This window comes from Sphingobacterium puteale (assembly GCF_050986225.1).
Taxonomy (GTDB): Bacteria; Bacteroidota; Bacteroidia; order Sphingobacteriales; family Sphingobacteriaceae; genus Sphingobacterium; species Sphingobacterium puteale.
On the sequence record NZ_CP158959.1, the window covers coordinates 2,537,539 to 2,595,209 of the forward strand.

The following is a 57,671-nucleotide window of genomic DNA, read 5'->3' on the forward strand; positions in this document are numbered from 1 at the left end:
TGATTCAAAAATTTGCTGATCCGAACAGGCGGAGAAATTCATAGTTTAATTCTGTTTACAATAGGTATCCCACAAAAACCTTCTCAAAGTAAGTATAAAATAATAATAAAACAAAATCTATTCCGCAAGTGCCATGATCTGTAACTGGAGTCGATATTTCGGGACAAAACCCTAAGGCTTCCTGGCTAACGAGTTATCTGTCAACAAGTGCGGTCAATATAACGACCGAGAACAAGACTTTCGAACCTAATTATCCGATGAAAGTGGGAGTGGGGCTAGGGATCAGCAGCTTTTGAACGAAGCGAACGACAGCTTCAGAACGCAAATTAACTTTTCTTTTAGCAAACATGGATCGGGTTGAACGGAATAGCAGTTTATCCAAAAATCCGGCAAAATGACTTAAGAAAATTGTATTTTTAGCAACCAAATTTTATACAATGATGAATCAATTAAGAGATCACATAGAACGTATTGTACCTCTTGAGGATACTGAATTTGAGACGATTTCTTCTTTTTTTAGTTATAAAAAATACAAAAAACATCAATTTTTGATTCAGGAAGGAGAGCTGGTACCATGCAACTTTTTTGTACTCAAAGGACTTTTAAAGCTCGTTTATTCTGACGATACCGGAAAGGAGCATATTGTCAGTTTTGCACAGGAAGATTGGTGGGAGACTGACTTTGCCGCTTTTTATACGGAGTCGAGGGCCACGATGTCGCTCGAATGTGTTGAAGATACGGAGGTACTCTGTCTCCGTTTGACTGACTATAGGAAACTATGCGCTGCAGTACCCCAATTAGAGCATTTTTTTCTGGAGAAGGCTTATCAAGGCTTTATCGCTGCACAGCAGCGCATTATTTCAACAATGACAGTAGGAATTAAAGAACGTTATGAACAGCTCCTGAAAAAATACCCCACGCTGGTACAGCGTGTTCCGAAATCATTACTTGCAGCCTATTTGGGCGTTTCTCGGGAGGCTCTAAGCCGGCTGTCGCGGTGATGTGACTTTTGTCACGCAAAAATTGTGCGTTTTATCAAGGGTATTTACATCTGCCATTTCACAATTTTGTTGTACATCAAAATGTTGTGAAAATGAATAAAAGATCGATTAACCCATGGACGTGGCAACAGCAGCGGAGTTACGTGCAGGCTGTTGAAGTAAAAAATGTCGAAGGAACCTTGTATTGTTCGGGGCAGGCGGCAATAGCTGATGACGGAATTTCTAGTGATAAAGACATGGAGTCCCAACTGAGACAGGCTATTGCCAATCTCGAGAACGTTATTCAGACGGCTGGCTATTTGTGTAGTGGAATTGTGCGCTTAAACCTATATACCACTTCCATGCGAGAACTTTGGCCACATTTCCCGATACTTCAGGAATGGATTGCCAAACATCAAATTGAACAAGCATTAACAGCGCTGGAAGTTGTAGGATTATTTGAGACGCTGAAGGTCGAATTGGAAGCTACAGTGGTCAAATAACAAGTTGATTTTTTCTCTTCATGGCGATCATCAAAATCACCATGAAGAGAAAAGCTGTTAAGGGATAATTTGTTTATTCCGCATTTCGTCGAATAAACGAAAAAACATCTGCTCGGTATCAACGAACTCATGAAATCCCATTCTTCGGGCTTTATTGCCATCCGCAAAAAAGTCATAATCCCAAGAGAAAACAAAATCTCCAAAAGCCCAGGCAGATACTTCTGTATAAGTATAATTCAATCCATGTCGGGTCCTTATATCTTCCCATATATCCGCTTTGTCGGACATCATCGTCTGTAGCGGTAAGGGTAAGGGCGCGTCGACTTCCATCTGGAAATATTTCGCAATCTTGGGCCAGAGATCTTCCCAGCGGAATAAGTCACCATTATTAATATTGAAGGCCTGATTGGCTGCACGCGGTTCCGTAGCGGCCCATACAGTCGCCTTTGCCAATAAGTTAGCATCGGTCATCTCCAACAGTTTGCCATAGGCAGCGGGTTTTCCCGGAAAGCGTAGCGGGATATTCAATGCCTTGGAGATTGTTGCATATACAGCAATTAACAAGGCTAGGTTCATCGGGTTGCCGGGAGCTGTTCCCCCTACAACTGACGGGCGGATCGCTGACCAGGTCCAGCGCTTTCCAATTTGCTGCTGTTGGAGATACTTGAGCTGACTGCTGTTAAATTCCGGTGGCATGTGTCCGGCATCTGATTCCTTGGCCGGTGTTTTAAATGGGCCGAGGTGAGCACCGTATACTTTATAGCCTTGCATGAGACTTACATGCCGCAAAGACTTCGCTACCGGCTCAATTGCGGTTAACACATTGACCAACATCTTCAGGTTGGGTTCGACCAAAGCTGCCCAACTTTCCCGGTCCTGATAAGCTGCGTAAAAAATGTGAGTTACGGTTGTTAATGGGTTTAGTTTGTTGATAACGTCCTCTAAATCCAATAAATCTACTGCAATATGATGCACGTGGCCTTGATCGGTTCCACCGCGACGGGATAATGCAATGATGTCCCAGTTTCCAAGGCTGCTAAGATAGTCAATGAGGTTTGTGCTGATGACACCGTTCGCCCCGACGATTAACGCCGTGTTGTTTGTTGTTTCCATATGGATTCCTTTTTAACAAAATTAGTGTGGATCAGATCGGACAGGATGTAAAAATCGGCTATAATTTTGTACATTTCTTAAATGAAACGCTATCGACAATTTGAGCCTGTTCTGGTATCGGAATTTAAAACCGCTGAATGGGCACATCCTGAACATAATCATAATCACTACGAATTTATTTTTATTGTGCGTGGAAGGGGGGTACATGTGATCAATGGCCATATTGTCCCTTACCAAAGCGGGGCTATTTTCTTTATTGGGCCAGAAGAGTACCATTATTTTGAGATTGAACAAGAGACGCATTTTATTTATTTAAAATTTACAGATGCATATCGCCTCGGGTATGCCGCCGATTCGGGTGTGTTAACCCGACAATTGGAGTATTTGGTGAAAAGCAGGGAGACCCATCAGCATGGATTTCCGCTACTTGCTGCTGATCTCTTGACTGTTCACCTACTGTTTCAGGTCGTTGCTTCATTAAAACACGATACTTTTGCCAATCAAGACTTGATCTGGTATCAGTTGCTTAGCATAACTACGATTCTGATGAGAAATATGCCCGAATTACAGGTAGATGGAAGTAGAAGTCGCGACCTACAGGCGATGTTCTGCTATATCCATAAAAATATCTATACGCCCAATTTATTGAAGTCGCAGGTTATGGCCCCTCATTTTAATATTTCGCCCGATTATTTGGGCACCTATTTCAAACGTCAAGTTGGGATGACCATAAGAGCATATATCCTGGGCTACCGGAATACGCTTATTCGACAACGTATCGCAGCCGGGCGCATGATTTTAAAGGAAATTGCAGATGAGTTTGGATTGACAGATGTAAGTCACCTCAGCAAAATCTTACAGAAAGATCACGGAGCTTAAAACGAGAGCCCCCTTAAAATTTCATGTTTAAGGGGGCTCTCGTTTTATTTATACCTAGATTATCAATTACATGGTATTTTCTTTTTTCCGGCTCCAATTCCTTTGATTACCGTTCTGCCATCAACAAGTTGAGTGACTTTTACCGCGTTGCTTTGTATACCGTTCCAAGGGAATGTATTGAAAGCATTGCCATTGGTTAAGATAAGTGGATACAACTCGCCACCGGAAGTTTTACTTCCAAACATCGTAACCTCACCAGTTCTGCTAATTACAAGCTTAATTAATGGTTTTGATGCCGTGCCTTTCATGTCATAGATGTTACCAATTCTTTTATTGGTTTGTACATCAGTACCTTCGTATTTGCTTCCATCAGCAAATTGAATATTTTGTTTTGAAGAAGCACCCGCATTCTGAAATTGGATTTCCTGTTTGGCTAATCTAATACCGTTTACTTCCATGTTGAAAGCATTGTCAAGCTCAGTGATATCAAAGACAAAACCATAGTTCGCTACCGGCGCTGTAAAAATACGTTCGATTGTGCTACCATTAGCGTAGAATGTTCCATCTTTCATAATTCCTTTTTTACCGCGAAAAGTTGTTTCAGGATAGCTCCAATTTAATCCATCACTTGTTACATCCTGTGTACAGGTTTTGAAATTAAGTTTGAGGTCATATTTTTGTCCCGGATTAATTTTTACATTTGGAATGCTGATGTTTGATTTTGTTTCTCCATCAATTGTTAACGTTCCTAATTTAAGTGTTCCATTGCTCGTTGCCGGATGGATCAATAAAGAAGGAGTACTAACGACTGTACGAAGACCGTTTCCTAAACTTGGAAACTGTGCCAGCACTCCAGCATCATTCATGGCATTGTAAGTAAGGGCTTCATCCGATAATTTGAAGTTTGCCGTAGAATAGCTTGGTTTGAACACCGCATTTTCAAGTTTTGTAATTGCTCCGGTCATATTTGGATCCATGGTCAAAGTCGTGATGATCTGACTGAAACGATGTTTTAAAACAATATTTAAGTTGTTTACACCGGTGTTCAATTTTAAAGAACCTGAGTAAACCATTAAATCGCCACTGATATTGTCCAGACTTGCCGCAGACAATGTGCTTTGGTTGTTGATATTGGGAACAGTGCTATTGCTGTTGATTGAATACGCGATGAACGTATAGGTTTTGCCGGCATCCAGTGCAATTCCCGCTGCTGTTGATTCACTACCATAGCTATAGGTTTTTTCTGTTACATAGCTGCCTTGGTTGTCATATACCACGACTTTATATTTGATATCTTTGTCCAATGGTTTCTCGCTTACCTGAGCAGCGGTGGTTTTTGGGCTCGATGCGGCAACTAATCCCTTCTTTGCAGCTGCTGCAGAACTGTTTGTCAGGACAACATCGATGGAACATCCGCTACCGAAAGGGACGGTCATTTCCTGAATATCCGGTGTGCTGCCAGGAGCTAAAGATCCTTTAGCGGAGCCTTGCTTTTGACCTACAGTGTTACTGCCATCTTCATCAAAGCCTGCAACGCCTTGTAGATTGATTTTAACCACTGTTTCTCCAGTTAATGCTGTAGTTTCTCCACTCTTTTGACACGAGTAAAGGCCTGAGCCCGTCAGTACAATGCAGGTTAGTATTAAAATGTTTTTCAGATTAAGATAAGGCTTTAAATTCATGTAATTAAATATTTATGTAAGGGAATTCTTTGTTTTAATGTATTTTTATATGATACAAAGCGTTTATTTAAATCCTTATTCGGAATATTTTAAATTAAAGCTGTGTATTTTTAGTGTGTCAGTAATATGATATCTGTTGTAGTAAATGTTTTTCGACGCAAAATTAAATGGATTTTTTGTTTAATAAGTGTTGTTTGATAGGTTGATTTTTTCTTGTAGAGAAATATCTACATTGCTGCAATTCCTGTAAGGATTTACATAATTGCAGAATTTGTTTTACGCCGGAGAAGATGTTTCAGCACATAAAATCTTATCATATGAACACATTAGACAAGGTTGTGAATGCTGATTGTCAATCGAAACACTTTAATTTTGCTTCGACGTTTGCAGTGATCACTGGCTTCAACTTTATTGGTAATAACGGTAAAATCATCTGTCCGAGGTGACTATTTTCAGTCTGAGAAACTGGAAAGAATGCTTCTGAGTCCAAACAAACTATTTATTGAATTTGAAAAATATTTAAAATGCGATTACCTTTTCTACCCTACGATCCAAAATGGAAAAAACATTTTGAGTCAATTAAGTCGGAACTACAAGCTATACTTAAACCACTCGCCCCTCAGATTGATCATATTGGCAGCACTGCAGTAGAAGGTCTTTCCGCTAAACCGATCATTGATATACAGTTAGGAGTTGAGAACGAAACGGATTTGGAAGTGCTTCCCGATGTATTAAAATTGCCGAATATTGTTTATTACGAAAAATATAATCAAGATTGGCCAGAACGCCGTTTTTTTATTTTGCTCAATGAACCCGTATATAAAATTGTGGCCCCGGATGTTGTAAAGATTGGGGAGGAGATACCTGCGATCTTGCATGATCATGAATTTCGTCTCGCCCATTTACATGCTTTTGTAAAAGGCTCGGCAGATTGGGTAAGACATATCGCGTTTCGTGATTATCTAATAGCCCATCCGAAGGTCAAAGAAAGCTATCAGGCACTTAAACAAAATTTAATTCAACTCGAATGGGTTGATGGAAACGATTATAATAAGGGCAAGGACGAATTTTTGAAGAGGCAGGAAAGAAACGCATTAATATGGTACAGAGAGAGACAGCAATGACTATCGAGCATGTAAGGATTGAGGAGAAAAACTATATGACCTTATCACATACATAGGATATGAGTAAAGATATGACGAATAAATTGAAACAGGCAGCAATCGGGTTGGCCGGTACAAATAGACTAAATGACTTTGTTGAATATGCCGGTGTCGCCGCAGCGATAGAAACGGTATCAGGCAATATTTATACCGGAATCAGTATCGATACAGCCTGCTCAATGGGCTTTTGTGCTGAACATAGCGCTGTTGCGGAAATGTTGAAACATAAGGAGTTTCGGGTCAGGGCATTTGTTGCAGTAGATGCCGCAGGAAATGCCGTTCCCCCTTGCGGACGTTGCCGGGAATTGATCAGTCAGCTTGCCAAAGACAACCTCGAAGCAATTGTGGAAGTAAAAAATGGAGTGTTCAAATCCTTAAAAGAATTGTTACCTTTTGACTGGAAAGAAAATCTGGATAGAAATTGGTGATTTTAGGGTACAGTCAATAGATTTAGACAGAGTGATCAATATAAAAACAATGGAGAAGATAAAATCAGCATATAAGAAGATTAATTTAGCGGACTGGAAGCGGAAGGAGCACTTTGCGGTATATCGCAGCCAGATGAAATGCGGCTTTAGCCTGACAACAAAAATCAATATCGCCAAAGTACTTCCTTTTATTAAGGAAAATGGCTATAAACTTTATCCTGTCATGATATACCTCATCGCACGCGCTGTGAACAAGCATGACGCGTTTAAGATGGCAATGAAGGAGGGCGAGCTCATTGTCTGGGATTATGTAGATCCGATATATACCGTATTGCACTCGGAAACAGAGACTTTTTCTGCACTGACTGCTATATACGATAAAGATTTTACGAGGTTTATGGCTAATTATAATGATGTAGGAGAAAGACACGCAGATAATCTGCATTTTTTCCCGGAGCAGCCACCGGAGAATCATTTTAATATTTCAGCGATTCCATGGATTAATTTCGATAGTTTTAATTTGCATATTGCTGACTTTACAGATTATTTTGCACCTTCTTTTACCATTGGAAAGTATAAAAAACAAGCTGATGAAACCTTGATGCCTATTGCGATCCAGGTGCATCATGCCGTCTGTGATGGGATTCATGTCGCGCAATTGATCTCAACATTGGAAGAGTACTGTGAAAACATTGAAACAGTCATTAAATCTCAAGTATAAAAAACGAATCGTGGTCATCGATAATATCCTTTTGTACTATTCGACCTGATTAATACCTCGAAGATATGTCATCAAAAATACGACAATTAACACAATCGGATTTCCCAAAGCTACTGGAGGCAATTAACGCAGCTTTTGAGGATTATATTGTTCCATTTCATCTTGATGTCGAGCAGCTGAGACAGAAGATCAGAATAGAAGATATCGATTTTGCATGGTCTGTTGGGACATTTGTAGCAGGCAAACTTGTGGCCTTCATGTTGCATGGCCTGCGCGAACTAGATCATCATCCTGTTGTCTACAATGGCGGCACTGGTGTGTTACCCGGATTTCGTGGACTTGGGCTGGTGGGAAAAATGTATGATTATCTACTGCCTTTACTGGGCCAGCATCAAGCAAAGTGGATTGTTCTGGAGGCAATGGAAAGTAACCAGTCAGCTATTCGTGCCTATGAAAAGACTGGTTTTTTGATCAGTAGAAAATTGTTATGTTTCAATGGCGTCATTCAATCGGCAAAAGTGGAGGAAGTTGCAACAATCCAGACACTATCTAATTTGTCATGGACATTGCTTCAATCGTTCTGGGATATTTTACCAAGCTGGCAAAGTGCGCCACAGAGTATGGATACCTTGCGGCCAAATGCATTGGGTGCATATGTTGATGGTGAACTTGTTGGTTATATACTTTTCAGCCTTGGAAACAAACGAATATACCATATCGCCGTGGCACCTGAATTTCGAGGGAAAGGAGTGGGAAGGCAGCTTTTTCAGGCGCTTAGAAATGAGCTGCCAGCAGAGAATATACAATTCAATAACATTGATGCAAAAGCGGAGGAATTGAAATTATTTCTGGAGAAGCAAGGCTTGGTAAATGGGATTAACCAACTTGAAATGATAAAAGTGTTATAAATCCAATATCCTATACGGCTGTTGGTCAATTTTTCTTGTTGACCAACAGTCGTATAAAGATGTTCGTTTATAAGCGATAAACTGTACTTATGGTAGACAAGAAGCTTGCAGAGGAATTGATTCAACTCGCAAATGGCGATAGACTTTTGAGGGAAGAAATAGCCAAAGAAGGTGCACTTGGAAAAGGCTATCATCCGAAAATGGAAGCTGTCCATCGTGCCAACGCGAAACGATTACGCGAAATAATTGACAAGATAGGATATCCCGGTATTTCAAAAGTTGGCGAAGAGGCTAGTGAAGCCGCTTGGTTGATTGTACAGCATGCGGTATCAGAGCCCGTGTTTATGCAAAACTGTTATCAATTGATGAACAATAAAGAGGATATTAACTTGGCCCACATAGCCTATTTATACGATAGAATACAGTGTTTCAAGGGCGAGCCACAGCGTTTTGGAACACAGTTAACTGCGGATGGCGGAATCTATCCTGTGGAAAACAAGGAAGATCTGAACACGTTGCGTTTGCAAATGAATCTGCCCCCGCTCACTAAAAGGGAACTTGATACGGTTTATCATATAGAGGAGCTTGCGAATTTAAATCAGCGGGATCCCGACTATACAATCTGGCGAAAGAAAGTAGGCTGGATATAATTCTTTTTAAGTAATGCAAAAATTTCGCCATCCACAAAACGTCCTTTCTCAAAGAAGTAGTCCTGCAAGATTCCTTCTGAAACAAGGTTCATTTTTTCAAGCAACTTACGGGAAGCCAAATTCTCAGGGTCGATAAATGCCTCTATGCGGTTGAGCTTATACTCCTCAAATCCGTAAGAAATAATGGTAGAAATTGCTTCTGTCATAATCCCTTGCTGCCAGAAGTCAGGATGAAGTTCATAGCCGATTTCTGCACGAAAGTGTTCGGAGGAGAAGTTATGAAAACCACAAGAGCCAATCAGCTGATCCGGATTGCCCTTCAGACAGATTGCCCAACGAATTGCTTTCTTTTGTTCAAAATTTTCCTGCCAGTTTTTTACGAGCTCGTAGGCCTCATCCATGTGCTGAAAAGTTGGTAGATCAAAATATAGCGTTACCTCATCTTTTGAAAAATAAGAGAATAAAGCCTGAGCATCCGACTGTTGAATCTCACGCAAATAAAGACGTTCAGTCGATAAAATTGGGAATATATCCGATATCATGGATGTAAAAATAATAAAATATGTTAATTGAAGAATGATGATGTGAGTTTTCGACATTTTTTGTATGTTTGTCGAGCAATGACAATGCAACAGGAAAATATTAGAGAAGAAATTATCCTTTCGTCAATGAAGGTATTTGAAACGTATGGTTTTACACGAGTTTCAATGCAGGATATTTCTAAAGCTTGTGGTAAAGGCCGTAGTACGTTGTATTACTATTTTACGAGCAAAATGGATGTTTTTGATGCGATAGCCGAATGTTTATGTCAACAGGTATTCACAAAAGCAAAGGAAAGCTATAGTCGGGAAGCTTCTTTGGAGGAAAATTTGGTTGGCTTTTTGAGAGCGAAACTGCACCAGATTAATCTGATTACGAAACGTTTTCACCTTGCTTTCGAGGATATGAAATCAGATCCGGCTTTGATGGTATCCAAGACACGTTATATGTTGGATGATGAAATTAAATTGATTCGTGATATGATCGGGTGCGCTATTGCAAAAGGAGAGATTCAGTTTTTAGAAGAAAAAGATATTCTCTTCCTCTCAGAAATGCTAGTAACGACTTCCCGTTGTTTTGAACAGGAAGTGTTGTTATTTGACCGGTTTCCTGATTTCGAAGCGCGACTTGGTTGGTTAATCAGCATCTGTGTAAAAGGGCTCAGGTAGCTGTTTGGTACCCAGACATTAGAAATTGACGAGCATTTGCTCTTTTTTTAGCGTAAAGTTTCGACAAAAATACAAAATATGTCTATTTTGTATTTGACTCAAAAAATAGGAATGCCTAATAAAAAATATGGTATAACATGATTTTAAATGCAAAAATAGGAAAGGTGACCAGAAAATTGACGGCAAAAAAATACCTGCTCGTATTAGTAGAAACGGATGAGAAGATTCAGCCTGAGTCTACCGGTTTATTGGATGCAGCGTTTGATTGTTATGTATTGATACATCGTGAAATCGAACATTTGGATGAATTGGCGCTTGCATTGGAAGGTATAAATAAAGAAGTGCGATTGGCGCGCAATTTTAATGAGCTGAAAGATAAAGGAATTGTGATCGGTGACATGAATCAGATCGAAGTTAAGGTATTGAAATAAAGTGTTTTAGTGAAATAAATCTAATATGTACAAAGTTGTTTACTCCCTATCCCGCAAATTGAAATGGAAGGCCAGCGAGATCTATCAATTCTTATATCAGAGTTTTCCGGAGATTAAAAATATTGATTTATTGCTGGATGATCAGCAATTTTTACTTGTTGTCAAGATTAACAGCCGTTTGGAATTTTCAATTCTAAATATTTGCCAGCAACAAGGCCTTAAGATGCAGTTTGTCCAGGTAGAGGATTTCGATTAAAGATTTTTGAAAATCCAGTTCGGCGCATTGTTATAATGCATAAATTTACATTTCATATTTTTCGATTCGGGCTATGAAACACTGTAAATATAAGGTGTTCACTTCTAAGGTCGGGGAAAGCATCGAAAATGGAATATATTGTGTTTTAAGCCAAACTTTTTTTAGTACTGAGGGTTATTCTTAACTTATACGGGAGATAACTGGTCTTGCGGATAGTTAACTAATGCAGATCGTTATAACAGGTATAAATAATAATTAATTATAGAGCATTATATGGATATGAATACATTTTCAATAAAAGCTTTCGGAACTGAAGCGCCGACAGCAGATTTAAAACAGCTGGAAGTTCAGCGCCGTGAAGTAACAGCAGGAGATGTGGAGATTGATATTCTCTATTGTGGTGTTTGCCATTCCGATTTACATACCGCACGTAACGAATGGGGGGGGACAGTTTATCCAAATGTTCCCGGCCATGAGATCGTCGGACGGATCACCAAAATAGGATCTGGTGTGACTAAATTTAAAGTTGGCGATTTTGCCGGCGTTGGATGTATGGTGGACAGTTGCCGTGAATGTGAGAGTTGCAAAGAAGGATTGGAACAATATTGTGAGAATGGAAATATCCAAACATACAATGGTCATGATCAACATCTGAACAAACAGACTTTTGGCGGATACTCAGAGCGGATTGTAGTGGATCAAGATTTTGTTTTACGTATTCCTGAGAATTTGGACCTGGCTGCAACTGCGCCTTTGCTTTGCGCCGGTATTACAACTTACTCACCATTACGGTATTGGAAAGTTGGCCCCGGACAGAAGGTAGGTATTGTGGGCATAGGCGGTTTGGGGCACATGGGAGTGAAAATTGCTAAAGCGATGGGGGCGTATGTCGTGGTGATAACAACCTCCGAAAGTAAAGTGGAAGACGCCAAACGTTTAGGTGCTGACGAAGTCGTTCTGTCAACAGATCAGGAACAGATGAAAAAGAATGCCGGCACTTTACATTTTATTTTGGATTGTGTCTCTGCGCAACACGATATCAATACCTACCTGAGTCTATTGAAACGTGATGGATCACTTACGCTCGTGGGGGCTCCGGAACTTCCGCTTCCAGTAGCCCCATTTAGCTTAATTCCTGCCCGTAAAAGTTTCTCAGGATCAATGATCGGTGGAATTGCCGAAACGCAAGAAATGCTGGATTTCTGTGGAAAGCATAACATCACTTCGGATATAGAGCTCATACGGATGCAGGACATTAACCATGCCTATGATAGGTTGCTAAAGAGCGATGTAAAATATCGATTTGTGATCGATATGGAAAGCTTAAAGAACTAAGATGCAAATCAGACAGTGTTAAATCAGCCGGGAGCAACTTTAAGTTAATGGTAAGTCTAACACTGTCCAATTAATTTGTTTGTCGTTTTGTGAATTTTTTGGTGTCATCATTTGAATTAATTAGACGTGTAGCTATTTTGATCGCGTTGCCTCTATTTTTATGGAAGAAAGTAAAGTCGTAGTTTTTTGGTTCCGCAGGGATCTTCGCCTAGAAGACAATGGCGGATTATCCCGGGCGTTAGCAACAGGACTCCCTGTGCTGCCGGTTTTTATATTTGATGAAGATATTTTACAGCAATTGGAAGATAAATCGGATCGACGTGTAGACTATATCCATCAGGCACTTGAAGCGATAAACAAACAATTAAAGGAGTTCGGAGCAGCATTGAATACTTTTTATGGGAGTCCTTTGGCAATTTATAAAACACTACATGAGAAATACAGAATTCATGAAATCTATTGCAATAGAGATTATGAACCTAAAGCAATCAAACGGGATCGCACAATATTTGAATTTTTTAAAACAGCTGGTATTCCATTTAAAGCAATAAAAGATCAAGTTATTTTCGATAAAAATGAGTTATTGAAAAACGATGGTACCCCTTATACCATTTATACACCTTATGCGAAAAAGTGGCGGGAAAAATTAACGACAAAAGATCTTCAGCCACATGATCATAAAGGGGGGCTTTTTGTCCAGCAGGCTTATGCGCCAATAATTTCGTTGGAGAAAATTGGATTTAAAAAGACAGATTTGACTTTCCATCCGCCACAATTGAGTACAGATATTATTAATAATTACGATAAATTCCGAGATTACCCTGCCTTAGCGGGGACAACGAACCTTGGTATAGCGCTGCGTTTTGGCACGATCAGTATTCGTCAGTGTGTGACCTTTGCCAGGCAGCATAATGAGGTATGGCTGTCAGAGCTCATCTGGCGTGAATTTTTTATGCAAATCTTGTATCATTTTCCAAATGTCGTCAGCGAATCATTTAAAAAGAATTATGATGGGATTCATTGGCGCAATAATGAAGTGGAATTTGAACGATGGTGTAAGGGCCAAACGGGCTATCCTTTGGTCGATGCCGGAATGCGGCAATTAAATAGTACTGGTTATATGCATAATCGGGTTCGCATGGTAGCGGCTAGTTTTTTATGTAAACATTTATTAATTGATTGGCGATGGGGCGAAGCTTATTTTGCGCAAAAACTCAATGATTATGATTTATCTGCGAATAATGGCAATTGGCAATGGGCAGCGGGGTGTGGTTGTGATGCAGCACCGTATTTCAGGGTATTTAACCCAATCATTCAGGCTGAAAAATTTGATAAAAAGCAAGAATATAGTGGACAATGGATCCCTGAACTTGGGAGCGCAGCTTATCCCGAACCGATGGTAGCACATTCTTTTGCTAGAGAACGTGCGCTAAAGGCCTATGCGGCAGCATTGGATAAACGATGACTTAGGATAATCCAATCCCAACTTAACAATTGGTTCAGCTGGGATCGGGGGCCTTAGGACTAGATTTTTATTGCGCCAAGAAATCGGCAACAAACTTGTCGAATGCCTGTGGGTTTTCCGCCTGGACCCAGTGTCCGGCGTTTGGTATCGTTTCAAAGCTGACATTTGGAAATTGCTCTTTGATTTTGACTTTATCTTCAGGAAGAATGTAGCGCGATTTTTCGCCCGCTAGAAATAGCGTAGGGCCACTGTAAATACCAGCTTTTACACTTATTGTGATAAAATCCGAATATTTTTGCTGTAGAACATCTAGATTGAAGCGCCACCCCAGTTTGCGGTCTTCTTTAATATAAACGTTTTTTAACAGAAATTGAACGACTCCCGGATCATCAAGGTAAGTTTCAAGTTTTGTCTGTACATCTTTTCTGTTGTCCATACTATTGATATCAACTGCACAGAGCGCGTTGAAAATATCCTCATGATGTGGTGGATAAGCTTTGGGAGCAATATCCGCAATAATTAACTTTTCAACCTGTTCGGGATGATCAATGGCAAATTGCATGGCAACTTTTCCGCCCAGAGAATGACCCAATAACAGAATTTTCTTCACCCCGATCGAAGTAATATAGTCGGCTAGATCCTCGACCATATCCTCAATGGACATGCCATCGCTGTGGAAACTTCGACCGTGATTGCGGAGGTCAAGCAAATGTATCTGTCTTCTTTCTCCAAAACTTCGGCCAAAAGATCCCCAGTTGTCCGCCATACCAAAAAGCCCATGCAGAACAATAAGTGGTGTTCCACCATTTTCTGCTCCATATATTTTGCTGTGTAATAGTTCTTTCACGATATTTCTTTCTTTTAATCGAATTAATGTTGCCTCCAAAAGGCTATTCCTGGGGCTAAGATAACTAAAACATCTTTCCTTATCAAAATGGTAGTGTCGAGGATATATTTGGTAGTGGCCTCAGTTGTTGCCCCGCTAATATTGTCGTAACGAAAACATAATACTATATAAAAGTTCATCCCACTTGAATCGTTAGAACGTCCACATCACACTTTTTTAAAGCAAACTATTTGGTCAGTCTCAAAACCTATGGACTAAGCGGGTAATTTGGTCAATCTAAATAGAAAGAAATTGATGTCAGGGGCACTGACTTCCGAAAAATTCAATCTTGGTATTGAAAGATTCGGCGGCGGTATTTGTGCTTTTTTTCATGATCCATACTGCCAGTTCCGATAAGGTCGAATATATTTTATTTCTTTTTTGTCAAATTCCAAATCAGGACCATGATATGATTTTTTACACTTTTTAATCGACTATTTTTGATTGCTTCAATATAAGTTATTTTAAGTACAACTCAACATAATGAAAAAAAAAGAGTACGTCATTTCTCTTAAAATGGAGGATTTGACGCGTGAGCTGCTGTTTCCGCAACGCAGCAAGGAATATATGGTGCTAGAGTCGACAAGTGACAATATGCAAATTCAGCGCAATTGCCATTATCGAGCTTCTTTTTTTGGAGTATTGTTGGCTGAAGAGGGTATTTCCTATTATCGGGTGGGAGACTATGAATATGAGTTTCAAAAAGGCGACATTCTTTTTTGTGTTCCACAGGAGGTTTTCAAAGTCATTTACTTTTCCGCGGATGTCAAGCAAAAGCAAATTTTCTTTTCCATAGATATGCTATCGGATGCCGGCTTTAATTATCGGTCAAATGATATGTTAAAGAATTTCTCCAATAACCCTTCCTATATCATTCGTGGGGAACAACACCTCTACAGACGGTTGGCATTTTATATAAAGGAACTTGCTTATCTCAACGATTTTAAGAACACGGTCTATTATAGTAATGAGATGATCTGGCATTATTTTTCTTTATTGATGTACGATATTGAGAACTATTCCAAGAACTTTCGGCAACAGGCGAGTTTTTCTTCCAGGGAAGAAGAGATTACAAGTGCTTTTTTTGCGCTTGTCCGGGAATATTATGTCGAACATCATGACGTTCAATTTTACGCGGATCGTTTATTTGTCAGTCGAAAGTATCTCACGAAAGTTGTCAAGAAAGCCATGTCGCGTACCCCGAAAGAAATTATTAATCAGGTACTCCTTATCGAAGCAAAAATTCTCTTAAAAAACTCGATAAATAACATCAGTCAGGTGGCCTGTTTACTTAATTTTTCAGATCAAACGGTCTTCAGCAAATTTTTCAAAAAACATACCAAAAGAAATCCGAGTGACTACAAAATGGACGATCTTTTCTAAGTAATTCTTGCTGTTTCAATAGCAATCCGAACAAAGGTGCTTTTACTTCGTACGAAAGTGAAAGCACCTTTGTTTTTAGCGCCTGAGCTATTCTGTTTGGCGTCTTTTAAACAAATTTTGGCGTCTTTGCGCCGAATTTAGGCTTCGGTTTTTTTGGACTTTTGCTACACATATAATTAAAAGCAAAATCCATTATGAAGCAAAACGTCGTTAAAAAACGCACCACGAACTTGTTTATTGCACTGGTGTTATTATCCAGCTGTACGGGTAAACAGCAGGGGGACGGCTATCAGCAGGGACCTGCCGAGGTTCTTTTTGATACCGTGACAACAGGCGATGCAACGATCCGAAATGAATATGCGAGTGCCATTGAAGGTCTTTCCAATATAGAAATACGGCCCCAGGTGAACGGTTATCTCCAAAAAATATTTGTCGATGAGGGGGACTATGTTCGTGCCGGACAGACGCTATTCAAAATTGAAGATCGGATCTTCCGCGAACAGTTGACCAACGCAAAGGCTGCATTGGCTGTCGCAGAATCAAATCTACTGACTGCTAAAATTGAATTAGATCGAAAAACTGAGCTGACCAAAAGCCGTATTGTTTCGGATATCCAGATGCAAGAGGCTCAGGCGAGCTATGCTGCCGCAAATGCGTCTGTGGCACAAGCCAGATCAGCGATAGCCTCGGCACAGATCAATCTGGATTTTTCGGTGATCAAATCGCCTGTGGATGGCTATATCGGTCGCTTCAACTATCGTTTGGGGAGTTTGCTGTCTACGACAAATCAGGAAGCCATTACAGTCGTCTCGGATAACCATCAGGTATATGCTTATTTTAGCTTGAGTGAGCGTGATTTCGTGCGGTTTCAGCGCGAGCATACCGGAAGTACTGTGGCCGAGAAACTGCAAAATGCAGCGCCCGTTGCACTATTACTATCGGATGGACAAGAATATGCCAAAAAAGGGCGAATAGATGCCGTTGAAGGTCAGTTCAATAAAAATACGGGGTCGATTACTTTCCGTGCCAAATTTGATAATCCCAATGCAGAGCTGCGGAGTGGTAACACCGGAAAAATTGTGATGGCTCAGCAATTGAAGGAAATGCCATTATTACCTATCGCGTCGACAGTCTCCTACCAGGATAAGATCTTTGTCTATACCGTCGATAAGGAAAATAAAGTCGTACAGATACCCGTGGTTATTTCAGGAAAATCTGAAGATAATTTTATCATTCGAGAAGGGTTAAAACAGGGCGACCGTTATATCGCACAAGGATTCGAACGTCTGCAGCCCGGAATGTCGGTTACAGCACAAAAGCAAACTCAAAACAAAAAATAAAACAGCAATTCATGTTAAAAAAAATAATTAAACGACCGGTATTGGCCACCGTGATTTCTGTTTTATTGGTCATTCTCGGTGTTGTCGGTATGCTCAGCCTGCCCATTACCAAATTTCCCGATATTGCCCCACCTACTGTAATGGTGACTGCTGTGTATCCTGGTGCAAATGCCGAAACAATCGCACGTTCCGTCGCTCCGCCCATTGAAAATGCTATTAATGGCGTTGAAAATATGGATTATATTTCATCAACGGCGAGCAATGACGGTACATTAAATATTACGGTCATCTTTAAGTTGGGTACCGATCCGGATCAGGCCGCTATCAATGTCCAAAACCGTGTTGCGCAGGTGACCAACCAGCTGCCGGCGGAGGTGATCCAAAGTGGAATCACTACCTTAAAACGTCAAAATAGTATGATTGCGATGGTCACGCTGACAAGTAAAGATGGCGCCATGGATGATCTCTTTCTCGAAAACTACAGCAAAATAAATGTAGTACCTGAGCTTAAACGTATCAAAGGAGTAGGCGACGCAATGGTATATGGAAATAAGGACTACGCCATGCGCGTATGGTTGGATCCAAACAAATTGAATAGCTACAATCTGACTCCAAGTGATGTTTCGCGCGCCATCCAGTCCCAAAATCTGGAAGCAGCTCCGGGTAGGTTTGGTGAACAGAGCACAGAGGTGAAAGAATATGTAATGCGCTATAAGGGGAAATTCACCGAACCTCGGCAATATGGAGATATTGTTATCCGGGCACAGAACGATGGTTCGGTATTGCGTCTGAAAGATGTTGCCAAAGTAGAATTCGCAGCTTACAGCTATACCGTGGCATCCAACTATAACAAGAAACCTGCCGTTACCATGGCAATTTTCCAGATGAGCGGATCAAATGCCAATGAGGTACAAATTGCATTACAAAAGCGAATGGAAGAACTGCAGAAATCTTTTCCGGGAACGATGGAGTACAAAATACCATATGCAACCAAAGAATCACTGGATCAGTCGATTGACCAGGTTATTAAAACCCTGATCGAAGCCTTTATTTTGGTATTTATCGTGGTATTTATTTTCTTACAAGATTTTCGTTCAACTTTGATTCCGGCCATTGCCGTTCCGGTTTCCATTGTAGGGACATTTTTTTTTATGAAAATATTTGGGTTTTCAATTAATATACTAACGCTTTTCGCTTTGGTACTCGCAATCGGAATTGTTGTCGATGATGCCATTGTTGTTGTCGAAGCCGTGCATGCCAAAATGGAAAGGCGAAAACTAAAAGCTAAAGCCGCTACGATGTCTGCCATGGGGGAAATTTCGGGTGCTATTGTTTCGATTACGCTGGTGATGTCCGCAGTATTTGTCCCAGTTGCATTTATGGATGGTTCTACAGGGTTGTTTTATCAACAATTTGCGTTGACATTGGCGATCGCAATTGTCATTTCAGCCATAAATGCCCTGACATTGAGCCCGGCCTTATGTGCAATCTTATTGAAAACCCATGTGGATCATCCGGATGAAAATCGTAAGGTTACATTTAAACAACGTTTTTTTGCCGGATTTAATGCTGGTTTTGATAAACTTACTTTTCGTTATGGAAAAGCAATTCTAACGATGATCAAACGCAAGTGGATCGCATTTTTACTTTTGGCTGTGTTTGGTGGCTTGTTTGCCTGGTACTCCATGAATACTCCGAAAGGTTTTATCCCGGACGAAGATCAGTCGTTTATCATTGTGACGGCCAACCTGGCTGCCGGAACGTCGAAAGACCGGACCACCGTGCTGATGTCTGATACTGAAAACAAGTTGATGGCGCATCCTGCAGTTCGCGAGGTAATCTCCGTGAATGGTTTAAGTCTATTTACAGGAGCAATGTCTTCCGCTGCCGGTACTTTCTTTATTCGCCTGAAAGCTGAAAAAGAACGCGGGGAAGTGCACGATCTCGGAGCGATTATGGGCGAACTGCAAGGTATGCTTGCGCAGGATAAACGGGCCAACTTTCTTGTATTAAACACACCTACGGTGGACGGATTTGGTAATTCGAGTGGCATGGAGCTGGTTTTACAGGACAGAACAAATGCGGAATTGCAAAAACTTGGCAACATATCCTATGGTATGATGGGCGCATTGATGCAAAGACCGGAGATTGCCATGGCCTTTACCACTTTTGATGTTTCCTACCCACAATACGAAGTTGCTGTGGACGAAGCGAAGGCCGCACAGCTCGGTGTGGCTGTTAGTGATGTACTTGGCGTTATGCAAGGGTATTACGGCAGCATACAAGCTTCGGACTTCAATCGCTTCGGTAAATATTATCGTGTATTGGTACAGGCAACTCCGGAATCCCGCGTAGATGAAAAATCATTGCAGGGGGTGTTTGTGAAAAATAGCCGGCAGGACATGATCCCGATCAGTACGCTGGTGAGGATCCAACCCGTTACCGGTCCGGAGGTCGTGGAGCGTTTTAACTTGTTCAACGCATCAAACCTTACTGTAATGCCCGCTCCGGGATATAGTACGGGGCAAGCGATGTCAGCTATACAGGAGGTCGCCAGACAGCTGCTCCCACCGGGCTATACCTTCGATTACAAAGGCATGAGCCGCGAAGAAAACATGGCGACATCACAGACAACAATAATTTTTGTGCTCTGTATTGTATTTGTTTATTTCTTGTTATCTGCACAATATGAAAGCTACATATTGCCTTTTTCCGTACTGCTCTCCATTCCTGTGGGATTATCAGGCGTGTTTATCGGAATTGGTATGGCCGGAATCGCAAATAATATCTATGTACAGATTGCCATGGTGATGCTCATTGGGCTACTGGCAAAGAATGGAATTCTGATCGTCGAGTTCTCAAGCCAGCGCCGAAAAGCTGGAAAGAGCTTGATTGCGGCGGCGGTAGAAGGTGCAAAAGCGCGGCTAAGACCTATCTTAATGACCTCATTGGCTTTTATTACAGGAATTGTGCCGCTTGTTTTTGTTGTAGGACCTTCAGCAATGGGTAATCATTCCATCGGTTATGCTGCCATTTTTGGCATGCTGGTGGGGACGGTATTAGGGATATTCCTGACCCCCGTACTCTTTGTGGTATTTCAGTACTTCCACGAAAGATTGAATGGCCGTGAGCTGGATGAAAGTGAATGGGATTACTAATTAAGGATGATATAATATGAAACAGATAAAAAAAAATCTCCGGTATTGCATGGTGCTGCTAGCGACTATCACAGTGGTGCATGCCTGCCGCGTGCCACAATACGCTGGGAACGAGATGAAGCCGGTCGATCGTTATCGAAATCAGGAGGAGGCACAAGAACGCGATAGTAGTATCGCAAAGATATCTTATCGCGATTTTTTTAAAGACGATATGCTCATTTCTCTTTTGGACAGTGCATTGAAAAAAAATAATGATCTGAATGTTGCCCTGAAGCAGATTGAATTTGCTTCGGAAGGTTATAAACAAGCCAAGTGGCTGAATGTGCCGTTGTTAAATGCAAATCTTGCCAATGTGGGGATTAACCGCCCTTCCGACAACAGCATGAACGGTATGATGGCCAGTCAGTTTATGGGACAAAAATATACCATGGATTACACATCATCCATTCAGCTATCCTGGGAGGCCGATATCTGGGGGAAATTGAAAGGACAAAAGCAGGAAGCCTTGGTGGATTTTCTTAAAACACAGGAGGCAGCGCGCGCGATTAAGACACGTTTGGTGGCTGAGGTCGTTCAAGGGTATTACAATCTGTTGCTGCTGGATCGACAGTTGGAGATAACAAGACGTAATCTGGAATTTGCGGATAGCACGTTATTCATCCTCAATAAACAGGTTGAATTGGGGCTGACAAATATGCTTTCCGTACAACAGCAAGAGGTGACACGGGATCAAGTTGCCAAACAGATTCCAGCAATTGAAGCCCGAATTCAAGTACAGGAAAATGCGTTGAGTATTTTAGTGGGTGAAGTGCCGGGGCCAGTAAAAAGAACTACCCGATTGGATCAGGCCCAGTCGCCGACAAGTCTCTCACTGGGGGTTCCTGCAAATCTGTTGAGCTACCGACCGGATCTGCGCAGTAACGAATTGGATGTCCGACGTAGCCTGGCCTCCATACACATCGCCCGGGCAAGCATGTATCCAAATCTAAATATCACTGCTCAGGGCGGATTAAATGCATTTAAAGCCCATAACTGGTTTAATCTGCCCGGCTCACTGTTTGCCGCCGCAACCGGAAGTATCGTACAGCCGATTCTGAATGGAAGACAGCTAAAGACACGTTTAGAACAGGCAAAAATTACGAAGGATCAAATGGAACTGAATTTCAAACAGACGATGTTAAAAGCAGTCGGTGAAGTGTCCGATGCACTGATTCAGCTTGAGAAATCAGAAGAACAACTGGAGACTTCCAACCGGCAGGTAGAACGCTCCGCGCAGCTCGTGCAGAATGCCTTGCTGCTTTATAAATTTAATGAAGCAACATACTTGGAAGTGATTGTGGCACAGATCAATCGCTTGCAGGCCGAACTGGATCAGGCTACGGTGAAATCACAGAAAATTAATGCCATAACATCCCTTTATCGTGCCTTGGGAGGCGGCTGGCTCTAATAGCAGCATCTTAATATACGAACGCAATGAAAACAATAAACATGCTGATTCTGATCAATCCAAGCCAAAATCGCCGCGAAACTGAAAAGATGGCCTACGCATGTAGTGCTGATCGGTTTATACTTATTGATGCCGATCTGGATTTTGCGGACCAGCTAGCCTTAATCCTTGAAAAAAGAAGGCAAAAAGTGGCTATCATACCGAACTTGGAAGGGTTGGAACAGCTGTTTTCAAATGTTGAAGATTTTCCTTACAGCATCGCCTTGAAATATTATGGGGCAAGCATAGGTCGGTAATTTGGATTTAAATTATAACAATAACTATGATACCTTATGTGCAACTTTTTGCGGTAGGCAGGGGAATTCTACTGCGACGGAAGGAACTTGAAACCTATATTTTTTTACTGGTTCCGACAGTGATATCCATTTCTTTTAATCTAGATGACAAGGTATTCACGATGATGGTGAAATCAACTAAAAAAGTAGATGAATTGATTATTCGTCTGATGGAGCAAAAAAAGTTGAAAATAAGCCTTTTGGACTTTGAAGAGGAGCCTGCTAAAAAAGGAGTTTTTTAGAAAAGTTATTCCGGAAAGATATTGATCCTAACGATCTTCGGAAATATCTTTCCGGACATAATGTCTAACTGAAAATGCCATTCTCAGCCGTTAAAATTACTGGGGTGCCATCTGTAATCATGATGGTGTGCTCATGTTGTGCCATGTAACCTCCTTTGTCGCCAACCATCGTCCAGCCATCATTTAATTCAGTAGCATAAGTGGAGTTGGTGGAAATAAAGGTTTCGATAGCAACGATAGTATTTTTCTTAAACCGTCTCTGGTCAAATCTATTCTTATAGTTAAGTAATTCATCTGGCTCTTCGTGTAAGCTGCGTCCGATGCCATGTCCACCTAGATTTTTGATCACTTTATAACCTCTCTTTTTTGCTTCTGTTTCCATTAGCTGGCCAATGTCCGCAATTTTAACACCACCACGGATATTTTTTATGGTTTTTTGAAGTATTTCCTTTGAAGCGTCTACCAATTTCTGATGGTTATGAATATCCTGGCCAATTACAAAAGAAGCCCCGTTATCAGCCCAAAAACCATCCAGCTCAGCCGATACGTCAATATTAATAAGATCTCCTTCCTGTAATAAACGGTCCGCAGTAGGAACACCGTGACAGAATTCGTTGTCTACACTGATGCAAGTCCAGCCCGGGAAGTTATAGGTCAACGCTGGTGCTGATTTGGCACCATATGCTGTTAATATCTTTGCTCCATATTCATCTAATTCTTTGGTTGACATGCCTACCTTGGCATAATCACACATCGCTTTAAGCGTTTTGGCGACTGCCACACTCGCTTTTTGCATTCCGGTCAATTCGTTCTCGTTGGTAATAGACATGGTGCTTTTTTGTGTTTTAGCTTATTGAATTAAAGATAAACAAAGGTCTAAAAAAAATAGATAATCCCATAAAGAAAAACAGGATAACGGTTGTGTGAAGATTTATGGGAGTTTTGGTATAAGAAAGACCTGCTTTCGTATAAAATCTCCACTGGCGATAGTTTAAAATGATAGATTTGTGAGCAATTCTCGGATGAATATAAACTGAGATGCGACCGAATTTTGGGTGCAATTTTAAATTTATAACATGAAAGCAAAGCAGATATTGATTTTTAAAAGCTCTGTAAGAACAAAGGAGAAGAAGACCTTCCTGATGCAGTTGTTAAAGCTCCATCTACCGCAGATACAGTCGGCTACCTTGGATCTGGATGATGAAGATGCCATCTTCCGGGTAGAAACCGAGGACTGTTCCGTAGATCTATTGACAGCTTTGTTGCACAGACATGGTATAAAAGTTGATTTTCTGGACCGCTTTGTCCTTGCTTAGTCCTATTCAGACCGCCGTACAGATGATCTTACAATAGCCCGCCCGTATACTGCTTAAAAAACAGCTCGCGATAGATATCGCCAATCGGGATTTCGAACTTGTCTATGTATATCGTATGGTTGTCGAAAGAATCAATAAAGAATAAATTGATCAAATAAGATTTGCTGACCCGAACAAATATATGGGCCGGTAGTTTTTGGTGAATGGTTTTCAGATTCATTGCTGTAATCAGTTTGTTGGTACGGGTATAGATGACCACATAATCTTTGAGTGCTTCAATAAATCGAATATCACCAAATAAGATTTTATAGTATTTTCGGTCCGATTTGATAAATACAGCATCTTCATTCACATCTTCAAAGGTGTTTTGATTTTCTTTTAAATTGAGCAGATTTTTATAGCTAAACGCTTTATCAATTGCCTTGGCCAGACGATCTTTTTTTATTGGTTTAAGCAGGTAATCAAGCGCATCCAGCTCAAAGCCCCGCAACGCATATTGGGCATAGGCTGTCGTCAGTATCACCAGGACATCTTTCGGTAAGGCCTGTGCAAAATCCAGTCCGTTGACGGTGGGCATCTCAATGTCCAGAAAGACAAGGTCAACAGATCCTGTTGCGAGATATTCCTTGGCAGCTAAGGCATTGGAAAACTCGCCGAGGATTTCTATGGATGAAATTTCTTCGACCAGATTTCGCATTTCTTCCCTTGCTAAGGGTTCATCATCTACAATGATACAGTTCATAATGGAATTTTTAATTTTACCTGATACAACAGGTCCTTTTTTGATATGTTAAGTTCGTAATTATTGCCATACAGCAAATCCAGCCGTCTTTTAGCATTGACTAATCCCAGTCCACCGTATTTAAGATCAGTATTCGAAAAATTTGGATCGCTCGAATTTTCACATTCAAAACAAAGTTGCCCGTCGGTCTGTGTAAAGTGAATAGCAATAAAGGTATTTTCATTGTGTATATTGACACTATGTTTAATCGCATTCTCAATAAAAGCGGTAAAAAGATGTGGCGGCAGAAAAATACTTTGTTTTTCGAGTTCCGCGGCACAGGAAAGTGAGGTTTTCAAATTATCCCGGCGTATTTCCTCAAGTTTTAGAAAATTGAAAATAAAGTTTATTTCGGATTTTAAGAGTGTTTTATCTGCATCATTTTCATACAGCTGGTACCGTAGAAAATCGGATAATTTGATAATAACCTCGGTGGCCATACTCGGGTTTTTCCGAATCAAAGCCTTCACATTATTGAGCATGTTAAACAAGAAATGTGGCTGAATCTGGTTCTTTAGTGCGTTTAACTCCGTTGTAAGCGCCAAGTTTTTTAAATCTGAAATGCGTTTATTGTCTTCGATCCAACGTTTAAAAAGTTTAAACGTGGTGGTGGTCAAAATGATGGGAACACAGATAAAAAGACCGCTCACAAAACTCATGGTATTGGTTCGTTGCCTTTCAATTGTCGGGATATGGATACTAAAGATATAGATTGCGATCTGCATGACAACAAGCAGGCTCGCTGTCACCAGTAAAATGAGCAATACAGTATAGATTTCATATTTTCCCCTGAAAAAAAACTGTGGTATCAATACGTACATATTGATATAGAACATTGCGACGAAAACTGTCCAAAGCGCCAGAGAGAAGTAGGTCTTATAATTTCCTAAAAATTGTGCATTTGTATTGGCATTGGCAAAAAGAAAAAGCAAACCAATTAAAAACAGGCCATGTCGTAAAAATCTGAATTTCTTTTCCGTTAGGTAGCGTAAAACAATACGGTTGTTGCAGTCTAGCATATTGATCTGGTTTATTGACCCTGATTTCGCAAATGTAACTTTTTTTGTTTCAAAATGATTTTGTTTTATATGAACAGTGCTTTTTTTTATACCAAAGTGAAATCGGTAGGTAAAACGGATAAAAGCTCTTTTAATGCTACCCGCCTTTCGTATAAAATATTGCCCCTTTTGTATAAAAAATAAAATGAGCGTTTCCGATTGATCTATTCTTGTAAGACGCTGGCTGCTCCGTTCTAATTTCCGAAAGAGCAGTTTTTCGGATTGCCTTTAATTGAAAAAGAATAGATAGACAAAAAACGAATATCCACATGAAAAAGAATCTGGTGTTGCTTGGGAGCTTTGCTTTTATATGCAGCGGTTCAGCACAGACCAAAGATAGTATTCCCCAAAAAGTACAGGCCATTGTAGCCGACAAATTTCCTGCTGCGCGGGTGCTAAATCTAAGTTATGAATATAACGGCGGGTACAAATATTCATCCAATGCTAAAGGGGGCGTCATTACGCAAGGTAAGGTAGAGTCATTCTATCAGGCTGGCGGGAGCTTGAATGTCAATTTTTTAAACCGGCGTAGCTGGACGTTAGGTACTAACCTCGGTTATCAGTATTCTTCGTTTAATATCCAAGAATCTGATTTCAGCATGTGGCCGCAGAAAATGCGTACACAGGATTTCCATTACCATTACGAATCACTTAATTTCTCTTACTTCTCAAAATTATTTGGAAAAATGGTTATTTATTCCGCCAGTTTCATGACGGATGGAAGCGATAGGGGGATTGAACGGATGCGTGGGATATTGACCGGAACATGGGTGCTAAAAGCAACTCGGGATGTACAAATGACAATCGGCTTACTTGGGTTTATTGATCCTGGGGCAATTATTCCTGTTGTTCCTACCTTCACTTATAAGCAGCAATATCGCAATGGCTGGATGATAGATGTGCTATTGCCAAAAGGCGCCTACGTCCGAAAAACAATGCTGCGAAACGGTCGCCTTTCGCTGGGGGCAGATCTCAGCACGACGACATTCTACCTCAATGATTTTTGGGGATCAGATAAGATCTATACCTTTAGTCAGATGGAGATCAACTCGGGATTGACCTACGAACATAATTTGGGAAGATCATTTATAGCAACGCTCAAATCTGGTATGAAGACCATTCCGAGGTCAAGGATATTTGAAAAAAGTGAAAGGCAAAATAATTATGTATGGGAAGCTTCTGCGGACCCGTCGTTTTATCTCAATGCTGGACTTTCTTTTAATCCCTTTGCAAAAAAAAGACGTTAGTGAAGGGCTGATCATCGGCAAAGCAATTTGACGGGATTGTACAAAAATTTACTCAGTTTCTTGGATTATTTATATTGTTTTAGTGTTTGAACATTTAAATATTTGCTATATTTATTTTATAAATAGAAATTAAAATAAGGTTAATCGTATGTATACTGCTTTCTAGATTTAATTTCTTTTATCAAATTTGAGTGATACTAAGCCCGTAATAGGGCATTTGAATAAATAATCAAGTAAAAAAAAGAAAATGGCATTATTAGAAACCCTTGAATGGCGTTATGCGACCAAAAAATACGATTCAACAAAGAAGGTTGATCAGAAGGACGTAGATAAAATTATCGAAGCAGCACGAATGGCGCCGAGCTCCTCGGGATTGCAACCTTTCCGTGTTGTGTTGATTACAGATCAACAATTGAAGGAGCAAATTGTACCTGTAGCTTGGGGACAGCAAATTATTGCAGAAAGCTCTCATCTTTTGGTTTTTGCGGCATGGGATAAATACACAGATGAACGTATTGATGCAACTTTTAACCAGATGAATAACCATAGAGGTTTACCATTGGATACAACTGATGATTACAAAAATAAATTAAAAAGTATGTTTGCCGCGCTTACTGAGGAACAGCAGGCAGCGCACGCTGCGAAACAGGCTTATATTTCTTTTGGAATGGCCATCGCGCAAGCTGCAGAATTGAAAGTGGATGCTACACCAATGGAGGGGTTTTCCAACGGTGAGCTGGATAAGTTATTGGGATTAGATAAATTGGGGCTAAAAAGTGTTGTTCTGCTACCATTAGGTTACCGTTTGGGTGAAGAGGATTGGTTGCTGAAATTGAAAAAATTTAGATTGCCTAAAACTGAGTTTTTGATTGAACTACCTTAATAGTACGAAATTGAAGTGTTGTAACAAGAGCACGATTTGATTGTAATCTCTAACAATACACAAAAAGGGGCCTATTTATGCCCCTTTCTTGTATATTTATACCGCGTTAACTGAGTAAATTAAAATTGATATGCGACACTCCCGAGGATATTTCTAGGCATTTGAGGATTTACAGTAGTCCAACCTTTGAAATAGGTTTGGTTGGTCAGGTTGTTTCCCTTTACCGCAAATTCAAAATGTTTATACCCATAAGAGAGGCTTGCGTTAAATAGTGTATATGACGGTAGTGTAAAAATACCAGTAGGTACACTGTTGGTAATCAGATTTTCACTGGCATAATTCAATCCCGCCCCGATACCGAGACCTTTGAGTATTCCTTTTTGTAGAATATAGTTGGCCCATAGGTTCGAAAGATGTTTTGGCCCTGCTTCTGTTGGACGTAAATTATTCACATTTTCAGCAGCTTTTGTCGTTTTGCTATCATTAAAACTATAACTAAATATAACATTCAGGCCTTGGACCGGAGCAGCTGTTAAATCAAAATCTATTCCCCGGCTTAAACGTGTACCATCTTGAACGGTAATATTGTAGGACTCCCCATCAATAACTCTTGCTTCAGAGCGCAACATATTATCAACGGTAATATCGTAGTAGCTTGCCGTTAGACCAAGTTTATTATCGAGCAGATTAAATTTAACCCCGGCTTCCCATTGCGAGGCCTGCTGTGGTTTAAAGTCTCCTGATATACTTGGATGTGGTTGTACGACAGGAGCAACATTCTTGAATCCGTTTTGATAATTTGCAAAAAATGAGACTTTATCTCTGATAAATTCATAGACTAAACCTGCACGTGGAGAAAATGCGGTTTGATTGAACGTCCCCGTTGTGGTGTCTTTGTCAAAATTATAAGTTCCCTGATTGTCAAAGTAATCCATACGTAGAGCAACATTCAGATGTAACTGCGGAGTGAGATCCAAAACATCGGAGACATAGGCGCCCAAGACCTGATTACGGCTTCTCGTATTTGTTTTGGCTCCTGTTGAAGCGGCTATTGCTGCATCAATATTTGCTACATTGAATTTAGCATATCTTGGATCATCAAAAGAAGTATTGAGCTGATCAAATAAGATATAAGGTGAATTATGACTTTCGGCTTGTTGGAAAAGATAGTCGATGCCAACGAGCAATCTGTTTCGGAGTTCCCCGAGATGAAAGTCCCCGACAAAATTTTGCTGTGCATTGAAATTGCTGGCGGTGTAGTTCTGGTCAGCGACATAGCGATTGATCAATGTATCGTTATTCGCCTGGAGATACATAACATATTGAAAATAACCGTCTGATTTACGTCTATTGTAATTTGCTGTTGTATAGGAGGTCCATTGTTCGTTGAAACGGTAGGTGACGTTGCCCCTTACATTCGTGGTGGGATTTTTAAAGGTCACGTCGTCATTCGTATACGATTTACCGAAATCAAACTGTAGTTCATCGGGCGTCCTCGCAAATAACTGGCGTGAACGATTGAGAAATACCATTAATGGATTGGTCGCCTTGTTTTGAAAATGCTCGAAATCCAATTGGATGTCAAGTTTTTCACTTGGTCGGTAGAGTAATGAGGGGGCGATAAAAAATGATCTGTTGAAACCCGCGTCCTGATAGTTGCCGACATTGGTAAGTGCTGTATTCACACGGCCCAGAAGCTTTTTATCCGCAGTTAGCGGACCAAATACGTCCGCAGTAAGACGATGCTGTGCATAACTGCCAAAAATATAATTGACACGACCACCGACAGTATCCAATGGCTTCTTGGTGATATTGTTAATTAGTCCACCAAATCCAACTGCGGCTCCACCGTAAAGTGAACCTGAGGGCCCTTTGATCACCTCTATGGATTCAAGATTGGCCGGATCTGGACTGGTGCTAGCGATTCCAACCACACCATTAACCATGGCAGTCTGTGTGCTAAATCCTCTCAATGTGTAATAGGTGACTCCATCACCAGGTCTTCCTGTTGAAGCCCATAATTTGTCAATACCTGAAACATTCGCCATAGCATCGTCGTAATTGGTGTTAAGCTGGCTCTTTAATAATTCTTTGGTAACGACAGCGTAGGATTGGGAGTTTTCAAGGTTGTTAAGTGGCATCTTCGAAACGTAAATACTTTGTTTCCGAGTGTATTTATTGGATCCATTTCCATTAATAACAATCTCTTGTAGGGTAGATTGGTTTTCGTTGAGGTAAATATCTGGAATCCGGTTTTTGTCCTCTACAATTTGGATTGTACGGGTCAAAGACTGTAAGCCCAAGGCTGATATCTCCAGTCTGGCTTCGCCCGGCTTTAAAGATTTAAATTGATATGAGCCGTTGGTTCTCGTTGATACGGTGATGTCTTGCGGGTACAATTTTACTGTAATACCTGAGATAGGTTTGCCATCGGAGGAGAAAATTTTACCGTAAATTTCGGCTTTGTGCTGTCCTTGGGCAAGTAGGGTGCCCGGAATAAACAACAGGAGGTAGATGATAATTTTATTCATGTTGGTTTGTAGTCTTAATTAGATTAATTATAAACAACGCAAAGGTATTACTCCTGTGATATTTTTCAAAGTATTATTTATTTAATTTTTGGTCTTATATTGGCCAGTAGATAAGTGGCCTGTCCATTGGCCACAAACGCGGATCAAATAGCGCTTATCAACAATGATCGTAATCCCGATCCCAGATTAAAAGTAAAAAAGTGATCGCTTCTTAAGTTTCCGTAACTAAAATGTTATCCATGGATAATGAAGCTCAAATGGCGCTAAAAGCGACGAAAATAGAGATTGTATTGCGAGGAGGTAATATAGTTTATGTTTCTGTTAATCTAGTTTTAGTTTATCCCGTCGTTCTTCTTTAATTTTACTAACGTTAGCTATCAATGCTGTTTCGGCTCGTTGATATGTATTCCATTAGCTCAAGCATTGGAATAGCTGCACAACAATTATAAAATAAACCTAATAACAGAATAATATTGAATAGACCTTATTGCTATGAATAGAAAATTAATGGTATTAGCATTATTGGCCTTAATTATCGCCTGCTTTACAATATTTACATTTGGCAAAGAAGAAACAGTAGACTTTAGTGCGGATGTCAAACCGATATTAAATAAACATTGCATTGCTTGTCATGGTGGAGTGAAGAAAAATGGAGGGCTAAGTTTTCTTTTTGAAAATGAAGCTTTTGCCAAAGCCGAGTCTGGCAAACCGGCGATTATTCGGGGGGATGCGGAGCATAGCGAGTTTATGAAGAGATTGGTTTCTGATGATCCTGAATTGCGCATGCCTTATAATGCGCCAAAACTGAATGATGACGAAATTGATATTTTAAAGAAGTGGATCGACCAAGGTGCAAAGTGGGGTAAACATTGGGCTTATACTTTACCCGATGATGTCGAAGTGCCGAAACCATTTTCCCTGGCAGGACTTTTTGGCATAAAACCGAAAGGGGTGAATAACAACATCGACTATTTTGTGCAGGCCAAATTGAAGAGCAAGGATCTGTCTTTTTCGGATGAAGCCGATAAGAGTACTTTGTTGAGAAGACTTTATTTGGACCTCATCGGCATACCACCGACCTTAGATGAAATCAGCGCATTTATCGAGGATGACAGCGATGATGCCTATTCACGTAGAGTTGATAGCTTATTGGCTTCCTCTAAATACGGTGAGAAATGGGCTAGCTGGTGGCTGGATATGGCACGCTATGCCGATACCAAAGGATACGAAAAAGATGGGTCACGTAGTATCTGGTCCTATCGGGATTGGGTAATCAAAGCCCTGAACAAAGATATGCCATACGACGAATTTACCGTTGAGCAGCTGGCAGGAGATCTCTTGCCTCAACCGACCAAAGATCAGTTTATCGCGACGGCTTTCCATCGGAACACCATGAATAACGATGAAGGTGGAACGGATAGTGAGGAGTTTAGGATGGCGGCTGTACTGGATCGTTTAAATACCAGCTATCAGGTATGGTTGAGTACAACATTTGAATGTGTGCAATGCCATAGTCACACCTATGATCCTTTTAAATTTGAGGAATATTATAAATCTCTGGCATTTTTCAACAACACGCGAGATGAAGATACACAAGGTGATCATCCAAAACTACGTTTTTATACGGCACAGGATGAAAAACGTGTCGATAGCATCAAGCATTGGTTGGCAGTCAATGGCGATGGAAATGCGGTAAAATCTGCGGATCTTTTCCTGCATACGCTCGAGCCTAAGATTCATGCTCATTATAGCGATCAGATTGTAAACGGTGCTTTGTATGATACAAAATGGCTTGGTGTACGCAGCAGTGGCTCAGCCCGTCTAAAAGCAATTGCCCTGGATGGCAAAAGGCAGCTCTTCATGAATTTTTGGACAGATGCAGTTGGCGGAAAAATGGAAGTGCATCTCAATAAACCTAATGGGCCTCTGCTAGCCAATATAGATTTACCAAAAACCTCCGGTAGACAGGTTATCCAGGCAGCGATAGCACCGACAAGCGGTGTACACGACCTTTTTTTGGTATTTAAGAATCCAGCGGTTGCAGCTGGTCAACCGATTTGTATGATTGAATGGTTTGCTTTTCGGGAGGACTTTCCGATTGGAAAACCCGTGGAAAATCTAAACCTTCAGCGAACTTTTCTCCAGCTAGTTAATCTGCAACCGGAAAGTGTGCCCATAATGATTGAAAATCCGAAAGATATGCATCGGAAAACGAATGTATTCATTCGGGGTAACCGCCTGTCTCTGGGAGCAGAAGTACAGCCCATGGTGCCTGAATCGCTCAATGAATTTCCAAAAGGCGCTCCCCGAAACCGCATGGGATTTGCACAATGGATCGTCAGTAAAGAGAACCCATTAACCGCGCGGACCTTGGTTAACCGTGTATGGGCACAGTTGTTTGGCCGGGGGCTGGTGGAGCCATTAGGTGATATGGGGACACAGAGTATACCGCCAATTCACCGTGAATTATTGGATTATATGGCTCTGGATCTTATGAACGGGAAAAAATGGAGCATGAAAAAATTGGTTCGTGAGATTGTCCTTTCAGGTACCTATAAGCAGGCTTCAACGCTAAATGGTGATAAAGCGGAAAAAGATCCGCAGAACTATTATTTGGCGAGAGGGCCGCGATTTAGGCTTTCCGCGGAGCAGATCCGAGATCAGGCGCTAGCTGTCAGTGGCTTGTTAAGCAATAAAATGTATGGACCGAGTGTCATGCCCTATCAACCGGAAGGGGTGTGGATGACTGTATACAGTGGTGAGTCTTGGGTCAAGAGCGAAGGGGAAGATCAGTATCGACGTGGTATTTATACCTTTTTAAAACGTACGAGCCCTTATCCGTCCTTTGTTTCCTTCGATGCATCCAGTAGGGAAGTATGTCTTGTTGATCGCATACGGACAAATACGCCGTTGCAGGCTTTGGCCACCCTCAATGACCCCGTGTATCTGGAAGCGGCAAAGCATTTAGGAAATATCATGCTACAGGAAGGAAAAGGAAATACAAAAAAGAGCATCAGTGCCGGTTATCGAAGAGCAATGCTCAAAGAAGCTGATCCCAGGAAGATCGCCGACCTTGAAGCGCTCTACAAAAAAGCACTCTTGGAATTTAACAAAGCACCAGCATCTGCAGCGAAATATCTGGGCAGCGATTTGGCTAAGGAAAATACAAAAACAATATCATCCAAAGCTGCTTATATGTTGGTTGCAAATGCATTATTGAACCTGGATGAATTTTTAACGAAATCATAGGGGTGAGATTCAAAATACGTGACGGTAATAATCCCCGGAAGCTGAATCAACCGGGAATCGGGATAAACAAGAGATATGGTAGAATCGGTGTCATTCAAAAAGAGTTACATTAATGAAAGATCTGAATAAATTAATAGAAGAAGCGCAGCAATCTGAATTGAAGGCTGTGACAAGAAGACATTTTCTAAAAGATTGTGTTGCTGGTATTGGCGGCATTGCATTGGGAAGTCTTTTGGCAAGTTGCGGCGGATGGGACACATCCGGATCGAAAGGCAATTTGGATCTGAATGCTTTAAATCCGTTGATTCCCAAATCGCCCCATTTTCCCGGTAAAGCCAAAAGTGTGATCTATTTACATATGGCAGGAGCCCCTTCGCAGCTTGAATTGTTTGATTACAAACCTGCACTACAGAAATTACATAATCAACCCTGCCCGCAATCACTTTTGGCCGGAAAGAAATTTGCCTTTATCCGTGGGGTACCTAAAATGCTGGGACCACAGGCGACTTTCAAACAATATGGTGAAAGTGGAGCTTGGGTATCCGATCATTTACCTCATTTTAGTCAGGTGGTCGATGACGTCAGTTTTTTGAAAGCCGTCCATACGGATCAATTTAACCACGGACCGGCACAGCTGTTTATGCATACCGGAAGTGCCCGATTGGGACGGCCAAGCATCGGTTCATGGGTGACATATGGCCTAGGCTCAGAAAACAGCAATTTACCGGGTTTTGTGGTATTGACTTCTGGGGGTAAAACTCCGGACGCCGGAAAGAGTGTCTGGGGAAGCGGTTTTCTACCATCGGTCTACCAGGGGGTGCAATGCCGGTCAAAGGGAGACCCTGTATTGTATATTGCTGATCCTGAAGGAATGGACCGGGACATGAAGCGCAATCTTATCGACGCAATCAATAATGTTAACAAAACGGAGTATGACACATTTAAGGACCCGGAGACACTTTCACGGATTGCACAGTATGAAATGGCTTATAAAATGCAGGTCGCCGTACCCGAAGTGATGAATATCAACAATGAACCTGCCTATATCCATGAATTATACGGTACCGAACCCGGAAAGGAATCTTTCGCCAATAACTGCCTGTTGGCCCGCAAGCTTGTTGAACAGGGGGTGCGTTTTGTGCAATTGTTTGACTGGGGCTGGGATAGTCATGGCACAAATGCGGCAGACTCCATAGATCTTGGATTTCGAAATAAATGCCGTGAAATTGATCGCCCCATGACAGCACTGATCCTGGATCTAAAACAACGGGGCTTATTAGAGGACACATTGGTCGTCTGGGGTGGGGAGTTTGGACGGACGCCAATGCAGGAGAATCGTGACAATAGTGATATGCCATTCCTTGGGAGAGATCATCATACTGATGCCTATACCATCTGGATGGCAGGTGGAGGCATACGTAACGGCATCAGCTACGGGCAAACGGACGATATTGGTTTTGCAGGTGTTGAAGGCAGGGCCTCCGTACATGATGTGCATGCCACTATGCTCCATCTCCTGGGATTTGACCACGAAAAATTTACCTATGACTTTCAGGGCCGACCATTTCGTTTGACGGATGTGGAAGGTGAACTTATACAAGCTATTATTTAACGAATGAAACGATTACTAGTATTAATCCTTCTGATGGCCAATTTTTATACACTTCTGGCACAGCAACAAGAGAAATTACATATTAAGTACTATTGTACCAATTGGGGAAATACTGATTCCTGGGACCGCTTTTGTGAACGTGTGAAAAATGCGGGCTATGACGGGGTAGAAGCCTGGCTCCCCGGGGATCAGAAAGAACGAAAAGAAATGATTGATGCCTTGCAAAAATATGATCTGCGTTTAGGGCTTCTTTCCGGTGGTTCCGGAGCTTCGTTTGACCAGTACCGTGAAAGTTTCAAACGTAATCTGGAAGAAGCTGTAAGCATAAAGCCGGATTATATCAATTGCCATACAGGTAAAGAATATTACGCGTTTGAACAGAATAAGCAATTGATCGATATTGGTCAAGTGATTATGGAAAAATGGCGTATTCCGGTTTACCATGAGACACATCGTGGGAGATTTAGCTTTGCGGCACACCTGACCAAAGATTATTTAAAAAAAATCCCTGCTTTAAGGCTTGCTTTAGATATTTCACACTGGTGCAATGTACATGAGTCTTTGCTCGCTGACCAAGCTGAAGCAGTCTCTTTGGCACTCGCCCGGACAGAACATATCCATGCCCGGATCGGACATCCTGAAGGACCTCAGGTCAATGATCCTGCGGCACCGGAATGGAAAAATACGGTCAGTCAACATCTGGCCTGGTGGGATCAGATTGTTGCCCAACATAAACAAAGCGGAGCAAAGGTATTGACCATTACCACTGAATTTGGCCCAGCAGGTTATTTACCTACACTGCCTTTTACACAGCAGCCAGTGGCAGACCAATGGTCCGTAAATGTATATATGTTGAATTTACTCAAAGACAGGTATAAAGAATGATGGTTTTTCTTGAAGAATTGATGGCCTTTTTGGGACGGTTTCATTCCATCTTAGTGCATTTACCCATCGGAATTTTATTGATTGCATTTGTGATGGTATTTCTGGAGCTATTCACAAAAGAAAATCCATACCTGTTGGCGATTAGATTGTGCTTGTTATTGGGTAGTATGGCAGCCATGTTTGCCGCTCTTTCGGGATTTCTGCTTTCACGCAATGGCGGTTATGAAATCGACGTACTGAATTACCATCAGTGGCTGGGAATTGCTGTCGCCCTATGTAGTCTACTGCTTTGTTTCCTGTACCGCGAAAAAAGCGGGACACTACACTGGGCAAGAAAAATCGTACGTTTCCGTTTTTGGATATTTTTGGTCCTGGTCATATTACTGGGAGTCACAGGACACTACGGCGGTACCTTAACACATGGCAAAGGTTATTTTCTTGAAGCCATGCCACAGGCGATGAAAAAGACTTTTGGTGTGGAGGAAAGCAGTGATGAGCTTCTAATTGTTGCGAATGTACAAGAGGCTGCCGTATATGACGGTATTATACAACCTATACTCAAACAACGTTGTCAGAGCTGCCATGGTGATCGAAAACAGGAGGGAGGATTGGCCTTACAGACAAAGGAAAGTCTGTTAAAAGGGGGTGAAAATGGAAAGGTGCTGAAGGAGGGCAATTCGAAAGAAAGTGAATTGTATGCGCGACTGATATTACCGGAAGGACACAAAAAAAGAATGCCACCAAAGGGGCGTACACCTATCAGCGTCGATCAGATCAAATTGATTGCCTGGTGGATTGATCAAGGGGCAGGCTTCGATAAAAAAGTGAATCAACTTACACAGACGAAGGAAATTGCAGCGATATTGAAAAAACTTGAAACAGGAGAACAGCAGGCTTCGCAGATATTGTATGCTGATTTTCCCAAGGCACCCGATTTACCAAAGGATAAAGTTGATGCCTGGCAGGCAAAAGGTATTAAAATCATTCCTGTGGCTAAAGAAAATAATCTGGTGCTGGTCAATGCCATCAACTATCCACAGTTTAATGACAAGGATATGCAGGAACTTCTGGCCATTAAAGAGAATATCGTTCAACTGAAACTCGGGCATACCGCCATCACTGACCAGGCATTTTCTACGATAAAATCCATGCCTGTCATCTCACGTCTGCATCTCGAGAATACAAAAGTTTCCGACAATGGCCTATCACAATTGAAAGGACTGCAAAAATTGATCTACCTGAACCTGGTGGGAACAAAAGTAACCGCAAAGGGACTGTCGAAGTTGAAGGATATTCCTAGTTTGAAAAATGTATATATCTACCAAACGGGTGACAGGGACAGTGTGGCCTTAAAAGCATTACATGGTAAGGTGCACATCGATACAGGTAATTATCGGTTACCATTTATCGCTACGGACACGGTAAAGTTTTAAGAGGATAATAAGGGTGTTGGAACCTGACTGACCTATAGTGCAGCGATGCGATTGAATGGCGATAGGGTGTCCGATCTTTTCGGACACCCTATTTTTAGGTGTTGGGTATAAATATTAAGGATTATTTTCCGGTATTTTCCAATAAGGTGATCGCGTCATAAAGTACGCCGGCTTCGCCCCTAAAGGTTCCCGAACCCTCAGGTTTATTGTCTTTCGTGTACCATTCGTAGAAACCTTTATTTTTAATGACACGCGCCAACATGGGCTTGATCTGCTCATAAGCTTCCTGCTGGAACCCATTTTTAGCCAGTTGCTGGATCATTCTCCCTCCAAACCAAGTCCAATCTCCGCCATTTTGGTAACCATACGGATACATGCCTTTATTTTTGAAAAAACCTGCCGGATAAGTCGGATATACGGTTAATCCAATGGTGGCTGCTCCGGCATCTTTTACATTTTTGATCATCTTGTCCAGGGAAGTTTTGATCTGCTCTTTGTTAAGCAGGTTTGCCTCAATAGCAATGGCTGTTCCGCCGTGATAGTAGATCTGGTTTTCATCAAAATCTTTCGGAAATGGCGACCCGTTGATGTAGATGTGGGGGATGAATTTTTGATTTTTATCGTCCCAAAGATGTTTCATGGTATTGCTGGTAATCGTGGCCCTGACCTTACCCCATTTTTCTTTTTTATCAGGGAAAAGATCCATGTAATTGTCCAAAGCAATTAAAAACATGGCGTTATCATAAATATCCAGAGCAATATGAGAGTTTTTATCCAAATGGACCCCCCAATCGTGTTCTGGCTGCACATCACCCCAATCGACGGTTGTGGCTCCCCACAATAGACCATAAGTGGCATTATAACGTTTGTCCATTAAAAATTGCAAAGCCTGTTCCATCCGGTCTTTCACTGTTGTTTCGCCTATTTTTTGTACGAGAAAAGAGCTGTCCTTGGTTGCTACGATATATTTGTGGACTGCCTGGATCAAAGATGTTTCCTGATCGGTTTCAACCGTGTTTTTATGTGCGGCATATTCCGGAGCCAGTGGATTTGTGATCGTATAATAGTCGGAAACACCATTCTTTAAACTGGATTTTTTGACAAAACCGTCTGCGATATTTCCATCAGCTTCCTGTAATTTAAAAAATAGTGCCAATTGATCTTTGATCTGCTCGTGGGGGTGCACTTGGCTTGCTAAGGTAATAAAGGTATTGTAATCCCTGATCCATACTTCACTATAGCCGTCACCTGCATTGAATCCTGCTTTGATAACCTTGCTTGCCATATCTTTGACGAGTTGGAAGCTACTATCCTGTGCCACATTTTGCTGTGTGTCGCTTCCTGTGGATTTATTGCTACCACCATTGCAGGATAATAGCAGGAATGAAGTTGATAACGCGAAACATAAATTTCTCATGATGCTGTTTTTTCTATCGTTGTGTACTTATTATTAACATTTATGGTCTTTGACAAAAGACTGTATTACTTTCGCCCGAGCAGTTCCCAAGTTTCGGAGCGAATAGGATTTCGCAGCCGCAGGAACGGCGAATGTCTCGGCATAATGGAAGATTTTTTTCATGCCATTGGCAGTTGTCAGTTCTACCGCTTCCCCTTCAACGAGCATCATAATATGGCATTGGCCCTTTGTCTCAATCTTCACCTCGTCCATAAATTCGTACCTGTAAACATCATAAAAATGATCTTCATGTGTCGGCAAATGCACTTTTGATGTTTGGTCATCGAGTGTATAAACCTTTGGTTGGGACAGGAGCGTGTCTTTGACAACATCACCCTTTCGGTTAAAATTAAGATTGGCGAAAGCCCTGTCGATATTTAATGGACGTGGCTTACCGTCTAAATCGGGGCGTACCCAGTCGTACATCTTAAACGTGTAGTTGTAGGGGGTGGCGCTGATCTCCAGTACAAGGTTATTTGTCCCTGAAGAATGCACCGTACCGTGGGGAATTAAATATAACTGATGCTTTTGCGATTCAAATTTTTGAACGTACCTGTCGATGGCGATCGGTTCGCCCGTATGGAAGCTCTGTTCAAGAACAGCACGGAAGTTTTCCGCATCGATATCATCCTGAAATCCCAGGTAGACCTGTGCATCACCCTTTCTGTCAACAATATAATAGGATTCGTCCTGTGTGAAATTTTCACCAAATTCGGCTTTGGCATAACTTGGACTAGGGTGGCACTGAATGGAAAGATTGCCGCCATCAAAAGTGTCCAGAAAGTTAAACCGGATTGGAAACTCAACATCAAACCGTGGCTGCGCAGCGCCCAGGACATTTGAACTTTCCTGAAACATCAGTTGATCAAATGAAATTTCGAGCACTTGCCCATTGTTCTCAAGTAAAATGCCGTTTTCGGGGACAATCATTTCAAAAGACCACGCATAATTTTTGACCTGTTGATCAATACCCGTTAAATGTTCTTTCATCCATTGCCCGCCCCAGACTCCGGGTTCGAATGTTGGCCTTACCCGAAAGTAATTTTTAGACATTACATGCAAAGTTGCCTTTAAATCATTTCCTAAGATCCAAGGTAGATTTTCAGCGGATTGTTGATCGGCAAGAATCTCCACGCGTGATAATATCATCCGCTTATGTCGGTTTAGGAGTTCCCAATCGACAAAGTAATACCGTTTATAAAGCTCTTTTTGATCTGTTTGTTTCGCACAGGCCAGATTCCCGGCCAGTCCCGCACGCATCCGCTGAATAAGGATATTTTTGGGCAGGTCGATGTACATCACTTGACCTGATACGTCAAGGAATGCTGCTCCGGGGCCATAAAAAATAAGGTATTCATTGTCGGTAGCCTGGTTTAGCATTCCCCGCAGTGTAGCCAATTTGACCGTATCAAAGTATGCGATCAGTTCGAGTGGTGTTTTTTTTCCGAATAAAGGATCATTACCGCCAAGATAAGGAGCCACTTTCTCCTCGATCGCTGCTTCAGGGAGCAATGCTGTTTCTATGGAAACAAATCGCGCCGTTAATCCTCGCTTAACAAATTCCTGCTGGATATGCTGCATCGGTGTTTCCCAATTTACGCCAACAAATCCATCTATGCAGTGTATATGATTTTGGATCAGGTGATCGACCAACTCATGATAAGAGTTTGACAATTTGCCCTGAACTGGAAATGTAGGTAAGATGTCGTATTGAAAAGATGTTGTTTGAGTATTGGAATACATAGGATGTTATTTATTGCGTATGTAAAAAAATGACTAAAATAATAGCGGGTATTGAACGAAGTTATACGTTGTTATTCTGCTTTTTCTTTGATTTTTCAATCCAATATTTTTCGATTTCTTCCAAAGGTTTGCCTTTGGTCTCCGGTAAATATCCCAGCACAACGATAAAAGCTATCGCACAGAAAAAAGCAAATAACCAAAAGGTATAACTCGCTCCCCAAGATGCGAGCAAAATAGGAGTCAGCTGACCGACAATCGCATCGGAAATCCACATCACCATAATACTTATTCCCATTGCCCTTGCCCGTATGGCATTTGGGAATATTTCCGCCGCGACCACAAATTTTAACGGGCCGATAGAAAAAGCAAAGAAAAAAAGGAAGAGCAGGATGGATCCAATCAATGCAACATTGTTTGGTTGTTCCTGAATGAAAAGATATCCCGTTACAATCAGACTAATGGTGGCCCCCGATGTCCCTAAAATATATAAGGGTCTTCTTCCCCAATGATCTACTTTCCAGATGGCAAAGCAGGTAAATAGTACGTTCGCCGCACCAAAAAATAATTGTGCATGATAAGAATTTGCTAAGGAAATACCCGATTCCAACAATATGCTTGGGCCGTAATAGACGATGGCGTTGATTCCGCTCAGTTGAGAAAATAAGGGTAAAAATAGACCTAAGAAAAATGCGCTGCGGTAGATGGGCGAAAACAGCTCCTTCATATTTCCCTTGGCCGGGCTTGGTGAATCATACAGATCCGTTAAACCAAGTTTGGTACGAATAGCTGCGACCTCTCCGTCCCGCCCAATTTTGGCCAGCCAGCGGGGACTCTCAGGAATAAAATAAACCCCGAAACTAAGTAGGACGGCGGGGACTGCCCCAACTAGAAACATGCCACGCCAAAGCTCCGCCTGAGGCAATGAATGGAATTGAAGAATGAAATAGTTACTAATATAGGCAATCAGAATACCAAATGTAATCGCCAATTGATAACAGGTAACCGATCTGCCCCTGAATTTACTGGGGGATATTTCAGCAAGATAAAGAGGAACTACAATAGAAGCTATACCAACACCTAGTCCGCCAATACCTCGACTCGCGATCAATACAGTATAATTAGGACTGAATCCGCAGCCAATTGCTGATAATAAGAAAAGCAACGATGCAACGATAAAGGCTTGTTTACGACCATATTTGTCCGTAAAAGAGCCCGTAAAGAATACACCAATAATGCATCCGACCAGTGCTGAACTAACAAAAATACCTTCCTGCACGGGAGATAATCCAAAAAATGCCTTCACAAGCGGTAAAGCACCGGCGATAACAGCCATGTCGAAGCCAAAAAGCAGACCTCCCAGTGAAACAATGCATAAAATAAGGATAAAATTTTTAGACATAGCTGGTTTTATTAGTTTTATATGTATATACATACAAACATATATCTATTTTTTTAATTATCCAAAAAATCTTACTTTAGCCTAAGCAATATCATGTAATGAATTTAAAAATAGATCACAAAAGTCCAGTCCCACTGCATATACAAGCAGAAAATCTACTGCGGGAGTTAATAAAACAACCGGAATATATTGAGGGGAAAATGTTGCCCAATGAAATAGAGCTAGCCAAACGTCTGGCTATTTCCCGTTCTACTCTGCGTCTGGCGATTAATAAGCTGGTTTATGAGGAGCTATTGATCCGGAAGAAAGGTATCGGTACAAAGGTTGCAAGCACCAAATTCAGTTCGAAATCCAAAAATTGGCTAAGTTTTTCACAAGAAATGAAAAACCGTGGTATCGAGGTTAAGAATTTTGAGCTTCATGTGAGCTGGGTAGTGCCCGATAAGGCCATTACAAAATTTTTTGCGGTCGATGAAGATCAAAAGCTATTAAAGCTGGAACGGTTACGTGGTAAAAAAGATGATCCGTTCGTCTATTTTACATCTTATTTTCATCCTCGTATTGGACTGACAGGTGACGAAGATTTTAAACGTCCGCTCTATGAAATATTGGAGACCGATTACCATGTTGTTGCTGATCTTTCGCAAGAAGAAATAGACGCCGTTGCAGCCAATAAATTTATCGCAGACAAACTCGAAATCAATATTGGTGACCCGATCTTATCGCGTAAACGTTTTGTTTTCGATCAGTCCGGAAAGCCAATTGAATATAATCTGGGATTCTATCGCGCCGAGAGCTTTACCTATACCGTGGAGAGTCGAAGAGATTATTAATAGAAGAATTGATCCAGTTATCATAAGCTACTGGATCAATTCATCCGTAGATTGAATGTGGCTACTCGGCCGTTTCTGCGGCCCATTGACGGAGTAGTGCGATTGCTTTGCTCAATACACCTGCCGAGCCTTTGAATTTGCCCGATCCGCTCGGCACATCGTTTTTGCCGTACCATTCGTAAAAACCTTTGTTCTTCACCACACGATCAATCATTGGCCCTAACTCGTCGTAGGCTTCCTGATAAAAGCGGTTGCGTACTAGTTGCTGGATCATTCTACCGCCAAACCAGGTCCAGTCCCCGCCATTTTGATAGTGATAAGGCTCTGCCATCCAACCTTTGAAAAAGCCGGCTGGGTAGGTTGGATAGAGTGTAAGACCTATGCTCGGCATACCCGACAAACGGACATTTTCCAACATCTGTCTATTTACCGTTTTTATTTCGTTTCGTTTAAGCAGTCCGGCTTCGATCGCAATTGCCGTACCTCCATGGTAATGGATTTGATTTTCATCAAAGCCTTTTGGCAGAGGAGAGTGCACCCCAGTCGGCTGTCATGGCGCCCCAGAGGAGACCGTATGTCGCATTGAACCGTTCTCGCCTGAGGTAATTCAACATCAGCTGTATGCGTTCTTTGACCGAAAGTCCACCAATGGATTCGTCAAGAATGCCATAATCTTTGGTTTTCTGTATATACTTGCTCAGTAGCTGAATCAGCGAAGTCTCTTGGTCGGTTTCGACAGTATTTTTAAAGCCGACATGATCGGGTGCATTTTTCGAATAATAAGGTGTATCATCATGCCAGGTGAAATCTTTCTTGAGCACATAGCCGTCTACCATTTCACCATTAGGTTGTTGCATCTGGAAAAACAATAGGATAGCCCCGCGAACATCTGCTGCAGGTCTTTCTTCCAATGCCGTTTCAATAAACGTATTGAGGTCCCGTGCCCATATCTGCGAATAGCCACTTCCGGCATTAAATCCTTCTTTGATGACCTGTCTGGCTAGGCTATCCACATATTTTAACTTCGGATCGGCTAAAATGGTCTGCGCAAGCTTAAGTTGGTCTCCTTTCGATGGGATTCTTTGCTGCGCAGACAGACCGCTGCTAAAAAAGATAAGCGTAAGACCGAAAAACGTTAGGTTTCTTCTCATGGAACTTTTTATTAATTGAAGTGTTTATGCATTTCAGTAGTCCAATCGCAATGGTTCGTTAGATTATTTCCAGCGCATTCAATTTGGATTGATTTTTCTGACTTAAAACTTCTTGGTTATTATTTATTATGTATGTACAAACAAAGGTAAAAAAATAACTGCTCCATAAGGCCTTTAATGAGGTATAATTAAATTCGTATTTAAATTATTACAATATTGTGCTATTTTGACCTGCCTCTGCCTATTTTTTTTAATGATCTTTTTGCTTTCATGTTTATACATAGTTTTATTTTTTGTATGTTTGTTTTTGAACCTAATTGACAACGATGGCTAAGCATCTTATATTTTATTTTTTCTGCATGTTATCCAGTGTGCTACCTGCGCCAGGGCAGCAGAAAACTGATTTAACTACCTTGGTAAGACCTAATATTGGATCTGTGCATAGCCGGTATTTTTTTTATACGCCGGCGGCAGTACCCTTTGGTATGGCCAAATTAGCACCAAGCACAAATGGAAGTTATGGCAATAAGTCCGGTTGGGAAGCTGTTGGCTATGACGATAGACACAGCTCAATCGAAGGCTTTGCTAATTTTCATGAGTTTCAGATCGGGGGAATTGTCTTCGCTCCATCAGTAGGTGAACTCAAAACGACTCCGGGTAAACTGGAACAGCCGCAAAGTGGCTACCGCTCATCATTTGATAAAAAAGATGAATTTGCCACATCAGGTTATTATCGGGTGAAACTGAAAGATTACGGAATCCTTGCCGAACTAACGGCGACAAAAAGGGTCGGCTTCCATCGTTATACCTTTCCGAAAACAGATGCGGCCAACCTAATATTTGATATTGGACATGTGATGGGCGAGAGCGGGCCAGTGGTCGATGCTGAAGTAAATTACGAAAATCAATGTGTATGGGGATACGTGGTGACAAACCCGGTATATGTCCAAAAATATCAACAAGGCGCTACTGTAAAGATGTATTTCTTTGCAGAAGTCAGCAAGCGACCAAAATCTTACGGGACATTTAAGGACGACGCGATTTTTGAGGAAAAGAAGAACATAAGGGGGAAAGGAGCCGGACTGTTTTTGCGATTCGATACAGGGTCGGATGAATCCATCACCATCAAAACCGGTTTGTCCTATACCTCTGTAGATAACGCACGGTTAAACTTGCAGCATGAGGCAAAGGGGCTGACATTTGATAAAACGAAATCCGAAGCACTGAAGACCTGGAATAATGAAATGGGAAGGATATTGGTGGAAGGTGGTAAAAAAGAGGACCGCGTTAAATTTTATACCGGATTATATCATGCCTTACTTGGACGGGGCCTTGCCAGTGATATCAATGGGGCTTATCCAAAAAATGATGGCTCAGTAGGCCAGATTGCGTTAAATGCGCAAGGAAAACCTATACATCAGCACTATAATACCGATGCGATCTGGGGGGCATTTTGGAACCTGACACAACTCTGGTCCATAGCCTATCCTGATTATTACAACGATTGGGTACAGAGCCAACTCCTGGTATATCGCGATGCGGGCTGGCTTGGGGACGGTATTGCCAATAGTAAATATGTCTCCGGTGTGGGTACCAATTTTACGGGATTGGCGATTGCTGCTGCCTATAATGTCGGGATCCGGAATTACGACACGAATTTTGCCTATGAAGCTGTGCGGAAAAATGAACTAGAATCACAGGGGCGCATTCCGGGAGCAGGGAAGCTTGATGTTGGGGTATTTGTCGATAAAGGTTATTCACCCTATATTCAGGACAATACCAGTAGTCCCGAATTATTGACCACTGGATCACCTTTTGGTGCTTCCCATACCTTGGAATATGCATTTTCGGCCGCAGCTGCAGCGCAATATGCAAAATCACTGGGCCGTGATGCAGACTACAAAAAACTTCATGAACTTTCAACTGCCTGGAAAGGATTATACGATCCATCGACTAAGTTCATGCGGCCAAAAGACAGTTTGGGGAAATTTATTCCAAATTTTAATCCTTATCAACCTTGGCGTGGTTTTCAGGAGGGAAACGCCTGGCAGTATACGTTTTATGTGCCACATGTTCCGCAGGAATTGGTTAAGCTCGTCGGAAAGGATCTATTCAATCAACGCTTGGACAGTATATTTACAGTATCACAAAAGAATGTTTTTGGTGGTGGAACCCATATCGATGCCTTTGCTGGAATTGAAAGCTTATATAACCATGGAAATCAGCCCAACTTGCATATCTCCTGGTTGTTTTATTTCTCAGGGAGACCTGACCTGAGCCAAAAATGGGTGCGGGCGATTTCAAATGAATTTTATGGTACCGATCCTATACACGGTTATGGCTATGGGCAGGATGAAGATCAGGGACAATTGGGGGCTTGGTATGTTTTATCGGGGATCGGGTTATTCGACGTAAGAAGTCTAACGACAGAAAATCCGGCATTTCAGATCGGCGCGCCTTTATTTGATAAAATTACCATACAGCTTCCCAAGGCATTACGAAAAAATAAATTCACGATTCAGGTTGAAAAAGAGGCCCCGGATAGTTATTATGTTGATCAGATCCGACTGAATAATAAAGCCTGGACCGGATGGCAACTTCCCGTTGAACAACTGGTTAAAGGTGGTGTTATGACGCTGAGCTTAAAAAGTAATGCGCGTGGAAACTAAGTGGTAGACGAAGAGTTCTGAAGAGCAAATGAAAATTCTGCACCGGATAGCACATTTCAAAAAACCTTTGGAACGTATATAAAATAAAAAATAGGGGTGTCCAAAATGATCGGACACCCCGTAGGTAGGTTGGTTTGTTGATTGCCTACGCGATCTCTGCAATGAAATTGCCCTCTCGGTCCAAATCAGCCTTATGGGCAGCAATTTGTTGAAGATTAATGTGGCCAATTACATATTTGAAATCTGCTGCGTAATACCTTTCGGTGATCTCACTGAAATTTAATTTTTCGATCAGTTGATCGTCCGTGTATCTTAAATAGACCTTGATCAGATAATCCTGGCTATAATTTAAGGCACTGGATTCTAAATGCTTTTTATATTCATAGCGGTAGCCATAACGTAGTGCTGCAATGTCGGACAGTACTGCAGAACCTGTCGGATGCCCCCCGGCGCCTTTACCGTAAAAGAATTGTTCGTCCGCAAATGCAGCTTTGACCAGCACACCGTTATTTTCATTTTCTACGTTATACAATATGCTTTCTTTGCCTACCAAACGAGGCAGTACATAAAGCACAACTTTATTGCCATCGATCTCTTTGGCCGTAGGGATCAATTTGATTTTAAAGTTTTTTTCTTTAGCAAAACGAATATCCTGTTGGCCTAATTTGTCGATACCAATGTTGAATACATCATCTGGTTTAACATAGATCCCATAGGCGTGTGACGCGACAATACAGACTTTAAATTTAGGGTCATATCCACCGACGTCAAGCGTAGGATCTGTTTCTGCAAAGCCAAGTTCCTGTGCTTTTTTTAATGCATCCGCATAAAGCTGGTTTTCGTTGAAAACCTTGGAAAGAATGTAGTTGGAAGATCCGTTAAAGATACCGCTGACCGAATGCAGGAGCTCATTGTCGTAATATTCTTCCAGGTTACGGATAATAGGTATACTTCCACAGACGGCTCCCTCATAAAGCAGGCTCGTTCCATATTCATGTTGAATATCTACTAGCTCTTCAAGGTGACCGGCAATCATTTTTTTATTTGCGGATACTACATTTTTGCCTGATTTCAGTGCACGTACAGTAAGCCTATAGGCCGCTTCTGCATCATCGATCAATTCGACAACCGTGTTGATTTCCGGATCATCCAAAATCGCCTCCGCATCAGTTGAAAATAGTTCAGCGGGCAGTGAACGTTTTTTATCCGCATTTTTAATGACAAATTTCTTGATTTCCAGATTCAGATTTTTGGTTTTGATAATGTCGTAGAGACCTTGGCCGACAACACCAAATCCAAACATCCCTATCGTTAATTTATTACTCATATTTCTTCTTGTATGCTCTTATATTATTGTTTACTTCTCTTATACTAATTCGTTGATATACTCCTTCTTATTTTCTAAAAAGTTATGGATAATAGCTGACAGCCTTTTGGTCTCGATCAAAAAGCCATCGTGACCGAAGCTCGACTCGATCTCCCGGTAGCTGGCATTGGGAATATGTCGGGCAATAAATTTCTGTTCATCAATGGGGAACAATATATCTGTATTGACACCTAATACCAATGTTGAGCAGTCGATACCAGCGAGCGCTGCTTCCAGAGATACTCTTCCGCGGGCCAGATTGTGGCTGTCCATCGCTTTTGTCAGGTAAAAGTAGCTGTACGCATTGTAGCGTTTAACCAATTTTTCACCTTGATAATTTTGATAAGAAGCAGCTTTGTAATCATTTACTTTATTGTCATCGGTATCCCTTTGTGTATGATCATAGGTGATATAATTGCGATAGGACAACAGCGCGATCGAACGCGCGACTTTCAGCCCTTTCGCGCCGCCATCCGGATGATTGGCATAGAAAGTCCGGTCTGCTGTGATGGCTAAACGTTGACTTTCATTAAAGGCAATGCCCCAAGGGGAATGCACTGCATTTGTACCGACAACGATGAGTTGATTGATGGCAATCGTTTTGGAAGCGGCCCATTCCAACGCTTGTTGACCGCCCAGTGATCCGCCGATTAAAACTTCAATTTGGTTGATATCCAGATGTGCTGCGAGCAATTGATGGGCATTGACAAGATCTTTTACCGTAAATTCGGGAAAAGAAAGGTAATATGGTTGACCTGTTGCCGGATTGATGGATAGGGGATTGCTGCTTCCATAGGGCGAACCAATCACATTCGCACACACGATATAATAGTCATTGGGATTAAACAGGTCATCTGTCCCAAAAAGGCCCGGCCACCAGTCCAGCACATTGGCATTCGCTGTCAAGGCATGACAAACCCAAACTACATTGCTGCGATCTGCGTTCAGTTCTCCAAATACTTCATAGCTGATCTGTAAATCGATAAGCTCCCTGCCGTTTTCAAATACAAAAGGCTCCTGATGCTGATAAATATGCCTGCTCATGATGTTTAAATTTAGGAATGCATTTGATTATTTGATCTTTTCGAATGCCTGTTGCAGATCAGCTTTAATGTCATCAATATGTTCTATCCCTACTGAAAGGCGCAACAGTCCCGGAAATACACCCGCATTGGCCTGATCCGCATCACTTAATTGCTGGTGTGTTGTTGCTGATGGATGGATAATCAATGATTTGGTGTCACCTACGTTGGCCAAATGACTGATAAGTTCCAAGCTGTCGATAAAAGCATTTGCTTTTTGAGCAGCATCACCTTTCAACTGGAAGGAAAGGACAGCACCATAACCGTTTTTGAGATATTTTTGTGCATTGGCAAAACTTGGTGAACTTTTTAATCCTGGATAATTTACCTTCTCTACCTGAGGGTGGGCCTCAAGCCATTTGGCAACCTCTAAGGTATTGTCCACATGGCGTTGCACACGCAAGGACAATGTTTCAAGTCCCTGTAGTAGTAAAAAGGAATTGAATGGCGAAAGGGCCGGGCCAAAATCACGTAGACCTTCAACACGGGCGCGGATAGCAAACTGAATATTGCCAAAAGGTCCCTTTTCACCGAATACTTCTGAGAATACCAAACCATGATAACCTTCGGATGGTTCAGAGAATTGTGGATATTTTCCATTGCCCCAATTATAGTTTCCACCATCTACGATGACACCGCCGATACTTGTTCCATGACCGCCAATCCATTTTGTTGCAGATTCAACGACCACATGGGCGCCATATTCCAGTGGTTTGAACAGGTAACCACCGGCACCAAAAGTATTGTCGACAATTAGCGGTAAATCGTATTTTTTGGCAACAGCCGCTATTTTTTCAAAATCAGGGATGTTAAAACTCGGATTTCCGATCGTTTCCACATAAATGGCTTTCGTCTTATCGTCAATAAGTGCTTCAATTTTATCGGCTTCGGCATCTGTGGCAAAACGTGCTTCGATACCTAATCGTTTAAAAGCAACTTTAAACTGGTTGAATGTACCGCCGTATAGATTAGAGCCTGCCACGAAGTTATCTCCATTTTCAAGGATATTGTTTAACGCAATAAATTGTGCTGCCTGTCCGGATGCAACTGCTAATGCCGCAACTCCGCCTTCTAGTGCCGCGATACGTTGTTCGAAAACATCCGTCGTGGGATTCATGATCCGCGTATAGATATTGCCAAATTGTTTCAGCGCAAATAAGTTGGCTCCATGTTCGGCATTTTCAAAGACAAATGAAGAAGTTTGATATATAGGTACAGCTCTGGATCCAGTAGTAGGATCTGCCACTTGACCCGCGTGAACTTGTAAGGTTTCGAATTTTAGATTTTTGTTGGAAGACATAATATATCAGATTTTAAGGGTTCAAAAAAAGTATTCATAAGAAAAAAAGAAAGCATACACACCTGTTGAAAAGGTCTGCTAATATCGTGATCCGGGAAAAAGGAAAATGATTCTTAACAAGTTGGAAGGTGCGTATGCATGCGCATTCGCATAGACATGACCTTGCTATATGTCGCTTCTTTACCTGTTAGCGGGTTTGTCTGAAACAAACCTAGATTGTTGATGGTTTTCTGTAATGTAATAATCATTGTCTTATTTTATTTATATGCTCCAAAACGATATTGCTTTGGACAGGATTTGGCACCTTTTCAACCAAATTGAAGGTTGCCAGTGGGTCATAGAGCCAGTCTCTCGCCACTTCTTTATAAATCAAGACCTGCTGATTAAGGAAGGTGTTGATTAGAAATCTTCATCTGAAGACATTGCAAATATAAACTTCTTTTCTATTAATGCAAAAGAAAATCATTTTTTTAATTAAAACTATCTAATAAATACATCTTCGCCATCGCTCTTCTACTACCTTTTAGCGAGCGCGATATGTTCCGCAATTTGATCCAAATTTGTCAAAAGCGGTTTTAACTCATCTATTCGACTATAAATGTCGTTGTGTCCGACTTCCGGATTCTTTTTACTGATGGAAATGGAAAGTCCGACAAGATGCGAATTGACGCGATAGGAGAGTGCCTGAAAATGGTGAATATGGGACCAATCTATCCATTTGTGTTCAGGCTCTTTTTTCATTTGGTTGATGGAGTCCGAAAATAGGGCCATTGCTGTTTGCGCCTTTTTTCGCGCCAACCGGATGTCAAAAGAGCTCTGTAGATTGTCCGATAGGCGTTGGTTGATCATCTGGAAGTAATGTTGGTTGTAACTTGCAACCTCCCTAGCCAGATGCACTAAGCTTGAGCTTTGGCGAACGGGAATCAAGAAGTATCCAGCAATGGTCAGAAATGCACCCACCAATGTAAAAGCCATACGGCTACCCAAAATAAGATTGATATTACCTTCAAATAGGTTTAGCGCAATGACAACACCCAATGTAATAAAAATAACACTAACCATATAATTGGATCGGTTGAATAGAAAAAAGCCAAAAAGACCAATTGCTGATAGACTCAACAAGAAGGGGAGGCTCTCAAAGCATGCTAGGGAGGAGATGCCAATCAAAATACCTGAAAATGTTCCTACAATCCGTTCAATGTTGCGGCTTTTGGTCATCGAAAATGCTGGTCTTGCTACGATAGCGATCGTCAGCAAAATCCAATAGGTATATTTGAAATCCAGAAACAAAATGCCGATCGATGCACCAATACCAAAAAGTAGGGCCATACGTAGCGCAAAACGAAACAGCGGATTTTTAAGGTGAAGTTTGTTTTTAATCTCACCTAGACTGCCCAAGGGGCGATTGATAAATTGTTGATATTCCGCTGTATCTATTTTGTCCTGAATTTCCTGATTCTGATAAAAAGCAACCTGGATCCGACGCAGTACCTCAAGAATAGACTCCATATTGGTGATAATAGACCGTAGGATAGGGCCGGCTGGACCGGTTTGTTGCTGCTGAATGTTTTTAAGCTCGGTCAGGAGTTCATTCAGTTTAATTGTATTGTAATACAATTGCTGTGCATATCGGAATCTGATATGTGGTTGTGAAAAGCTATCAATTTCTAATGCCAATAATTTTATTGCACGACGGATTATAGGGAGGCTACCCGTATCTGCAAGATTCTTGCGGATTGCATCATAGTCATGGTCGAGTGCGATGATGAGTTCATGCAGATCAATGAGACCATAAACCTGACTCAGCCAATAATTACTTTTGGGCCATTGATGACCAATAATTCTTTTCTCGCGGAACAGCAATGAACGGATCTGTTCCTGTTGCTCACTGATCTGACCGTGGATTTTGCCCACGCGACTGTATGTAATGTCCAGCGGAATGTTGGGGTCATAGGACTGGGCACGGATCAGCAGGAATTGAGATAAGCCCTGAAAACCATTTGCCATTGCATGCTTCAAGGAGCGGTAGGGTCTTATATAAGCCTGTAGCAGGCTAAAAGCATAGTAAATCGCTGCGCCAGTCGTAATTTGCAGGCCGACCGCCAAGGGATGTTTTGGAGCTAGACCGATGACAAAACTCATTAAGATCAAAGTCATGTTGCCGATAGCAGCATATCGTGGTCCGAACAAACCATATAACGTAAAAGTAAATCCCGCCAAACTCAGCAGAATGACCAGAGGCCAATGGTAAGGAAAGAAGTAAGCTGTAAGAAATGACGCAAAAAAGAAAGTTGGAATGCATACCAGGGCTGAGCATAGTTTATCCTTTCGGTTACCGGGAGGATCAGTCAGTGTCGTTAACAAGGAGCCGACACCAATACCAATGGCAGTGCCTGCGGAAGTGCCCAATAAATAGATGGTCAGACTTGGAAGAATACTGATGGAGACATTACGCAAGGCATCACCAAAGTGTTCTCCTTGGATAAATCGCATAACTTGGCTATAAATACGGTAGAATCTTTTCTTTAATGATATAAAACCCATCAATCAGTTTACTAATTTTCGATACAAAAATACAAATATTATGCTTAATATTTTGTGTATTCATTTTATTTATTTTGAATACTATTGTTTTTTTAAATTTTTATTTTGAAACAGGTGCTATATGCAATCTTGTTCTCCGACGCCCTGAAAAAATGTACCGATATTTTTTTGGGGATGAAAAATATGCCGTGGTCGAGAAAACCTGAAAAGCAATTTACCGAGGTTATTTAGCCATCCGCCGACGATTTTTGGGTATACGTCTATTTCCCTTGGTCTAGGTGTAATGAATACACGATGTTTGTTGTCATCTAAATAAACAATGACGATCCAATTGATGGAAAAAAGAAATTATGTTATGAAACTAAATAAAAATAAACTGCTCCTATTCGCTACTATTATCATGCTATTTTCCTTTTTGGGGACTGTTTCTGCGCAATCGAGTGACGGAAAGTTAAATGCGGTTGTGGTCGGCCAAGATGGCGGACCGTTTGCTGGGGCGAGTATTTCACTGCTCCGTAATCCCGGGGGTATCCTGCTGAAAGGGACTGTGTCTAAGGAGAATGGAGGTGTTGAATTTTTGGGAGTATCCGAAGGTAAATATACAATGCAGGTTTCGGCGGTGGGGTATACGACTTACAGTTCCAGTGAAATAACCCTAAAAAAAAGTGAAATATTGTCTTTGGACACCATTCGTTTAGTGCCCGTATCAAAAGTGCTGAACGAGGCTCAGGTTGTTGGTAAGAAACCTTTGATTGAAAGTCAAATTGATAAAATTGTGCTGAATGTGGAAAATAGTATATTAGCGACGGGGAACAATGCATTGGAACTCCTGCAAAAAGTTCCGGGGGTTACTTTGGATAATAAGAAAATCAATCTCCGCGGAAAAAGTAACGTAATTATTATGATTGACGGCAAGCCTACTTATCTTTCGGCGGATGAAGTTAGCCGACTGCTGGAAAATACGGCTTCAAATTCAATTACATCAATTGAAGTGCTTACCAATCCACCGGCTAAATACGATGCTGCCGGTAATGCAGGCATTATCAATATCAAAACCAAAAAAAATACACAATTTGGCAGCAATGTTAGCCTGAATCTGAATCTGGGGCAGGGGAAGTATACGAAAGGTGACGGCGGTTTCTTAGTCAATCATCGAAATAGTTGGGCGAATATTTTCGCTTCCTATAATTATAATAACAGTTTAGGATTTAATGATTTAACAATCGATCGCTCTGTCAGTGATTCAATGGGGACCACCTATTTCAATTCAGATTCTTACTCGAAATTTCGTTATCGTGCGCATAATTTTAAATTTGCTGCTGATTTTAACCTCGGCGAACAGCAGGTGTTGGGTTTTGTTGTCAATGGTAATGTCAGCAGCGGCAACTCAACACGACAAGGGGATAATCTGATTGCTTCACAAAAAGGAAAATTGGACTCCGTAGTACAGGGAAGTAACTTTTCGGATTTTGCCTATCATTACCTGGCTTATAATCTCAATTACAAAAAGACATTCGATACCCTGGGGACTGAACTAACAGCCAATGCAGACTATTCCTATTCCAAAAATCACGATAACAGCATGATGAAAAATCGTTTTCTGGATCCGAATTGGGTGGAATTTAAGGCGCCAAATGTATTCCGAAACGATATGTTATCCAACACCAAAATTTTAGTTTTCAAAACTGATTTTATCCATCCCTTTGATAAAACGACAAAATTCGAAGCAGGTTTAAAATACAGCCGTGTGAAAACAGATAATAACCTGGTCTATGAGGATCAAAACACAGCCGGGGAATTCGTCCCAAATGAAGATCAGAGTAATCAGTTTTTATATAACGAAAACATTGCGGCGGCATACCTTACCTTGAATAAATCCTTTGGAAAGTTCTCTGTACAAACGGGGCTCCGTGTTGAAAATACAAGTTCATTGGGCAATTCAGTAACCTTAGGGCAGCAGACAAAACGTAATTATACGGATTTCTTCCCCACGGTATTTATACAGCAACAGATCAACGACAATCATAAGCTTGGTCTAAGTTATAGCCGAAGAATAGACCGGCCGGATTATGGTGCACTTAATCCCTTTGTCTACTACCTGGATCAATACACCTATCAGTACGGTAATCCCTATTTGAATCCACAATATACCAACTCCTACGAGCTGAATTACACCTTTAAGGAGCGTTATTTGTTGAGCCTTGGCTACAAGAGGACAAACGATGCGATCACCCAGGTAATTGAGAGCAATTCAGAAACCAAGGCCATTGCACAGACAGATCGAAACCTGACCTATTTCGACTATTATAATATGAATATCAATATACCGGTTAAAGTGCTTAAATGGTGGACTACTTCCAACAACGTGACTGCGTTTTATAGCAAATATAATTTTGATGAGCGTTCGCGTGCTCAGCGGCAACTGGAAAAACTATCTTTTCAGGTGAGCTCCAATCACGATATCCGTATTGGAGAGACAACCAATTTGGAACTGACCGCCAATTATTTCTCTCCGGCTGTTTATGGTGTATTTAGCTTTAAATCTTACTATGGGGTCGATCTTGGAGCAGGGAAAACATTTTTCGACAAAAGGCTGAATGTCAAGTTGGCGGTAAACGATATTTTGAATACCAGAGGCCAACGGCGGTTGTCCAGTGTTCAGGAAAACGGATATTATCGCATTCGCAATGGATATGATAGTAGAGTGATCCGGCTTTCACTTTCTTACCGTTTCGGAAACATTAATATTAAATCCGTGGATAAGCGGGCCGGAAATAATGATGAGGATAACCGGTTGAAAAAATAGCGGCCGGTAGGGTTTTGTTCAAATCAACTGTCGGTATATAAAACAAGAAGAGCATTCCAGCCGGAATGCTCTTCTTGTTTTTGTATAAAGCGATATTAGCTTAAGAATAATATTTCTCTCAATTTTGGAAGAGGCCATTTTTTATCGTCAACGATTTTTTCCAATTTGTTGACATGGTAACGGATCACGTCAAAATATGGTTTAACCAATTCGTCATAAGCGATTGACCGTTCACGTACATCTTCGATCTGGTTTGCTTTTTTACGTTCTTGACGCATGGCTTCAGCTTGCTCCAGAATGGTGTTTACGTGTGTTGAGATACGCTCCACGAAATTCAGCTGTGAACTAAATGCTGCTTGAGCAAGTCCTAGGTCTTTAAGACCTTTTACATTTTCGATTAATTCATTTTGGTAAGTGAAACATGCAGGTGCGATTTGATTATTGACCATTTCTTCAATCACACGGGCCTCAATTTGAAGTTTCTTGTAGAAGTTTTCTAACAAGATTTCATGGCGGGCTTCTGATTCACGTTTTGTATAGATACCCAATGACTCAAATAGGGCCAATGACTCTTCTTTTACATAAACATCTAATGCCTTAGGGGTAGATTTGATGTTTGAAAGACCACGTGCTGCAGCTTCTTTTTCCCACTCTTCACTGTATCCATTTCCTTCAAAACGGATTGCTTTTGAATCTTTGATGTATTTACGGACAACATTTAAGATTGCAAGATCTTTTTTCGTGCCTTTTTTGATCTGTTTGTCTACCTCTGCTTTAAACTCAATTAGTTGTGCAGCAACGATGGCGTTTAATACCGTCATTGGTAGAGCAGAGTTTGCTGAGGAACCTACAGCGCGGAATTCAAACTTGTTACCGGTAAATGCGAAAGGTGAGGTGCGGTTACGGTCCGTGTTATCCAGCTTCAATTCTGGAACTTTAGGGATGCCGTGCCACAAGTTTGCTTCAGCTTTTACTTTCTTCGCTACACGGGCTGATTCAACTTCTTCTAACAATTCATCTAATTGAGAACCTAAGAAGATCGAGATAATCGCCGGTGGCGCTTCGTTTGCACCTAAACGGTGGTCATTGCTGGCACTAGCAATAGATGCACGCATTAAATCTGCATTTTCAAATACGGCTTTGATGGTATTGACAAAGAATGTCAGGAACATCAGGTTATTTTTAGGTGTTTTGCCCGGTGACAATAGGTTGATGCCCGTATTGGTAATCAAAGACCAGTTGTTGTGTTTTCCGGAACCGTTTACACCAGAATATGGTTTTTCATGTAACAGTACTTTGAAGTTGTGTCTCAAAGCAACTTGCTCCATTAAATTCATTAACAATTGATTGTGGTCAATTGCCAAGTTGATCTCTTCGTACATAGGTGCACATTCAAACTGTGACGGTGCAACCTCATTGTGGCGGGTTTTTAATGGAATACCCAATTTTAATGCCTCGTTTTCTAAGTCAACCATATATGCTAATACACGCTCTGGAATTGCGCCGAAATAATGGTCTTCCAATTGTTGTCCTTTTGCAGACATGTGGCCGAATAATGTACGTCCGGTCAATTGAAGGTCAGGACGGGCATTGTATAAAGAAAGGTCAACTAAAAAATACTCTTGCTCGATACCAAGAGAAGCGTTTACTTTCGTGATTGACTTATCAAAATATTGTGCAACTTCAGTTGCAGCTTTATCAACAGCATTGATTGCTTTCAATAAAGGGGCTTTATAATCCAATGACTCACCGGTATAAGAAACAAATACCGTAGGGATACAAAGTGTTTTACCAGCACCGGTTTCATAGATAAA

General features: G+C 41.4%; 49 protein-coding genes and 1 riboswitch (2 of these 50 only partly in view). Of the genes, 29 read left to right on the top strand and 20 right to left on the bottom strand.

Annotated elements, in window-relative coordinates:
* A protein-coding gene (locus tag ABTV71_RS10590; RefSeq protein WP_433903149.1) for an RNA polymerase sigma factor crosses the window boundary here: on the bottom strand, positions 1 to 42 show its 5' portion. The gene continues 528 nt to the left of window position 1, outside the view; the window shows 42 of its 570 coding nt (coding positions 1-42); it begins with the start codon at positions 40 to 42; its stop codon lies beyond the left edge, outside the window.
* A 395-nt stretch (positions 43 to 437) separates the two neighbouring features.
* Between ABTV71_RS10590 and ABTV71_RS10595 the strand changes: the two genes are divergently transcribed.
* Together ABTV71_RS10595 and ABTV71_RS10600 are read left to right on the top strand one after the other, a co-directional pair.
* On the top strand, positions 438 to 1,001 hold the full coding sequence (locus ABTV71_RS10595; protein ID WP_121121773.1) for a Crp/Fnr family transcriptional regulator: 564 nt from the start codon (positions 438 to 440) through the stop codon (positions 999 to 1,001).
* Positions 1,002 to 1,093: 92 nt separating this feature from the next.
* A complete protein-coding gene (locus ABTV71_RS10600) occupies positions 1,094 to 1,483 on the top strand; it encodes a RidA family protein (protein ID WP_433903150.1) in 390 nt (129 codons plus the stop codon).
* Positions 1,484 to 1,540: 57 nt separating this feature from the next.
* Here ABTV71_RS10600 and ABTV71_RS10605 read toward each other — a convergent pair whose 3' ends face one another.
* Positions 1,541 to 2,596: an SDR family oxidoreductase gene (locus ABTV71_RS10605; RefSeq protein ID WP_433903151.1), complete on the bottom strand. Its 1,056-nt coding sequence runs from the start codon at positions 2,594 to 2,596 to the stop codon at positions 1,541 to 1,543.
* An 81-nt stretch (positions 2,597 to 2,677) separates the two neighbouring features.
* On the opposite strand from ABTV71_RS10605, the gene ABTV71_RS10610 reads away from it, so the two are divergent.
* Complete coding sequence (locus tag ABTV71_RS10610; protein WP_433903152.1) at positions 2,678 to 3,475, top strand: AraC family transcriptional regulator; 798 nt, start codon at positions 2,678 to 2,680, stop codon at positions 3,473 to 3,475.
* Between the two features lie 62 nt (positions 3,476 to 3,537).
* On the opposite strand, the gene ABTV71_RS10615 is transcribed toward ABTV71_RS10610, so the two are convergent.
* The gene (locus tag ABTV71_RS10615; protein ID WP_433903153.1) at positions 3,538 to 5,157 is read right to left on the bottom strand and encodes a hypothetical protein; all 1,620 of its coding nucleotides are present in this window, start codon (positions 5,155 to 5,157) and stop codon (positions 3,538 to 3,540) included.
* Positions 5,158 to 5,681: 524 nt separating this feature from the next.
* On the opposite strand from ABTV71_RS10615, the gene ABTV71_RS10620 reads away from it, so the two are divergent.
* The 5 genes from ABTV71_RS10620 to ABTV71_RS10640 all read left to right on the top strand — a co-directional run bounded on the left by ABTV71_RS10620 (position 5,682) and on the right by ABTV71_RS10640 (position 9,027).
* Positions 5,682 to 6,281, top strand: coding sequence for a GrpB family protein (locus ABTV71_RS10620; RefSeq protein ID WP_433903154.1), 600 nt, complete (start codon positions 5,682 to 5,684; stop codon positions 6,279 to 6,281).
* A 59-nt stretch (positions 6,282 to 6,340) separates the two neighbouring features.
* Positions 6,341 to 6,748, top strand: coding sequence for a cytidine deaminase family protein (locus tag ABTV71_RS10625; RefSeq protein WP_206531920.1), 408 nt, complete (start codon positions 6,341 to 6,343; stop codon positions 6,746 to 6,748).
* Positions 6,749 to 6,797: 49 nt separating this feature from the next.
* Positions 6,798 to 7,469, top strand: a complete 672-nt coding sequence (gene catA / locus ABTV71_RS10630) for a type A chloramphenicol O-acetyltransferase (RefSeq protein ID WP_433903155.1) — start codon at positions 6,798 to 6,800, stop codon at positions 7,467 to 7,469.
* Between the two features lie 65 nt (positions 7,470 to 7,534).
* Positions 7,535 to 8,377 carry a GNAT family N-acetyltransferase gene (locus ABTV71_RS10635; RefSeq protein WP_433903156.1) on the top strand — a complete coding sequence of 281 codons (843 nt, stop codon included), beginning with the start codon at positions 7,535 to 7,537 and terminating at the stop codon, positions 8,375 to 8,377.
* 89 nt (positions 8,378 to 8,466) lie between these two features.
* Positions 8,467 to 9,027 carry a DUF6624 domain-containing protein gene (locus tag ABTV71_RS10640; RefSeq protein WP_433903157.1) on the top strand — a complete coding sequence of 187 codons (561 nt, stop codon included), beginning with the start codon at positions 8,467 to 8,469 and terminating at the stop codon, positions 9,025 to 9,027.
* On the opposite strand, the gene ABTV71_RS10645 is transcribed toward ABTV71_RS10640, so the two are convergent.
* Entirely contained in the window at positions 8,991 to 9,569 is a 579-nt protein-coding gene (locus ABTV71_RS10645) for a GNAT family N-acetyltransferase (RefSeq protein ID WP_433903158.1), read from the bottom strand. The two genes, ABTV71_RS10640 and ABTV71_RS10645, sit on opposite strands and share 37 nt — an antisense overlap.
* A gap of 84 nt (positions 9,570 to 9,653) precedes the next feature.
* Between ABTV71_RS10645 and ABTV71_RS10650 the strand changes: the two genes are divergently transcribed.
* The 5 genes from ABTV71_RS10650 to ABTV71_RS10670 all read left to right on the top strand — a co-directional run bounded on the left by ABTV71_RS10650 (position 9,654) and on the right by ABTV71_RS10670 (position 13,722).
* Complete coding sequence (locus ABTV71_RS10650; protein ID WP_262707621.1) at positions 9,654 to 10,235, top strand: TetR/AcrR family transcriptional regulator; 582 nt, start codon at positions 9,654 to 9,656, stop codon at positions 10,233 to 10,235.
* A gap of 137 nt (positions 10,236 to 10,372) precedes the next feature.
* Positions 10,373 to 10,666 carry a hypothetical protein gene (locus tag ABTV71_RS10655; protein WP_433903159.1) on the top strand — a complete coding sequence of 98 codons (294 nt, stop codon included), beginning with the start codon at positions 10,373 to 10,375 and terminating at the stop codon, positions 10,664 to 10,666.
* Positions 10,667 to 10,691: 25 nt separating this feature from the next.
* On the top strand, positions 10,692 to 10,922 hold the full coding sequence (locus ABTV71_RS10660) for a hypothetical protein (protein WP_121121796.1): 231 nt from the start codon (positions 10,692 to 10,694) through the stop codon (positions 10,920 to 10,922).
* A gap of 279 nt (positions 10,923 to 11,201) precedes the next feature.
* The gene (locus ABTV71_RS10665) at positions 11,202 to 12,257 is read left to right on the top strand and encodes an NAD(P)-dependent alcohol dehydrogenase (protein WP_121122119.1); all 1,056 of its coding nucleotides are present in this window, start codon (positions 11,202 to 11,204) and stop codon (positions 12,255 to 12,257) included.
* A 160-nt stretch (positions 12,258 to 12,417) separates the two neighbouring features.
* Positions 12,418 to 13,722, top strand: a complete 1,305-nt coding sequence (locus tag ABTV71_RS10670) for a cryptochrome/photolyase family protein (RefSeq protein WP_433903160.1) — start codon at positions 12,418 to 12,420, stop codon at positions 13,720 to 13,722.
* A gap of 67 nt (positions 13,723 to 13,789) precedes the next feature.
* On the opposite strand, the gene ABTV71_RS10675 is transcribed toward ABTV71_RS10670, so the two are convergent.
* Positions 13,790 to 14,569 (bottom strand): alpha/beta fold hydrolase, encoded by a 780-nt coding sequence (locus tag ABTV71_RS10675; protein WP_433903161.1) that lies wholly within the window; start codon positions 14,567 to 14,569, stop codon positions 13,790 to 13,792.
* 522 nt (positions 14,570 to 15,091) lie between these two features.
* Here ABTV71_RS10675 and ABTV71_RS10680 point away from each other — a divergent pair.
* The 6 genes from ABTV71_RS10680 (at position 15,092) to ABTV71_RS10705 (ending at position 22,513) form a co-directional block, all read left to right on the top strand.
* Entirely contained in the window at positions 15,092 to 15,991 is a 900-nt protein-coding gene (locus ABTV71_RS10680; protein WP_433903162.1) for a helix-turn-helix transcriptional regulator, read from the top strand.
* A 194-nt stretch (positions 15,992 to 16,185) separates the two neighbouring features.
* Positions 16,186 to 17,331, top strand: coding sequence for an efflux RND transporter periplasmic adaptor subunit (locus tag ABTV71_RS10685; RefSeq protein ID WP_433903163.1), 1,146 nt, complete (start codon positions 16,186 to 16,188; stop codon positions 17,329 to 17,331).
* Between the two features lie 11 nt (positions 17,332 to 17,342).
* Positions 17,343 to 20,489: an efflux RND transporter permease subunit gene (locus ABTV71_RS10690; RefSeq protein ID WP_433903164.1), complete on the top strand. Its 3,147-nt coding sequence runs from the start codon at positions 17,343 to 17,345 to the stop codon at positions 20,487 to 20,489.
* A 16-nt stretch (positions 20,490 to 20,505) separates the two neighbouring features.
* Positions 20,506 to 21,936, top strand: coding sequence for a TolC family protein (locus ABTV71_RS10695; RefSeq protein WP_220700018.1), 1,431 nt, complete (start codon positions 20,506 to 20,508; stop codon positions 21,934 to 21,936).
* A gap of 26 nt (positions 21,937 to 21,962) precedes the next feature.
* Positions 21,963 to 22,232: a hypothetical protein gene (locus ABTV71_RS10700; RefSeq protein WP_433903165.1), complete on the top strand. Its 270-nt coding sequence runs from the start codon at positions 21,963 to 21,965 to the stop codon at positions 22,230 to 22,232.
* A gap of 26 nt (positions 22,233 to 22,258) precedes the next feature.
* The gene (locus ABTV71_RS10705; protein WP_433903166.1) at positions 22,259 to 22,513 is read left to right on the top strand and encodes a hypothetical protein; all 255 of its coding nucleotides are present in this window, start codon (positions 22,259 to 22,261) and stop codon (positions 22,511 to 22,513) included.
* Between the two features lie 64 nt (positions 22,514 to 22,577).
* On the opposite strand, the gene map is transcribed toward ABTV71_RS10705, so the two are convergent.
* On the bottom strand, positions 22,578 to 23,342 hold the full coding sequence (gene map, locus ABTV71_RS10710) for a type I methionyl aminopeptidase (protein ID WP_433903167.1): 765 nt from the start codon (positions 23,340 to 23,342) through the stop codon (positions 22,578 to 22,580).
* A 247-nt stretch (positions 23,343 to 23,589) separates the two neighbouring features.
* Here map and ABTV71_RS10715 point away from each other — a divergent pair, with 247 nt between their 5' ends.
* The gene (locus ABTV71_RS10715) at positions 23,590 to 23,829 is read left to right on the top strand and encodes a hypothetical protein (protein ID WP_104382394.1); all 240 of its coding nucleotides are present in this window, start codon (positions 23,590 to 23,592) and stop codon (positions 23,827 to 23,829) included.
* A 28-nt stretch (positions 23,830 to 23,857) separates the two neighbouring features.
* Here the strand turns inward: ABTV71_RS10715 and ABTV71_RS10720 are convergent, their stop codons facing one another.
* Together ABTV71_RS10720 and ABTV71_RS10725 are read right to left on the bottom strand one after the other, a co-directional pair.
* Positions 23,858 to 24,571, bottom strand: a complete 714-nt coding sequence (locus tag ABTV71_RS10720; RefSeq protein WP_433903168.1) for a LytR/AlgR family response regulator transcription factor — start codon at positions 24,569 to 24,571, stop codon at positions 23,858 to 23,860.
* Positions 24,568 to 25,629: a sensor histidine kinase gene (locus ABTV71_RS10725; protein ID WP_121121813.1), complete on the bottom strand. Its 1,062-nt coding sequence runs from the start codon at positions 25,627 to 25,629 to the stop codon at positions 24,568 to 24,570. The genes ABTV71_RS10720 and ABTV71_RS10725 overlap by 4 nt, the downstream gene beginning before the upstream one ends.
* 308 nt (positions 25,630 to 25,937) lie before the next feature.
* Between ABTV71_RS10725 and ABTV71_RS10730 the strand changes: the two genes are divergently transcribed.
* A complete protein-coding gene (locus tag ABTV71_RS10730; protein WP_433903169.1) occupies positions 25,938 to 26,915 on the top strand; it encodes a hypothetical protein in 978 nt (325 codons plus the stop codon).
* A 247-nt stretch (positions 26,916 to 27,162) separates the two neighbouring features.
* A complete protein-coding gene (locus ABTV71_RS10735) occupies positions 27,163 to 27,798 on the top strand; it encodes a nitroreductase family protein (RefSeq protein WP_433903170.1) in 636 nt (211 codons plus the stop codon).
* 119 nt (positions 27,799 to 27,917) lie between these two features.
* On the opposite strand, the gene ABTV71_RS10740 is transcribed toward ABTV71_RS10735, so the two are convergent.
* The gene (locus tag ABTV71_RS10740) at positions 27,918 to 30,329 is read right to left on the bottom strand and encodes a TonB-dependent siderophore receptor (protein ID WP_433903171.1); all 2,412 of its coding nucleotides are present in this window, start codon (positions 30,327 to 30,329) and stop codon (positions 27,918 to 27,920) included.
* Positions 30,330 to 30,821: 492 nt separating this feature from the next.
* Between ABTV71_RS10740 and ABTV71_RS10745 the strand changes: the two genes are divergently transcribed.
* The 4 genes from ABTV71_RS10745 (at position 30,822) to ABTV71_RS10760 (ending at position 37,508) form a co-directional block, all read left to right on the top strand.
* The gene (locus ABTV71_RS10745; protein WP_433903172.1) at positions 30,822 to 33,578 is read left to right on the top strand and encodes a DUF1553 domain-containing protein; all 2,757 of its coding nucleotides are present in this window, start codon (positions 30,822 to 30,824) and stop codon (positions 33,576 to 33,578) included.
* Positions 33,579 to 33,690: 112 nt separating this feature from the next.
* Positions 33,691 to 35,190, top strand: a complete 1,500-nt coding sequence (locus ABTV71_RS10750; RefSeq protein ID WP_433903173.1) for a DUF1501 domain-containing protein — start codon at positions 33,691 to 33,693, stop codon at positions 35,188 to 35,190.
* Positions 35,191 to 35,193: 3 nt separating this feature from the next.
* Positions 35,194 to 36,075, top strand: coding sequence for a sugar phosphate isomerase/epimerase family protein (locus ABTV71_RS10755; RefSeq protein WP_433903174.1), 882 nt, complete (start codon positions 35,194 to 35,196; stop codon positions 36,073 to 36,075).
* Complete coding sequence (locus ABTV71_RS10760) at positions 36,072 to 37,508, top strand: c-type cytochrome domain-containing protein (RefSeq protein WP_433903175.1); 1,437 nt, start codon at positions 36,072 to 36,074, stop codon at positions 37,506 to 37,508. The genes ABTV71_RS10755 and ABTV71_RS10760 overlap by 4 nt, the downstream gene beginning before the upstream one ends.
* A 121-nt stretch (positions 37,509 to 37,629) precedes the next feature.
* On the opposite strand, the gene ABTV71_RS10765 is transcribed toward ABTV71_RS10760, so the two are convergent.
* From ABTV71_RS10765 to ABTV71_RS10775, 3 genes are all read right to left on the bottom strand, one after another.
* A complete protein-coding gene (locus tag ABTV71_RS10765) occupies positions 37,630 to 38,925 on the bottom strand; it encodes a hypothetical protein (RefSeq protein ID WP_433903176.1) in 1,296 nt (431 codons plus the stop codon).
* Between the two features lie 33 nt (positions 38,926 to 38,958).
* Positions 38,959 to 40,707, bottom strand: a complete 1,749-nt coding sequence (locus ABTV71_RS10770) for a class I mannose-6-phosphate isomerase (protein WP_433903177.1) — start codon at positions 40,705 to 40,707, stop codon at positions 38,959 to 38,961.
* Between the two features lie 61 nt (positions 40,708 to 40,768).
* Positions 40,769 to 42,106, bottom strand: coding sequence for a sugar porter family MFS transporter (locus tag ABTV71_RS10775; RefSeq protein ID WP_433903178.1), 1,338 nt, complete (start codon positions 42,104 to 42,106; stop codon positions 40,769 to 40,771).
* A 98-nt stretch (positions 42,107 to 42,204) separates the two neighbouring features.
* Here ABTV71_RS10775 and ABTV71_RS10780 point away from each other — a divergent pair, with 98 nt between their 5' ends.
* Positions 42,205 to 42,939 carry a GntR family transcriptional regulator gene (locus tag ABTV71_RS10780; protein ID WP_121121833.1) on the top strand — a complete coding sequence of 245 codons (735 nt, stop codon included), beginning with the start codon at positions 42,205 to 42,207 and terminating at the stop codon, positions 42,937 to 42,939.
* 61 nt (positions 42,940 to 43,000) lie between these two features.
* Here ABTV71_RS10780 and ABTV71_RS10785 read toward each other — a convergent pair whose 3' ends face one another.
* Together ABTV71_RS10785 and ABTV71_RS10790 are read right to left on the bottom strand one after the other, a co-directional pair.
* The gene (locus ABTV71_RS10785; protein WP_433903179.1) at positions 43,001 to 43,477 is read right to left on the bottom strand and encodes a hypothetical protein; all 477 of its coding nucleotides are present in this window, start codon (positions 43,475 to 43,477) and stop codon (positions 43,001 to 43,003) included.
* Positions 43,449 to 44,090 (bottom strand): hypothetical protein, encoded by a 642-nt coding sequence (locus ABTV71_RS10790; RefSeq protein WP_433903180.1) that lies wholly within the window; start codon positions 44,088 to 44,090, stop codon positions 43,449 to 43,451. The genes ABTV71_RS10785 and ABTV71_RS10790 overlap by 29 nt, the downstream gene beginning before the upstream one ends.
* 326 nt (positions 44,091 to 44,416) lie before the next feature.
* Between ABTV71_RS10790 and ABTV71_RS10795 the strand changes: the two genes are divergently transcribed.
* On the top strand, positions 44,417 to 46,759 hold the full coding sequence (locus ABTV71_RS10795; RefSeq protein WP_433903181.1) for a GH92 family glycosyl hydrolase: 2,343 nt from the start codon (positions 44,417 to 44,419) through the stop codon (positions 46,757 to 46,759).
* Between the two features lie 145 nt (positions 46,760 to 46,904).
* On the opposite strand, the gene ABTV71_RS10800 is transcribed toward ABTV71_RS10795, so the two are convergent.
* The 5 genes from ABTV71_RS10800 to ABTV71_RS10820 form a co-directional block, all read right to left on the bottom strand.
* Entirely contained in the window at positions 46,905 to 48,086 is a 1,182-nt protein-coding gene (locus tag ABTV71_RS10800) for a homoserine dehydrogenase (protein WP_121121837.1), read from the bottom strand.
* Positions 48,087 to 48,125: 39 nt separating this feature from the next.
* Positions 48,126 to 49,169 (bottom strand): homoserine O-acetyltransferase family protein, encoded by a 1,044-nt coding sequence (locus tag ABTV71_RS10805; protein ID WP_433903182.1) that lies wholly within the window; start codon positions 49,167 to 49,169, stop codon positions 48,126 to 48,128.
* Positions 49,170 to 49,196: 27 nt separating this feature from the next.
* A complete protein-coding gene (locus tag ABTV71_RS10810) occupies positions 49,197 to 50,507 on the bottom strand; it encodes an O-acetylhomoserine aminocarboxypropyltransferase/cysteine synthase family protein (RefSeq protein ID WP_104382377.1) in 1,311 nt (436 codons plus the stop codon).
* 113 nt (positions 50,508 to 50,620) lie between these two features.
* A complete protein-coding gene (locus ABTV71_RS10815; protein WP_262707622.1) occupies positions 50,621 to 50,755 on the bottom strand; it encodes a hypothetical protein in 135 nt (44 codons plus the stop codon).
* 10 nt (positions 50,756 to 50,765) lie between these two features.
* Positions 50,766 to 50,878: riboswitch (SAM riboswitch) on the bottom strand.
* Between the two features lie 145 nt (positions 50,879 to 51,023).
* Positions 51,024 to 53,000, bottom strand: coding sequence for an FUSC family membrane protein (locus ABTV71_RS10820; protein ID WP_433903183.1), 1,977 nt, complete (start codon positions 52,998 to 53,000; stop codon positions 51,024 to 51,026).
* Between the two features lie 406 nt (positions 53,001 to 53,406).
* Here ABTV71_RS10820 and ABTV71_RS10825 point away from each other — a divergent pair, with 406 nt between their 5' ends.
* Complete coding sequence (locus ABTV71_RS10825; protein ID WP_433903184.1) at positions 53,407 to 55,857, top strand: TonB-dependent receptor domain-containing protein; 2,451 nt, start codon at positions 53,407 to 53,409, stop codon at positions 55,855 to 55,857.
* A 95-nt stretch (positions 55,858 to 55,952) separates the two neighbouring features.
* Here ABTV71_RS10825 and ABTV71_RS10830 read toward each other — a convergent pair whose 3' ends face one another.
* A protein-coding gene (locus ABTV71_RS10830; protein ID WP_433903185.1) for a glutamine synthetase III crosses the window boundary here: on the bottom strand, positions 55,953 to 57,671 show its 3' portion. Its footprint extends 471 nt past the window's final position; only the last 1,719 of its 2,190 coding nucleotides appear in the window; the start codon falls outside the window, past its right edge; it ends in the stop codon at positions 55,953 to 55,955.

What these genes read in the sequence shown, in the direction of transcription:
- ABTV71_RS10595 (WP_121121773.1), top strand. Translation starts at nt 438, where the DNA reads ATGATGAATCAATTAAGAGATCACATAGAACGTATTGTACCTCTTGAG.
- ABTV71_RS10600 (WP_433903150.1), top strand. Translation starts at nt 1,094, where the DNA reads ATGAATAAAAGATCGATTAACCCATGGACGTGGCAACAGCAGCGGAGT.
- ABTV71_RS10605 (WP_433903151.1), bottom strand. Translation starts at nt 2,596, where the DNA reads ATGGAAACAACAAACAACACGGCGTTAATCGTCGGGGCGAACGGTGTC.
- ABTV71_RS10610 (WP_433903152.1), top strand. Translation starts at nt 2,678, where the DNA reads ATGAAACGCTATCGACAATTTGAGCCTGTTCTGGTATCGGAATTTAAA.
- ABTV71_RS10615 (WP_433903153.1), bottom strand. Translation starts at nt 5,157, where the DNA reads ATGAATTTAAAGCCTTATCTTAATCTGAAAAACATTTTAATACTAACC.
- ABTV71_RS10620 (WP_433903154.1), top strand. Translation starts at nt 5,682, where the DNA reads ATGCGATTACCTTTTCTACCCTACGATCCAAAATGGAAAAAACATTTT.
- ABTV71_RS10625 (WP_206531920.1), top strand. Translation starts at nt 6,341, where the DNA reads ATGAGTAAAGATATGACGAATAAATTGAAACAGGCAGCAATCGGGTTG.
- catA (WP_433903155.1), top strand. Translation starts at nt 6,798, where the DNA reads ATGGAGAAGATAAAATCAGCATATAAGAAGATTAATTTAGCGGACTGG.
- ABTV71_RS10635 (WP_433903156.1), top strand. Translation starts at nt 7,535, where the DNA reads ATGTCATCAAAAATACGACAATTAACACAATCGGATTTCCCAAAGCTA.
- ABTV71_RS10640 (WP_433903157.1), top strand. Translation starts at nt 8,467, where the DNA reads ATGGTAGACAAGAAGCTTGCAGAGGAATTGATTCAACTCGCAAATGGC.
- ABTV71_RS10645 (WP_433903158.1), bottom strand. Translation starts at nt 9,569, where the DNA reads ATGATATCGGATATATTCCCAATTTTATCGACTGAACGTCTTTATTTG.
- ABTV71_RS10650 (WP_262707621.1), top strand. Translation starts at nt 9,654, where the DNA reads ATGCAACAGGAAAATATTAGAGAAGAAATTATCCTTTCGTCAATGAAG.
- ABTV71_RS10655 (WP_433903159.1), top strand. Translation starts at nt 10,373, where the DNA reads ATGATTTTAAATGCAAAAATAGGAAAGGTGACCAGAAAATTGACGGCA.
- ABTV71_RS10660 (WP_121121796.1), top strand. Translation starts at nt 10,692, where the DNA reads ATGTACAAAGTTGTTTACTCCCTATCCCGCAAATTGAAATGGAAGGCC.
- ABTV71_RS10665 (WP_121122119.1), top strand. Translation starts at nt 11,202, where the DNA reads ATGAATACATTTTCAATAAAAGCTTTCGGAACTGAAGCGCCGACAGCA.
- ABTV71_RS10670 (WP_433903160.1), top strand. Translation starts at nt 12,418, where the DNA reads ATGGAAGAAAGTAAAGTCGTAGTTTTTTGGTTCCGCAGGGATCTTCGC.
- ABTV71_RS10680 (WP_433903162.1), top strand. Translation starts at nt 15,092, where the DNA reads ATGAAAAAAAAAGAGTACGTCATTTCTCTTAAAATGGAGGATTTGACG.
- ABTV71_RS10685 (WP_433903163.1), top strand. Translation starts at nt 16,186, where the DNA reads ATGAAGCAAAACGTCGTTAAAAAACGCACCACGAACTTGTTTATTGCA.
- ABTV71_RS10690 (WP_433903164.1), top strand. Translation starts at nt 17,343, where the DNA reads ATGTTAAAAAAAATAATTAAACGACCGGTATTGGCCACCGTGATTTCT.
- ABTV71_RS10695 (WP_220700018.1), top strand. Translation starts at nt 20,506, where the DNA reads ATGAAACAGATAAAAAAAAATCTCCGGTATTGCATGGTGCTGCTAGCG.
- ABTV71_RS10700 (WP_433903165.1), top strand. Translation starts at nt 21,963, where the DNA reads ATGAAAACAATAAACATGCTGATTCTGATCAATCCAAGCCAAAATCGC.
- ABTV71_RS10705 (WP_433903166.1), top strand. Translation starts at nt 22,259, where the DNA reads ATGATACCTTATGTGCAACTTTTTGCGGTAGGCAGGGGAATTCTACTG.
- map (WP_433903167.1), bottom strand. Translation starts at nt 23,342, where the DNA reads ATGTCTATTACCAACGAGAACGAATTGACCGGAATGCAAAAAGCGAGT.
- ABTV71_RS10715 (WP_104382394.1), top strand. Translation starts at nt 23,590, where the DNA reads ATGAAAGCAAAGCAGATATTGATTTTTAAAAGCTCTGTAAGAACAAAG.
- ABTV71_RS10720 (WP_433903168.1), bottom strand. Translation starts at nt 24,571, where the DNA reads ATGAACTGTATCATTGTAGATGATGAACCCTTAGCAAGGGAAGAAATG.
- ABTV71_RS10725 (WP_121121813.1), bottom strand. Translation starts at nt 25,629, where the DNA reads ATGCTAGACTGCAACAACCGTATTGTTTTACGCTACCTAACGGAAAAG.
- ABTV71_RS10730 (WP_433903169.1), top strand. Translation starts at nt 25,938, where the DNA reads ATGAAAAAGAATCTGGTGTTGCTTGGGAGCTTTGCTTTTATATGCAGC.
- ABTV71_RS10735 (WP_433903170.1), top strand. Translation starts at nt 27,163, where the DNA reads ATGGCATTATTAGAAACCCTTGAATGGCGTTATGCGACCAAAAAATAC.
- ABTV71_RS10740 (WP_433903171.1), bottom strand. Translation starts at nt 30,329, where the DNA reads ATGAATAAAATTATCATCTACCTCCTGTTGTTTATTCCGGGCACCCTA.
- ABTV71_RS10745 (WP_433903172.1), top strand. Translation starts at nt 30,822, where the DNA reads ATGAATAGAAAATTAATGGTATTAGCATTATTGGCCTTAATTATCGCC.
- ABTV71_RS10750 (WP_433903173.1), top strand. Translation starts at nt 33,691, where the DNA reads ATGAAAGATCTGAATAAATTAATAGAAGAAGCGCAGCAATCTGAATTG.
- ABTV71_RS10755 (WP_433903174.1), top strand. Translation starts at nt 35,194, where the DNA reads ATGAAACGATTACTAGTATTAATCCTTCTGATGGCCAATTTTTATACA.
- ABTV71_RS10760 (WP_433903175.1), top strand. Translation starts at nt 36,072, where the DNA reads ATGATGGTTTTTCTTGAAGAATTGATGGCCTTTTTGGGACGGTTTCAT.
- ABTV71_RS10765 (WP_433903176.1), bottom strand. Translation starts at nt 38,925, where the DNA reads ATGAGAAATTTATGTTTCGCGTTATCAACTTCATTCCTGCTATTATCC.
- ABTV71_RS10770 (WP_433903177.1), bottom strand. Translation starts at nt 40,707, where the DNA reads ATGTATTCCAATACTCAAACAACATCTTTTCAATACGACATCTTACCT.
- ABTV71_RS10775 (WP_433903178.1), bottom strand. Translation starts at nt 42,106, where the DNA reads ATGTCTAAAAATTTTATCCTTATTTTATGCATTGTTTCACTGGGAGGT.
- ABTV71_RS10780 (WP_121121833.1), top strand. Translation starts at nt 42,205, where the DNA reads ATGAATTTAAAAATAGATCACAAAAGTCCAGTCCCACTGCATATACAA.
- ABTV71_RS10790 (WP_433903180.1), bottom strand. Translation starts at nt 44,090, where the DNA reads ATGAGAAGAAACCTAACGTTTTTCGGTCTTACGCTTATCTTTTTTAGC.
- ABTV71_RS10795 (WP_433903181.1), top strand. Translation starts at nt 44,417, where the DNA reads ATGGCTAAGCATCTTATATTTTATTTTTTCTGCATGTTATCCAGTGTG.
- ABTV71_RS10800 (WP_121121837.1), bottom strand. Translation starts at nt 48,086, where the DNA reads ATGAGTAATAAATTAACGATAGGGATGTTTGGATTTGGTGTTGTCGGC.
- ABTV71_RS10805 (WP_433903182.1), bottom strand. Translation starts at nt 49,169, where the DNA reads ATGAGCAGGCATATTTATCAGCATCAGGAGCCTTTTGTATTTGAAAAC.
- ABTV71_RS10810 (WP_104382377.1), bottom strand. Translation starts at nt 50,507, where the DNA reads ATGTCTTCCAACAAAAATCTAAAATTCGAAACCTTACAAGTTCACGCG.
- ABTV71_RS10815 (WP_262707622.1), bottom strand. Translation starts at nt 50,755, where the DNA reads ATGATTATTACATTACAGAAAACCATCAACAATCTAGGTTTGTTTCAG.
- ABTV71_RS10820 (WP_433903183.1), bottom strand. Translation starts at nt 53,000, where the DNA reads ATGCGATTTATCCAAGGAGAACACTTTGGTGATGCCTTGCGTAATGTC.
- ABTV71_RS10825 (WP_433903184.1), top strand. Translation starts at nt 53,407, where the DNA reads ATGAAACTAAATAAAAATAAACTGCTCCTATTCGCTACTATTATCATG.